Source organism: Deinococcus grandis, from assembly GCF_001485435.1.
Classification (GTDB): domain Bacteria; phylum Deinococcota; class Deinococci; order Deinococcales; family Deinococcaceae; genus Deinococcus; species Deinococcus grandis.
Genome location: NZ_BCMS01000001.1, coordinates 1,249,419 through 1,306,591, shown reverse-complemented (window position 1 = coordinate 1,306,591; position 57,173 = coordinate 1,249,419). Strand labels below are relative to the sequence as shown.

The 57,173-nt window shown below is 71.7% G+C and carries 49 protein-coding genes and 2 tRNA genes (2 of these 51 cut by a window edge); 18 read left to right on the top strand and 33 right to left on the bottom strand.

Annotation, left to right across the window (positions count from 1 at the left end):
- Both DEIGR_RS06500 and DEIGR_RS06495 read left to right on the top strand, forming a co-directional pair.
- Positions 1-457, top strand: partial view of a CAP domain-containing protein gene (locus tag DEIGR_RS06500; RefSeq protein ID WP_153013658.1) — the final stretch only. It extends 458 nt beyond the left edge of the window; 457 of the gene's 915 nt are visible here — the last part of the coding sequence; its start codon lies beyond the left edge, outside the window; it ends in the stop codon at positions 455-457.
- A gap of 161 nt (positions 458-618) precedes the next feature.
- Positions 619-1,959 carry an FAD-dependent oxidoreductase gene (locus DEIGR_RS06495; protein WP_058976232.1) on the top strand — a complete coding sequence of 447 codons (1,341 nt, stop codon included), beginning with the start codon at positions 619-621 and terminating at the stop codon, positions 1,957-1,959.
- A 358-nt stretch (positions 1,960-2,317) separates the two neighbouring features.
- Here the strand turns inward: DEIGR_RS06495 and serA are convergent, their stop codons facing one another.
- A complete protein-coding gene (gene serA, locus DEIGR_RS06490; RefSeq protein WP_058976231.1) occupies positions 2,318-3,946 on the bottom strand; it encodes a phosphoglycerate dehydrogenase in 1,629 nt (542 codons plus the stop codon).
- A 120-nt stretch (positions 3,947-4,066) separates the two neighbouring features.
- Here serA and DEIGR_RS06485 point away from each other — a divergent pair, with 120 nt between their 5' ends.
- Positions 4,067-5,374 carry an Nramp family divalent metal transporter gene (locus DEIGR_RS06485; protein WP_153013657.1) on the top strand — a complete coding sequence of 436 codons (1,308 nt, stop codon included), beginning with the start codon at positions 4,067-4,069 and terminating at the stop codon, positions 5,372-5,374.
- Between the two features lie 66 nt (positions 5,375-5,440).
- Here DEIGR_RS06485 and DEIGR_RS06480 read toward each other — a convergent pair whose 3' ends face one another.
- The 5 genes from DEIGR_RS06480 to DEIGR_RS06460 all read right to left on the bottom strand — a co-directional run bounded on the left by DEIGR_RS06480 (position 5,441) and on the right by DEIGR_RS06460 (position 11,202).
- Positions 5,441-6,244: a M12 family metallopeptidase gene (locus DEIGR_RS06480; RefSeq protein WP_058976230.1), complete on the bottom strand. Its 804-nt coding sequence runs from the start codon at positions 6,242-6,244 to the stop codon at positions 5,441-5,443.
- Positions 6,245-6,372: 128 nt separating this feature from the next.
- Positions 6,373-7,200, bottom strand: coding sequence for an alpha/beta hydrolase (locus DEIGR_RS06475; protein ID WP_058976229.1), 828 nt, complete (start codon positions 7,198-7,200; stop codon positions 6,373-6,375).
- Positions 7,201-7,301: 101 nt separating this feature from the next.
- Positions 7,302-8,096, bottom strand: a complete 795-nt coding sequence (locus tag DEIGR_RS06470; protein ID WP_058976228.1) for an alpha/beta fold hydrolase — start codon at positions 8,094-8,096, stop codon at positions 7,302-7,304.
- Complete coding sequence (locus DEIGR_RS06465; RefSeq protein WP_058976227.1) at positions 8,093-10,174, bottom strand: S9 family peptidase; 2,082 nt, start codon at positions 10,172-10,174, stop codon at positions 8,093-8,095. The genes DEIGR_RS06470 and DEIGR_RS06465 overlap by 4 nt, the downstream gene beginning before the upstream one ends.
- Before the next feature lie 89 nt (positions 10,175-10,263).
- Complete coding sequence (locus DEIGR_RS06460; protein ID WP_058976226.1) at positions 10,264-11,202, bottom strand: ABC transporter substrate-binding protein; 939 nt, start codon at positions 11,200-11,202, stop codon at positions 10,264-10,266.
- Positions 11,203-11,377: 175 nt separating this feature from the next.
- Here DEIGR_RS06460 and DEIGR_RS06455 point away from each other — a divergent pair, with 175 nt between their 5' ends.
- The 4 genes from DEIGR_RS06455 (at position 11,378) to DEIGR_RS06440 (ending at position 14,955) form a co-directional block, all read left to right on the top strand.
- Positions 11,378-11,815 (top strand): OsmC family protein, encoded by a 438-nt coding sequence (locus DEIGR_RS06455; protein WP_058976225.1) that lies wholly within the window; start codon positions 11,378-11,380, stop codon positions 11,813-11,815.
- Positions 11,816-11,878: 63 nt separating this feature from the next.
- Entirely contained in the window at positions 11,879-12,889 is a 1,011-nt protein-coding gene (locus tag DEIGR_RS06450; protein WP_058976224.1) for a serine hydrolase domain-containing protein, read from the top strand.
- A 49-nt stretch (positions 12,890-12,938) separates the two neighbouring features.
- Positions 12,939-13,520: a P-loop NTPase family protein gene (locus DEIGR_RS06445; protein ID WP_058976223.1), complete on the top strand. Its 582-nt coding sequence runs from the start codon at positions 12,939-12,941 to the stop codon at positions 13,518-13,520.
- A gap of 19 nt (positions 13,521-13,539) precedes the next feature.
- Complete coding sequence (locus tag DEIGR_RS06440) at positions 13,540-14,955, top strand: WGR domain-containing protein (protein ID WP_058976222.1); 1,416 nt, start codon at positions 13,540-13,542, stop codon at positions 14,953-14,955.
- A 28-nt stretch (positions 14,956-14,983) separates the two neighbouring features.
- Here the strand turns inward: DEIGR_RS06440 and DEIGR_RS06435 are convergent, their stop codons facing one another.
- Entirely contained in the window at positions 14,984-15,247 is a 264-nt protein-coding gene (locus DEIGR_RS06435) for an acylphosphatase (RefSeq protein ID WP_081424489.1), read from the bottom strand.
- A 165-nt stretch (positions 15,248-15,412) separates the two neighbouring features.
- Here DEIGR_RS06435 and DEIGR_RS06430 point away from each other — a divergent pair, with 165 nt between their 5' ends.
- Positions 15,413-25,270 carry a translocation/assembly module TamB domain-containing protein gene (locus DEIGR_RS06430; protein WP_236704679.1) on the top strand — a complete coding sequence of 3,286 codons (9,858 nt, stop codon included), beginning with the start codon at positions 15,413-15,415 and terminating at the stop codon, positions 25,268-25,270.
- A gap of 100 nt (positions 25,271-25,370) precedes the next feature.
- Here the strand turns inward: DEIGR_RS06430 and DEIGR_RS06425 are convergent, their stop codons facing one another.
- Positions 25,371-25,823, bottom strand: coding sequence for a hypothetical protein (locus DEIGR_RS06425; RefSeq protein WP_058976221.1), 453 nt, complete (start codon positions 25,821-25,823; stop codon positions 25,371-25,373).
- 21 nt (positions 25,824-25,844) lie between these two features.
- On the bottom strand, positions 25,845-27,977 hold the full coding sequence (locus DEIGR_RS06420) for an ABC-F family ATP-binding cassette domain-containing protein (RefSeq protein WP_236704678.1): 2,133 nt from the start codon (positions 27,975-27,977) through the stop codon (positions 25,845-25,847).
- Between the two features lie 296 nt (positions 27,978-28,273).
- Between DEIGR_RS06420 and trhO the strand changes: the two genes are divergently transcribed.
- Positions 28,274-29,176, top strand: a complete 903-nt coding sequence (gene trhO / locus DEIGR_RS06415; RefSeq protein ID WP_236704677.1) for an oxygen-dependent tRNA uridine(34) hydroxylase TrhO — start codon at positions 28,274-28,276, stop codon at positions 29,174-29,176.
- Between the two features lie 7 nt (positions 29,177-29,183).
- The gene (locus DEIGR_RS06410; RefSeq protein WP_083523952.1) at positions 29,184-29,762 is read left to right on the top strand and encodes a DUF305 domain-containing protein; all 579 of its coding nucleotides are present in this window, start codon (positions 29,184-29,186) and stop codon (positions 29,760-29,762) included.
- A 78-nt stretch (positions 29,763-29,840) separates the two neighbouring features.
- Here the strand turns inward: DEIGR_RS06410 and DEIGR_RS06405 are convergent, their stop codons facing one another.
- From DEIGR_RS06405 to DEIGR_RS06390, 4 genes are all read right to left on the bottom strand, one after another.
- A complete protein-coding gene (locus DEIGR_RS06405) occupies positions 29,841-30,869 on the bottom strand; it encodes a hypothetical protein (protein ID WP_058976218.1) in 1,029 nt (342 codons plus the stop codon).
- Between the two features lie 103 nt (positions 30,870-30,972).
- The gene (locus DEIGR_RS06400; RefSeq protein WP_058976217.1) at positions 30,973-31,338 is read right to left on the bottom strand and encodes a hypothetical protein; all 366 of its coding nucleotides are present in this window, start codon (positions 31,336-31,338) and stop codon (positions 30,973-30,975) included.
- A gap of 57 nt (positions 31,339-31,395) precedes the next feature.
- Entirely contained in the window at positions 31,396-32,745 is a 1,350-nt protein-coding gene (gene pdxR / locus DEIGR_RS06395; RefSeq protein WP_407638332.1) for a MocR-like pyridoxine biosynthesis transcription factor PdxR, read from the bottom strand.
- A 92-nt stretch (positions 32,746-32,837) separates the two neighbouring features.
- A complete protein-coding gene (locus tag DEIGR_RS06390; protein WP_058976215.1) occupies positions 32,838-33,143 on the bottom strand; it encodes a hypothetical protein in 306 nt (101 codons plus the stop codon).
- Between the two features lie 79 nt (positions 33,144-33,222).
- Between DEIGR_RS06390 and DEIGR_RS20815 the strand changes: the two genes are divergently transcribed.
- Complete coding sequence (locus tag DEIGR_RS20815; RefSeq protein WP_160329915.1) at positions 33,223-33,393, top strand: hypothetical protein; 171 nt, start codon at positions 33,223-33,225, stop codon at positions 33,391-33,393.
- A 63-nt stretch (positions 33,394-33,456) separates the two neighbouring features.
- On the opposite strand, the gene leuB is transcribed toward DEIGR_RS20815, so the two are convergent.
- Genes leuB through DEIGR_RS06360 form a run of 6 tightly spaced genes read right to left on the bottom strand, consistent with a single transcriptional unit; the run spans position 33,457 to position 38,658 of the window.
- Complete coding sequence (gene leuB, locus DEIGR_RS06385; protein WP_058976214.1) at positions 33,457-34,515, bottom strand: 3-isopropylmalate dehydrogenase; 1,059 nt, start codon at positions 34,513-34,515, stop codon at positions 33,457-33,459.
- The gene (locus DEIGR_RS06380; RefSeq protein ID WP_058976213.1) at positions 34,508-35,074 is read right to left on the bottom strand and encodes a 3-isopropylmalate dehydratase small subunit; all 567 of its coding nucleotides are present in this window, start codon (positions 35,072-35,074) and stop codon (positions 34,508-34,510) included. Before DEIGR_RS06380 ends, leuB begins: the two co-directional genes overlap by 8 nt.
- A complete protein-coding gene (locus tag DEIGR_RS06375; RefSeq protein WP_058976212.1) occupies positions 35,067-35,459 on the bottom strand; it encodes a hypothetical protein in 393 nt (130 codons plus the stop codon). Before DEIGR_RS06375 ends, DEIGR_RS06380 begins: the two co-directional genes overlap by 8 nt.
- A 1-nt stretch (position 35,460) precedes the next feature.
- The gene (locus DEIGR_RS06370; RefSeq protein WP_058976211.1) at positions 35,461-36,702 is read right to left on the bottom strand and encodes a hypothetical protein; all 1,242 of its coding nucleotides are present in this window, start codon (positions 36,700-36,702) and stop codon (positions 35,461-35,463) included.
- Positions 36,703-36,714: 12 nt separating this feature from the next.
- The gene (locus tag DEIGR_RS06365; protein ID WP_236704676.1) at positions 36,715-37,335 is read right to left on the bottom strand and encodes a LysE family transporter; all 621 of its coding nucleotides are present in this window, start codon (positions 37,333-37,335) and stop codon (positions 36,715-36,717) included.
- Positions 37,336-37,371: 36 nt separating this feature from the next.
- Positions 37,372-38,658, bottom strand: a complete 1,287-nt coding sequence (locus DEIGR_RS06360) for a homoaconitate hydratase family protein (protein WP_058976210.1) — start codon at positions 38,656-38,658, stop codon at positions 37,372-37,374.
- Positions 38,659-39,231: 573 nt separating this feature from the next.
- On the opposite strand from DEIGR_RS06360, the gene DEIGR_RS06355 reads away from it, so the two are divergent.
- Positions 39,232-39,507, top strand: coding sequence for a hypothetical protein (locus DEIGR_RS06355; protein WP_058976209.1), 276 nt, complete (start codon positions 39,232-39,234; stop codon positions 39,505-39,507).
- Between the two features lie 228 nt (positions 39,508-39,735).
- Here DEIGR_RS06355 and DEIGR_RS06350 read toward each other — a convergent pair whose 3' ends face one another.
- From DEIGR_RS06350 to DEIGR_RS06335, 4 genes are all read right to left on the bottom strand, one after another.
- Complete coding sequence (locus tag DEIGR_RS06350) at positions 39,736-40,092, bottom strand: hypothetical protein (protein WP_058976208.1); 357 nt, start codon at positions 40,090-40,092, stop codon at positions 39,736-39,738.
- 206 nt (positions 40,093-40,298) lie between these two features.
- Complete coding sequence (gene mqnC, locus DEIGR_RS06345; protein WP_058976207.1) at positions 40,299-41,483, bottom strand: cyclic dehypoxanthinyl futalosine synthase; 1,185 nt, start codon at positions 41,481-41,483, stop codon at positions 40,299-40,301.
- A 267-nt stretch (positions 41,484-41,750) separates the two neighbouring features.
- Positions 41,751-42,161, bottom strand: a complete 411-nt coding sequence (locus tag DEIGR_RS06340; RefSeq protein ID WP_058976206.1) for a DoxX family protein — start codon at positions 42,159-42,161, stop codon at positions 41,751-41,753.
- A gap of 114 nt (positions 42,162-42,275) precedes the next feature.
- Positions 42,276-42,749: a MarR family winged helix-turn-helix transcriptional regulator gene (locus DEIGR_RS06335; RefSeq protein ID WP_058976205.1), complete on the bottom strand. Its 474-nt coding sequence runs from the start codon at positions 42,747-42,749 to the stop codon at positions 42,276-42,278.
- Between the two features lie 55 nt (positions 42,750-42,804).
- Between DEIGR_RS06335 and gnd the strand changes: the two genes are divergently transcribed.
- The 5 genes from gnd (at position 42,805) to DEIGR_RS06310 (ending at position 49,083) form a co-directional block, all read left to right on the top strand.
- Entirely contained in the window at positions 42,805-44,034 is a 1,230-nt protein-coding gene (gene gnd, locus DEIGR_RS06330) for a phosphogluconate dehydrogenase (NAD(+)-dependent, decarboxylating) (protein ID WP_269083789.1), read from the top strand.
- Positions 44,031-45,842: a glucose-6-phosphate dehydrogenase gene (gene zwf, locus DEIGR_RS06325; protein WP_083523950.1), complete on the top strand. Its 1,812-nt coding sequence runs from the start codon at positions 44,031-44,033 to the stop codon at positions 45,840-45,842. The genes gnd and zwf overlap by 4 nt, the downstream gene beginning before the upstream one ends.
- Before the next feature lie 16 nt (positions 45,843-45,858).
- The gene (locus DEIGR_RS06320; protein ID WP_058976203.1) at positions 45,859-46,803 is read left to right on the top strand and encodes a glucose-6-phosphate dehydrogenase assembly protein OpcA; all 945 of its coding nucleotides are present in this window, start codon (positions 45,859-45,861) and stop codon (positions 46,801-46,803) included.
- A 234-nt stretch (positions 46,804-47,037) separates the two neighbouring features.
- Positions 47,038-48,156 (top strand): tRNA epoxyqueuosine(34) reductase QueG, encoded by a 1,119-nt coding sequence (gene queG, locus DEIGR_RS06315; RefSeq protein ID WP_058976202.1) that lies wholly within the window; start codon positions 47,038-47,040, stop codon positions 48,154-48,156.
- A 78-nt stretch (positions 48,157-48,234) separates the two neighbouring features.
- On the top strand, positions 48,235-49,083 hold the full coding sequence (locus DEIGR_RS06310) for a glutaminyl-peptide cyclotransferase (protein ID WP_083523949.1): 849 nt from the start codon (positions 48,235-48,237) through the stop codon (positions 49,081-49,083).
- A gap of 57 nt (positions 49,084-49,140) precedes the next feature.
- On the opposite strand, the gene tmk is transcribed toward DEIGR_RS06310, so the two are convergent.
- From tmk to DEIGR_RS19605, 10 genes are all read right to left on the bottom strand, one after another.
- Positions 49,141-49,761 carry a dTMP kinase gene (tmk, locus tag DEIGR_RS06305; protein WP_058978569.1) on the bottom strand — a complete coding sequence of 207 codons (621 nt, stop codon included), beginning with the start codon at positions 49,759-49,761 and terminating at the stop codon, positions 49,141-49,143.
- A gap of 17 nt (positions 49,762-49,778) precedes the next feature.
- Complete coding sequence (locus tag DEIGR_RS06300) at positions 49,779-50,570, bottom strand: Nif3-like dinuclear metal center hexameric protein (protein WP_058976201.1); 792 nt, start codon at positions 50,568-50,570, stop codon at positions 49,779-49,781.
- Positions 50,571-50,677: 107 nt separating this feature from the next.
- Positions 50,678-50,754, bottom strand: a tRNA-Met gene (locus DEIGR_RS06295).
- A 34-nt stretch (positions 50,755-50,788) separates the two neighbouring features.
- Positions 50,789-50,864, bottom strand: a tRNA-Ala gene (locus DEIGR_RS06290).
- 82 nt (positions 50,865-50,946) lie between these two features.
- Entirely contained in the window at positions 50,947-51,618 is a 672-nt protein-coding gene (locus DEIGR_RS06285; RefSeq protein WP_046842813.1) for a TrmB family transcriptional regulator, read from the bottom strand.
- Positions 51,619-51,673: 55 nt separating this feature from the next.
- Entirely contained in the window at positions 51,674-52,213 is a 540-nt protein-coding gene (locus DEIGR_RS06280) for a 3'-5' exonuclease (RefSeq protein ID WP_058976200.1), read from the bottom strand.
- A gap of 42 nt (positions 52,214-52,255) precedes the next feature.
- Positions 52,256-53,164, bottom strand: a complete 909-nt coding sequence (locus DEIGR_RS06275; RefSeq protein WP_058976199.1) for a hypothetical protein — start codon at positions 53,162-53,164, stop codon at positions 52,256-52,258.
- Between the two features lie 37 nt (positions 53,165-53,201).
- Positions 53,202-53,726, bottom strand: coding sequence for a gluconokinase (locus DEIGR_RS06270; RefSeq protein ID WP_058976198.1), 525 nt, complete (start codon positions 53,724-53,726; stop codon positions 53,202-53,204).
- Positions 53,723-54,625 (bottom strand): UV DNA damage repair endonuclease UvsE, encoded by a 903-nt coding sequence (gene uvsE, locus DEIGR_RS06265; RefSeq protein WP_058976197.1) that lies wholly within the window; start codon positions 54,623-54,625, stop codon positions 53,723-53,725. Before uvsE ends, DEIGR_RS06270 begins: the two co-directional genes overlap by 4 nt.
- A complete protein-coding gene (locus tag DEIGR_RS19605) occupies positions 54,622-54,798 on the bottom strand; it encodes a DUF2256 domain-containing protein (protein ID WP_083523948.1) in 177 nt (58 codons plus the stop codon). The genes uvsE and DEIGR_RS19605 overlap by 4 nt, the downstream gene beginning before the upstream one ends.
- Positions 54,799-55,283: 485 nt before the next feature.
- On the opposite strand from DEIGR_RS19605, the gene DEIGR_RS06260 reads away from it, so the two are divergent.
- Positions 55,284-57,173: the 5' portion of a carbohydrate binding domain-containing protein gene (locus DEIGR_RS06260; protein WP_058976196.1), read on the top strand. The gene runs 81 nt beyond the window's last position; the window shows 1,890 of its 1,971 coding nt (coding positions 1-1,890); the start codon lies at positions 55,284-55,286; the stop codon falls past the right edge of the window.

Genomic DNA, 57,173 nt, shown 5'->3' with positions numbered 1-57,173 from the left:
CGCCATGCAGCCCGCGCAGATCGTCGCGGACGACCCCCGCGCGTGGCTGCTGCGCTTCATGGACCTGACCAACGAGGCCCGCCGTCAGGGGCAACGCTGCGGCGACCAGCTGTTCCACAGCGCCCCACCACTGACCTGGAACGACCAGCTGGGCCTGTCCGCGCAGGGACACGTCAGCGACATGATCCGCCTGAACTTCCGCGGGCACGTCAACCCCGAGACCGGCAGCACCCCCGAGAGCCGCGCGCAGGCCGCCGGGTACCCCAGTGCCGCGGTCGGCGAGAACGCCGCGTACGACTCGGTCACGCCCGAGGACGCCCTCCAGAGCCTGCTCGACAGCCCCGGCCACTGCCGGACCCTCATGAACCCCGAGTGGCGCGAGTTCGGCGCCGCGATGGGCAACGGCACGCCCGACACGGTCTTCGCCACGTACTGGGTGCAGAGCTTCGGGCGGTGAGACGGCAGACGGCTGATGGCAGATAGCTGATGGCAGGTGGTGGGCGGGGGTGCTGGCGGGTGCGCCCCTCTCCCCCGTCGGCATTGCCCTGCCGCCAACCTACTGGCCCGCATGAAGGCCGCCGATACGGCTATCCGGCGGGCAGCGGCTAGGCTGCGGGCATGCGAATCGTGATCGTGGGCGGCGTGGCGGCCGGGATGAGCGCGGCCAGTCGGGCGCGGCGTTTCAATCCGGACGCGAGCATCGTGGTGTTCGAACGGGGCGAACAGATCAGTTACGGCGCGTGCGGCCTGCCATACGTGATCGGCGGGGAGGTCGAGTCCTTCGACCGGCTGATCGCGCGCACGCCCGAGCAGATGCGCGGGCGGGGCATCGGCGTGCGCCTGCGCCACGACGTGACGGGCGTGGACTCGGGGGCCGCGACCGTCACCGTGACCGACCGCGCCACCGGGCAGTCCTGCACGGAACCGTACGACCGGCTGCTGATCGCCACCGGCGTCTCCCCTGTCCGGCCCGACTGGGCGGTCACGCCCCTGGGCGGCGTGCACGTCCTGCGGGACATTCCGGACGGCGAGGCGCTGGACGCCAGCGTGCGGGGCGCGAAACGGGCCTGCATCGTGGGCGGCGGGTACATCGGCCTGGAGCTGGCCGAGGCGCTACGCGCGCGCGGCGTGAGCGTCGCGCTGCTGGAAAAGGGCCCGGAAGTGGCGGGGCGCATGCTGGACCCCGACTACCAGCGCCGCGTGCGCGCCGAACTGGAACGAAACGGCGTGGACGTCCGCTGCGGCGTGACCGTGCAAGGCCTGACCGGAAAGGGCCGCGTGAGTGGCGTGCAGACCGATCAGGGCCTCGTGCGGGCCGATCTGGTCGTCGTGGCGGTCGGCGTGAAACCGAACGTGGGCCTGGCGAAGGCGGCAGGCGCGCGGCTGGGCCGCACCGGCGCGGTCGCCGTGAACGCCAGGCAGGAAACAACCGTTCAGGGCGTGTACAGCGCCGGGGACAACACCGAGAGCGTGCACCGCGTCACGCGCCGCCGCGTGCACATCCCGCTGGGCCTCACCGCGAACCGCATGGGCCGCATCGCCGGGGTGAACATGGCCGGCGGCGACGCGCGCTTCCCCGGCGTGGTCGGCACCGGCATCTTCAAGGCCTTCGACCTGGGCGTGGCCCGCACCGGCCTCACGCAGGCCGACGCGGACACGCTGGGCCTGAACGCCGTCAGCGTGGACGTCAGCAGCACCGACCACGCCGGGTACCACCGCACCAGCCGCCCCATCCACGTCCGCCTGACCGCCGAGAAGGGATCCGGCCGCCTGCTGGGCGCGCAACTGATCGGCGAGAACCACCTCAGCGTCAAGCGGGTGGACGTCGTCGCGGCCCTGCTGGGTCAGCGGGCCACCGCGCAGGACCTCTTCGACGCGGACCTCGCCTACGCCCCACCCTTCAGCGGCGTGTGGGACGTGCTCCTGGTCGCCGCCGACCGCCTGCACAAGCTGGTGTGATACGGGATTCAAGTGATTCCACATTATTCGGAGTCGCCCGGTGGCCCCCTCACCCTTCCGTCGCTTCGCGCCTCCCTCCCTCTCCCACAGGGGGAGAGGGGACAACGGAACGCGATCACGGTTCAAGCAAGTCAATTTAATCCCGTATGATACGGATTCCGTCTGTTTCGTTGACAACCCGGAACGTCACCGCGTTGCCAACTCCACGCCCGGAGGGGCGTTTTGCTCCTGCTCGCTCTGCTGCGCAGCTCTGCCAGTCCGCTCGGGTTGACGGTTTTTGCAGACCTTTCAACCGGAGTCCGTATGACCGCAGCGCGGCCCGCCTCCACCGGGAAGCGGGCCGCGTGCGCCGTGCGGGTTACGCCCGGACGAGGTACGCGCTGTCGATGACGTCCAGCGCGCGGACCTGATCGAGCTGTTCGGCGGTCAGGGCGTCGTCGAGAGTCAGGGTGAACAGCGCCTGCCCGCCCTTCTCGGCGCGGCCGAGGGCCATCCCGGCGATGTTCACGCCCCAGCTGCCGAGCAGGGTGCTGAGTTTGGCGACGGCGCCGGGTTTGTCCTGGTTGCTGGCGATCAGGATGAAGCCCTCGGGTTCGAGTTCCACCCGGAAGTCCCGCAGGCGGGTCAGGCGGGGGTTGCGGCCGAAGACGGTGCCGCCGACGGTGCGGGTGCGTTCCTTCTCGCCCTTGGCGCCGCCTGTGACTTTCACGATGACTTCGGTCTGGTAGTCGGGGCTGTCCTGTTCCTCGCGGATGGCGATGTTCACGCCGCGTTCCCTGGCCAGGGCGCGGGCGTTGATCATGTTGGGCGTCTCGTCGGTGATGCCCGACAGGTAGCCGACGAGGACGCTCGTGACGACCGGGGCGGGGTCGGCGGGGAACTCTCCCCGGAAGGTGACCTCCACGTCGTGCGCGCCGGGCAGCAGCTGCGCGAGGATGCGGCCCAGCTTCTCGCCGAGTTTCAGGTAGCCGCCGAGCGCCTCGAGGGTCTTGGCGTCGAGCGCGGGGGCGTTCACGGCGCCCTTGCTGACGTCGCCGTGCAGGGCGTCGAGGACGCGGGAGACGATCTCCGCGCCGACGCGTTCCTGCGCTTCGAAGGTGTTCGCGCCCAGGTGCGCGGTGATGCCCAGATTCGGGGCGCCCAGGAAGATGTGGTCGGGCGCGGGGGGTTCGTCCACGAACACGTCCACCCCGGCGGCGAACAGGTGACCGCTGTGCAGGGCGTCCACGAGCGCCTGCTCGTCGATGATGCCGCCGCGCGCGGCGTTCACGGCGATGGCGCCCTTCTTCAGGCGGGCGAGCTGCTCGGCGCCGATCATGCCGCGCGTCTCGTCCGTCAGGGGGGTGTGCACGGTGATGGCGTCCACCTGCGCGAGCAGGTCGTCCAGGGTGGCGGCGCGGGTGACGCCCAGCCGCTCGAACTTGCTGTCCGGCACGTAGGGGTCGAAGGCCACGACGTGCATGCGCAGGCCCTGCGCGCGGTCCGCGACGATGCTGCCGATGCGGCCCAGGCCCACGATGCCCAGGGTCTTGTCCTTGAGTTCCAGGCCCAGGTACTTGCGGTCCCACTGCCCGGCGCGGGTCTTGCTGTCACTGCGGGTCAGGCCGCGCGCGGCGGCCATCAGGTGCATGACGGCCAGTTCCGCCGCAGACACGTTGTTGCTCTCTGGGGCGTTCAGGACGAGCAGGCCGCGCAGGCTGGCGTACTCCAGGTCGATGTTGTCCACGCCGACGCCACCGCGCCCGATGACCTTGAGTCTGGGCCCGGCCGCGTCGATCAGTTCGCGGTCCACCTTGGTGCGGCTGCGGGTGATCAGCGCGTCGTACTCCGGCAGGCGGCGCAGCGTCTCGGCGCGGTCCATGTTGCCCTGGTAGTCGATCTGGAAGCCGTCGTGGTTCAGGTCGCCGGGGTTCATCTCGTCGCAGATCAGGACGCGCAGCGGCGCAGCGGCGGTCCGGTCGGCCTGGGTGGGGGCGGTGGCGGTCATGCCCCGAGGGTACGCGCCCCCCGGGCGACGGGCGCTGATTTGGCTAGGGGGAGCTTGGGTGTTTCCTGAAAGATCGGGGAGCGAGTGGACAAAATTTTTTAGGCATGCCTAATATGATCTATGTCAAGTCTGCCCCCACACGACGTCACGGCTCCCGGCAGCCTGGACGACCGCATGACCCGCCGCGCCGAGGCCGTTCTGGCCCGGCACTCGCAGAAGCGCGGGCTGGCCCGCATCCTGCCGTTCCTCGGCCCGGCCGTGATCGCGTCCATCGCGTACATGGACCCCGGGAACTTCGCCACGAACATCCAGGGCGGCGCGCAGTTCGGGTACGCGCTGCTGTGGGTGATCCTCGCGGCGAACCTCATGGCGATGCTGATCCAGAACCTCAGCGCGAAACTGGGCATCGCTACGGGCAAGAACCTGCCGGAGACCATCCGGGAACGCTGGCCGCGCCCGGTCGTGTGGCTGTACTGGGTGCAGGCGGAGATCGTCGCGATGGCCACCGACCTCGCGGAGTTCCTGGGCGCGGCGGTCGCCATTCAGCTGCTGACCGGCCTGCCCCTGATCTGGGGCGCGAGCATCACGGCCGTCCTGACCTTCTGGCTGCTGACCATCCAGCGGCGGGGCTTCCGCCCGCTGGAACTGGTCATCGGGGGCTTCGTGTCCGTGATCGGCGTGGCGTACCTGACGCAGTTCGTGGTGGCCCGCCCGGCACTGGCCGAGCTGGGGCGCGGCTTCATTCCCAGCTTCCAGGGCGTGGACAGCGTGTACCTCGCGGTGGGGATCATCGGGGCGACGGTCATGCCGCACGTCATCTACCTGCACTCCGCGCTGACGCAGGGGCGCGTGCCCACCCGCAACGACGACGAGAAACTGCGCCTCAGCCGCCTGAACCGCGTGGACGTGATCGCCTCGATGGGCGTGGCGGGCCTGATCAACATGAGCATGCTGGCCGTCGCCGCCGCCACCTTCTACGGCAAGGGCGTCGAGAACGCCGGGGACCTGGAGACCGCGTACCGCACCCTGACGCCGCTGCTGGGCCCGGCCGCCGCGACCGCGTTCGCCATCGCGCTGCTCGCCAGCGGCCTGAGCAGCAGCGCGGTGGGCACCATGGCCGGGCAGGTCATCATGCAGGGCTTCGTGAACTTCAGCATTCCGCTGTGGCTGCGCCGCACGATCACCATGCTCCCGGCGTTCATCGTGATCCTGCTGGGCCTGAACCCCACGGACGTGCTGGTGCTGTCGCAGGTGATCCTGTCGTTCGGCGTGCCGTTCGCGCTCGTGCCGCTGCTGCTGTTCACCGCGCGGCGTGACGTCATGGGCGTCCTGACCAGCAAGCCGCTCGTGACCGGGCTGGGCTGGCTGTTCGCCAGCATCATCATCGGCCTGAACGTGTACCTGCTGTGGGGAGCGTTCACTAACTGACGCGGAATCGAGAAACGAAGGGGGCGGCCCGGTTCAACTGACCGGGCCGCTAATTTCATTCCGCGTTCAGCGGGGGTACATGGCGTTGATGGTGCTCTTGTCGGTCGTGGAGAAGCCGTTGCGCTGCCCCATGCGGTTCAGGTCGATGCTCGGGTCGATCGGCTGGATGGCGATCTTCCCATCGAAGAACGCGGGGTAGTGCATGATCGAGTCGAAGTCGTACGCGCCGTACCCGGCGCTGCCGCTGCGGATCTGGTACTGGCTCTGCCAGTCGGCGGGGATGTTCGCCCAGATGATCGTCACGGACTTGTCGCGGTCGGGGCGGGTCTGCTCGTGGAACAGGCCCATGGCGTGCCCGAACTCGTGGATGATCGAGCCGGTCGTGCAGCGGTCGGCCAGGGTGATGGTCTGCTTGCCGCCCACCATGCCCAGGCTGGACGCGCAGCTGGTGCCGGTGTTGTACGTGATCTCCACGTAGTTGCGCTGCGTGGTGCTGGTGCGGGGCGTCACGACGACGTTCGTGGTCGAACGGATCGTGGAGGCGGCAGCCGCCACGCGGTCACGGATCGCCTGGGGGACGTTCGCGGCGAAGGTGTACGGAATGGTGCGGCCCGTCCAGCGGTAGCGGGTGTCCACGACGTACGTGCCTTCCTTGCCCAGAGGCTTCTCGGTCAGGCTGGCGAGGATGATGTCGTCCTCGAGCATCAGGTAGCCGTCCTGCTTGAAGCCCATGACCTGCTGCTCGGTGCCGTCGGGCATGATCAGGGTCGCGGGGGCCTTCTCGGGGGTCACGCGGGCGTCGGGGGTGGGGGACGGGCTGCAGGCAGCCAGGATGACGGACAGGACAATGAGGGAAGACGCGACGCGCATGGGTGAAACCTCCGTTGTGTGGTGTACCCCGCGAAGATAGTGAAGGTCTGATGAAAAGTAAAGGGGGCGACGCGAACGTCTGCCCCCCACCGGCCTCTCCGGCACCCGACGGCACCGGTCGACCTGTTTCAGCCCGTGCGGGCGCGCAGCCAGTCCAGGATGACCTGCCGCACCTGGTCGCGCGGCTCGTCGTTCAGGAGTTCGTGGTAGCCGCCCTCGACGGTGTGCAGGGTCCTGTCAGTGGACGCGATCGTGTCGTGGAAGCGCTGGCTGCCGCGCGGGTCGGTGATCCGGTCGGCCGTGCCGTGCAGGGTCAGGGTGGGCAGCGTCCAGCGGGCGTACTCGGGCCACAGGCGGCCGCTGAGGCCCAGCATGGTCGCGCCGGTCAGGGCCGGGACGTTCCCGTGGTACATGACCGGGTCGGCCTCGTACGCGGCGACCTCGTCGGTCAGGCGCGACAGGCCGCCGGTGCCGAGGTCGCTGGTCTTCAGGCCCGGCGCAACGCGCGCGATGACCGGCGCGAGCCGCTTGAGCCACGCGGGTTCGTTCTCCCCCACCAGCAGCGCCGGGCTGGAGAGGATCACGCCGCTCAGGCCGCGCGGGTCGCGGGCCGCGCTGGCCGCCGTGACCAGTCCACCCATGGAGTGCCCCAGCGCGAACACCGGCAGGTCCTGCGCGCGCAGCGCCTCGCGGGCTTTCAGGTGATCCTCGACGAGCACGTTCAGGTCCGCGACCGCCTGCCGCCCCGGGGAGTTCCCGTGGCCGCGCTGATCGTAGGCGTACACGCTGATCCCGGCGTCGGCCAGCGTGGGAATCAATCGGTGGTAGCGCTCCACGTAGCGGCCCGCGTACTCCCCGAACCCGTGCGAGAGCAGCAGCGCCGCCCTCGGGCTGGCCGCCCGCCACACGTACCCCTCGACCGGTGCGCCCGGTACCGTCCACGCTTCGTTGTGCATGAACCGAGTCTACCGGGGGTGATGGGTGATGGGTGATGGTCGACAGCGTGCGCGCGACCCGACCGCCCCCGTCAAGCGCCCCACTTCCCACAACCCACTCCCTACTCCCCCAGAAAGTCGTCCACCAGCGCGCGGTACCGCTCCGCCTCTTCCAGCGCGGGGAAGTGCCCGCTGTGGGCCAGGATCTCCTGGCGGGCGTGGGGGATCAGGGCGGCGATCTCCGCTCCGGCGGGGGGTGGGTTGAGGGGGTCGTGCGCGCCGCTGAGGATCAGGGTGGGGGCGGTGACGCGGGGCAGGCCGGGGCGGAAGTCGAAGCGTTCCAGGGCGCGGCGGGCGGCGTCGGCCTGTTCCGGCGTCTGGGCCAGTCCGGTCGCGTGGTCGTCGGCGGTGCGGCGGGCGACCTCGTCCCGGATGGCCTGCGGGGTGCCGGGGGCGAACATGCGATCCAGCAGGAACGCCTGGACCTCCTGCTGGGTCAGGTCCCGCAGGTCGTCCTCGTGCCGGGCCATCAGGGCGGCGGTGCCGCTGGTCTGCCCGCTGGCCTTCGGGACGACCAGGATCAGCCGCGTGACGCGATCCGGGTGGGCGGTGGCGAGGGCCTGCGCGACGTAGCTGCCCATGCTGGTGCCCATCACGTCCGCCTGCGGGAAGTTCAGGGCGTCCATGACGGTCAGCACGTCGCTGACGTGATCCGCCAGCGTGTAGTTCGCGGGGCGGCCCGAGCGGCCGTGCCCGCGGCTGTCGAGGGCGATCACGCGCCGCGTCCCGGCGAGGTGGTGCAGGTCGGCGTCCAGCCAGCCGCTGTGGCTGCCCAGGCCGTGCAGGAGGATCAGTGGGTGCCCCTCGCCCCGCCCCTGCACGAACAGTGGGGTGCCGTCGGCTGCGGGGATGATCACGGGGCGTCCGGGGTGGGCAGGGTGCCTGCCACGGCGGCCAGCGCGTAGGCGTATTCCTCGGCGATCTCGTTGAGGTACTCGTAGCGGCTGCTGGACCCGCCGTGCCCGGCGCCCATGATGGTCTTCAGGACGACGGTCCCGCTGCCGGGCTGCGCGAGGTCACGCACGCGGGCGGCGAACTTGGCGGGTTCCCAGTACGCGACGCGCGGGTCGTTCAGGCCGGTGCTGACGAACAGGTGCGGGTAGCGGGTGGCCTTGAGGTTGTCGTAGGGGCTGTACGCGGCCATCACGGCGTACTGCGCCTCGTGGTTGGGGTTCCCCCACTCGTCGTACTCGTTCGTGGTCAGCGGGATGCTGTCGTCGAGCATGGTGCTCAGCACATCCACGAACGGCACGCCGGGGAACACGGCGGTCCACAGGTCGGGGCGCAGGTTCAGCGCCGCGCCCATCAGGAGGCCGCCCGCGCTGCGGCCCATGGCGACCAGTTCGCGCGCGGTGCCGTCCGCCTTCAGGGCCTCCCCGGCGGCGACGAAGTCGGTGAAGGTGTTCATCTTGTGCGCCAGTCGCCCGGCGTCGTACCAGCGGCGGCCCAGTTCGGACCCGCCCCGGACGTGCGCGATGGCGTACACCCAGCCCCGGTCCACCAGCGGCAGGCGCGTGATGGAGAACGCGGGGTCCATGCTGAAGCCGTAACTGCCGTAGCCGTACAGCAGGGTCGGCGCGGGCAGGAGGGTGTCCCGGCGGCGCAGCAGGCTCACGGGGACGCGCTCGCCGTCGGGCGCGGTGATCCAGGTCTGCTCGCTGACGTACAAGCTGGCGTCGTAGCCGGGGACCGGCGTGGCCTTCACCAGGGTGGTGTTCAGGCTGTTCAGGTCGAGGTCGAGGTGTTCGACGGGCCGGGTGAGGCTGGTGAACACGATCCGCGCGCTGCCCGAGTCGAAGACGTGGTTCGCGCCGATGCGGACGGTGACGCTGTCCTCGGGGAACTCGACGCGGCGGGCCGGACCGTACCCGCCGGGCGTGCGGGCCAGCACCCACAGGCGCGTGAAGCCATCTTCGCGCCCGGACAGCAGGAGGTGATCCCGGAAGAGGTGCAGGCCGGTCAGGTGCCGCGCCGGGTCGTACGGGAGGACGTCCTGCGCGTCGGCCCAGTTCAGCGCGCCCGCGCGTTTCGGGAAGCGCACGAGTTTGAATTCCTCGGCGCCGCCGTGGTTCGTCAGGGCCAGCCAGTGATCCCCGGCGTCCGTCAGGACCGGGACCTCGGTGCCACGTTCACGCGGGAGGAGCAGCGTGGGTTGCGCGCCGTCCTGCGCGGTGTCCAGCACCAACCATTCCTCGGCCTTGTTGCTCTGACTCAGAAGCATTAATGCGCCGCCGACCTCCGTCTGACCGGCTGAGACGCGGAAGGTCGCGTCGGGTTCGTTCAGCAGCCGCTCGTCCTGCGCCTGCGGCTGCCCCAGCGTGTGCCGCCAGATGCTGTCCGGGCGCTGCGTGGCGTCGTCGGTCGCGTAGTACAGCCCCGTTCCGGCCGCGTTCCAGTCGAGCACCCAGCCGCTCAGGCCGGTCAATGGGGCCTCGACCAGTTCACCGGTGGCGGTGTCCAGCACGCGCAGCCCGAAGACCTCCTGCCCGGTCGTGTCGAGCAGGTACGCCCACAGCCGCCCGTCCGGGCTGGGCACCGCGCGGTACACCCACACGTTCTCCAGACCCTCGCGGACCTTCAGGGCGTTCAGGTCCAGCAGCGTCTCCTCGGGCCCGCCCACCAGGGGACGGCGCATGAAGATCGCGTGCGCCTGCCCCTCCAGGGTCCGCTGGAAGTAAGCGTACGCGCCGCGCACGACCTCCGGCTGGTCGTCCTGCTCCTGCACGTGCGACAGCAACTCGCGGTAGATCGCCGCCTGCGTGTCCCGCAGCGGGGCCATCACGGCGTCCAGGTGCGCGTTCTCGGCGCTCAGGTAGGCCAGCACCTCGGGGTCGGCCTTGCCCTGGGTTTTCAGCCAGTGGTAATCGTCGGCGCGCTGGACGCCGTGAATATCGTGCAGGACGCCCTTGCGGGCGGCGCGGGGTGCAGAGGTCATACCCCGGAGCATAGCGGTACGTCTCAGGGTGCACTGCTGGACCTGACCGGCTGCCCCCGCCGGGGTGGGGGCTCAGCGCGGCATGCAGATCAGCGCAGCGCCTTGACGAGCTGCCGCTCGACGAGTTGCGCGGCGATCGGGCCGCGGATGCGGCGGAACAGGTGGTAGTCGAAGAAGTACACCTGCCCGGCCTGACTGGCGCGCAGGCGGCTGGTGATCGCCCCGGCGGTCCACTCGGCGCGGGCGCGGGTGGGCGTGCTGGTCCCGGCGGCCAGGACGATCACGGCGTCCGGGTCCAGGGCCGCGAGCCCCTCCACGCTGACCACGGCGTCCTTCTTCTGCCCGTCGATGACGTTCAGGCCCACGTCGCGCAGCAGGCCGCCGGTCCAGTCGTCGCTGCCGCTGATCGTGAAGGTGTTGCGGGCGTCCCCTCCGGCCGTCCAGACGACCAGCACGCGCTTCCTGCCGAACGCGGTCAGCTGCGCGCGGGTGGCCTGCACGCCCTTGGTGTAGGTGTTCAGGGCGCTGCGGTAGGCGGCCTCGCGGTTCAGGACGCGGGCCAGGGTGGGCAGCGTCTTCTGCCACGCGCCACGGTCGATGCCGTCGAGCAGCAGCGTGGGCGCGATGCGGCTGAGCTGCGGGTACACGTTCGCGGCGTACGTCTCGCCGACGATCAGGTCCGGGCGCAGGGAGGTCAGGATCTCGAGGTTCGGGTTGAAGCGGTCGCCGACGTTCACGGGCGCGCTGGTCACGCGGCTGCCCAGGTACTTGATGTCGCGGATGGGCGAACCGAACGCCGGGGTTTTCAGGAACGTGGAGGCCTCGCCGTAGCCGACGGGCTGCACGCCGATGGCCAGCAGCAGGTCCAGCGCGTGCGGGCCGAGGGCCACGACGCGCAGCGGCTGCCGGGGGATGGTGGTCGTTCCGGCGGCGTGCGTGACGGTCTGGGGGTACGTGGCGGCGCTGGCGGTCAGGGCGGCGCTGCCCAGGCCAGCGGAGAGGGTCAGGAGGGTGGTTCGTGTGTGCATGGGTGTCCTTGTGCGCCGGGGTCCGTGGGGGACGGCCGCGCTGGTGTGGGGGATTGTGCCAGACTCAATCCCGAGTTGTAAGGTCGGGATTCGTCGTGGGGAATCACGCAACCATGAAGTTCCGCTCAACCGCACCCGTGCCGACCCCACCACCCGACCGCGCAGACTGGAGCGCATGGCAGACATCGCACGCAAGGCAATGGCCCACTGGGAAGGCGACCTCAAACACGGCAAGGGCACCGTCAGCACCGAGAGCGGCGTGCTGGACGGCGCGCAGTACTCGTTCGGCACCCGCTTCGAGAACGGCAAGGGCACCAACCCCGAAGAACTCCTGGCCAGCGCCCACGCCGGGTGCTTCACCATGCAGCTCTCGGCACTCCTCGCCAACCACGGCCACACCATCGAGTCCCTGGACACCCAGGCCACCTGCGAGATGGTCAAGGACGGCGCGGGCTTCAAGGTCAGCGCCATGAAACTCGTCGTGCGCGGCAAGGTCACGGGCAGCGACCAGGCCGACTTCGAGGCGCACGTCAAGCAGGCCGCTGACATGTGCCCCATGAGTCAGGTCATGAAAGGCAACGTCGAGATCACCCACGAAGCCATCCTCGAATAAGCACGCCACCCGCCCGGCTACCGCACTCGTGCTGGTGGCCGGTTCCTTGTCTTACGCTGACTCATGCGCTTCCCTGCTCTGCCGCCGGTCCTGACCGGACTGCTCCTCTCCCCCGTGGCGCATGCGGCCACGCTCTTCGCGCCTGCAGACGTGCAGCGCGCCGCCGCGTACTCGCAGGCGCACCGGGGCGACGCGGTGCTCGTCTGGCAGGACGGCCGCGAGGTGTTCGCCCAGGCGCAGAACGGCTTCGACCTGAACGACCCGCACGTCCTCGCCAGCGGCAGCAAGACCTTCGGGTGCCTGCTGGCCGTCGCCCTGCAGGACGCGGGCGTGCTGCGGCTCGACGAGCGGGCCGCCGACACCCTGACCGAATGGCGCGGCGACGCCCGGCGGGACATCACGGTGCGGCAACTGCTGAACTTCACGGGGGGCCTGCCGGGCAACGTGGGCAGCCCCATTCCCACCCTGAACCGCGACCTGAGCGCCGCCGCGCTGGCCGCCACCCCGACCTCGCCCGCCGGGCAGGCGTTCCACTACGGAAACGCGCACCTGGCGGCGTTCGCGGAACTCGTGCGCCGCAAGACCGGGCAGGAGCCCGAGGTGGCGTTGCAGGTGCGCGTGCTGGACGCCCTGGACGTCCACCCCGTCTGGGCGCGCGACCGCGCCGGGCACGCCGATCTGGCCGGAGGCGCCCGCCTGAGCGCCCGCGAGTGGGCGCGGGTCGGGCAGCTGCTCCTGCAGGGCGGGCAGTGGCAGGGCCGCACGCTCCTGAGTGCCGCCGGGCTGGGCGAGTGCCACCAGGGCAGCGCGGCGCTGAGCGTGTATGGCCTGAACCTCTGGCTGAACGTCCCCACGAACGGCACGCTGGACAGCGGCGACACCGTCCCCGTCGCCGCGCTGAACCTGAAGGGCGACCGGCTGATGCCCAGCCAGCCCACGAGCGTGTTCATGGCGGCGGGCGCGGCGAACCAGCGGCTGTACGTCCTGCCGGACCGGAACGCGGTGATCGTGCGCTTCGGGCGGGGCGGCGACTGGAACGACGACACGTTCCTGAAGCTCATGACCGGCCCGTAAGCGTTCTGGCGCAGGTCAGGCCAGGAGTGCGTGTGGCAGGCTGGCGCGCATGAGTTTCCTGTTCTATCTGGTCGGCGCGCCCGGCAGCGGCAAACGCACGGTCGGCAAAGAATTGTCGGCCCTGACGGGCGCGGCGCTGCTGGACAACCACCTGTTCAACGATCCGGTGTTCACGGCGTTCGGCGTGGACGGCGTGAGTCCGGTCCCGCCGGAACTGTTCGATCTGGCCGAGGAGGTCCGGCAGGTGGGCCTGCGGGCGCTGCGGCTGTCCCCGCCCGCGCGGTCACACATCCTGACGAACTACCTGAGTCGCGTCGAGGACGGTGAGGAGGTCGTGGCCGAGTTGCGTGCGCTGGCGCGCGAGCGGGGCGCGGCGTTCGTGCCGGTATGGCTGGAGTGTCCCCTGCCGGAACTGGAGGCGCGGATGGGGCAACCGGAGCGCCGGGAACGCCTGAAACTGCGTGATCCGCTGATCCTGCGCGGCCTGATGGAACGCGGCGGCGTGATGGAGGCCCCGGCGGACGCGCTGGTGCTGGATACTTCGTGCCTGGAGCCGCATAAGGCGGCGCGGCGGATCGTGGCGTTCGCGGCGGGTGTTGCGGGTGCGGGTATGCTTGCCAATCCAGCGTGATCCCTACTACAATAGAATTATGTCTGTAACATATCTGGAGTATTCGGATCCGAACGGAGCCGAGCACAAGTTCTACGAGGTGACCGTGGACGGCGCCGACCTGACCGTCCGCTACGGCCGCATCGGCACCGACGGCCAGACCCAGCGCAAGACCTTCCCCAGCCCCGAGAAGGCGCAGGCGGAAGCCGAGAAGAAACTCCGGGAAAAACGCCGCAAGGGCTACGAGGACGCCGTGCAGGGCGTGCGCCAGAAACGCGAGGTGGTGCGCCGCACCTTCACCGAGACCCGCTCCACCACCCGCCAGAGCGCGCCGCTGCTGTGGAAGTTCGACACGAAAGCCACCGCGTTCGGCATCTTCGCGGGCGACGATCAGGTCTGGGTGGGCAACGAGGCCGGGCAGGTGCACGCCCTGAGCCCCGACGGCGAGGTGCAGAGGTCGTTCACCCTGCCCGACGGCGTGAAATGCCTCGTGCGGGACGACCGCTGGACCTTCGCCGGGTGCGACGACGGGAACGTGTACGACCTGAGCGGCAAACTGCCCTTCGTGGCGTACGAGGTCGAGGGCAGCGCCGCGCTGCTGTGGCTGGACATCCACGCGGGCACCCTGGCCGCCAGCGACTGGGACGGCAACGTGTTCGCCTTCGACGCCGAGAGCGACCAGCAGTGGGCGAACGTCGCCACCGGCGGCAAGATGGGCTGGATGGTCCGCGTGGACGACCGGGGCGTGTACTACGGGCACTCGTCGGGCGTGGGCATGTACGACCGCACCAGCGGCCTCCCGCTGTGGCAGGCCAGGACGCGCGGCGGGGTGCTGTTCGGCTGGCAGGACGGCCAGGATCTGTACGCGGGCACCACCCAGAACCTCATCCAGCGCTTCACGAAGGCGGGCGAGCACGTGCAGGACTACGCCTGCGACGCCGCCGTGCTGTCCTGCGCCACCAGCCCCGGCGGGGAGTACGTGTTCGCCGGGGACAGCGGCAGCGCCGTGTACTGCTTCACCCGCACGGGCGAGCGCCTGTGGAAGCTGGGAAGCGGGGTGGGCGGGGCCCTGAGCATGCAGTACTCGGGTGGGCGGCTGTACCTCGTGACCTCGCGCGGCACCCTGGCCGCCCTGGACGCCAGCCCCGAGGCGATCCAGGCCGCGCAGCGCGGCGAGGCCCCCGCCCCCCGCGACGTGAAACTCGCCGCGGCCGCGCAGGTCAGCGCGCCCCTGACGCAGCTGGCCGTCACCGCCGACAGCGGCCAGGGCGTGCGGCTGGTCTGCGAACGTGACGGTACCCGCCTGCGCGTGCGCCCCACCACCCCCGGGTATCACGCGTGGAACGTGCAGTTCCCCCGCAACCTCCGCGAGGTGGGCGCGACGTACCTCGTGGAGGACCTCGTGGACGCCGGGGGCTTCTACCGCGTGGTGGGCGACATCCGCCGCGTCGGGTAAGGACCCGCACCGGCAGCCTGTTTCCGCTTCAGTACAGGTGGAAGTCCTTCAGGCCGGTGGCCTCGCTCTGCTGGGTCTGGACGTCCTGCACGCGGGCGTGGGGCGGGCCGCGCCGCAGCCAATGCAGCAGCCGCGCGAGGTCGTCCTTGTGCCCTTCGGCGACGACCTCGACGCGGCCGTCGCTGAGGTTCTCGGCGTACCCGGCGAGGTTCAGGTCGCGGGCGTAGCGTTGCACGTAGCGTCGGTAGCCGACACCCTGCACGGTACCGGTGATGAGGGCGGTCAGGCGCATGGGGGGCATCGTAGCGGCTTTCGCCCTTTTGAACGGTGGGTTTCTGACGGTTGCATGAGGATGCCGTGGGTGCGGCATTCACGCGGCGCTGCGTAGAATGCGGGGAATGCGGCCAGGAGCGTGTGGACAGTGGAAGGACCGGACAACGCCGGGCCGGGTGGAGGCGTGACGGAACCGCGCCCCGAAGACCGTGACGTGACGCAGGACCCCGCTGCTCCGGAGACCGCGCCCCCCCCGCGCCGCCGGGGCCGGGTGTGGTGGTGGGTTCTGGCTGTTCTGGGCGCCCTGCTGCTGATTCTGGCGCTGCTGCCCACCCTGCTGGGTGGGGCGCTCCTGGCGCGCTTCGGGACACCGGCAGGCGTCAGTGCGGACCGGGTCACGGGACCCCTGTGGGCGCCGAACCTGTCGGGCGTGCGCGTAAACATCCCGGGCCTGAAGGGTGAGGCGGGCCGCGTGGGCGTGACGGTCGCGGGCGTGAATCCCCTGACGCGCGTGGTGCGGCTGAACGTGCAGGCGTCCGACGCGGCGCTGAACCTGAAGTTGCAGGACCTGTTCGGCGGGGGCGGCGGCGCGGGGGGCGGCGGGGGCGGCTGGACGGTCGTGCTGGGCGGCCTGGACGTGCAGCGCACCCGCCTGACCGTGGACGGCACGGGCTTCAACGTCCCGGATGGGCGCTTCACGGTCACGCCGGGGCAGGGCGGGGCGCTGGCGGTGCGCGGCGCGACCCGTGACGGTGACCTGAACGCGGACGTGCTGGTGGCCGAGAAGGCAGGCGCGAACGTCTTCACGGTGGATCTGGACGCGGACGCGCGGGTGCTGAACCACTACTGGCCGGGCGTGACCGCCGGGCGCATCACCGGGCGCTACGTGCTCGGGGACGGCCCCATCGTGGGTGACCTGCGGGTGACGGACGCCGCGCTGCGCGTGCCGGAGGCGAAGTTCGTGACGGTCACGGGCATCAGCGGTACGGCCACGCACCGGGGGGACGACATCCGCCTGAAGCTCGCCGGGCAGGGCTGGAACGGCCCGGTCACCGCGACCGGTGGCGTGGACCTGAAGGCGCAGAACTGGTCGGTCACGGCCGACGCCGCACCGACCGTGTCGGGGCTGGCCCGCGCGCTGGGCACGACGGGGGACGGCAACCTGAAGTTGCGGGTCACGGCGGGCGGCTGGAGCACGGTGCGGGTGAAGGCGTACGCGCAGGGCGCTGGCACGCTGGCGGGCGTGGGCTTCAGCAACGCAAACGCCGAGTACACCTTCCTGAGCGAGGACGGGAACGTGGCCGGGCAGACGAACGATCTGGCGTTCAGCGCGGACACGGCGCTGGGCGGCTCGGCGCAGAAGCTCGCGGGTCGCTGGGCCTTCGGGCGCGAGGGCCGCGTGAGCGTGAACGGCACCTTCGCGCAGAAGGCGCTGGACGTCGAGGGCCGCATCGACGCGAAAAACCTCTTGAGCTTCGACGGGCAGGGCCTGGGCGGGCCGCTGCGTGGGACCTTCGCGCTGGAAGGCAGCCGACTGAACGCCGTGCTGAACCCCACCTTCGGCGCGGCGGGGGCACGCGTGGCCCTGAGCGGCACGCCGGACGATCTGCGGGCGCGCGTCACGGACGGACAGGCGGGGCCCTTCACGGGCCTGTCGGGGACGGCGGCTTTCGATCGCCGGGGCCTGCGCGTCGATCTGGGCGCGGCCAGCCTGAACCTGGACAGGAACTTCCGGGGCACCTGGGCCGCCCGGAACCTCTCCGGGAATGGCGTGACCCTGACCGGCGGGGGCCGCATCGACCTGACGGGCGGGGACGTGACGGGCACCCTGAACGCGACCGTGCCGGGCGTGCCGCAGCCACTGCAGGGGCCGCTGGACCTGAATTACGTGCGGCAGCGTGGGACGTTCACGGCAGGGGCTCAGCAGCTGAGCTGGAACGGGGACGCCTTCGGGCTGCGCGCCCGGAACCTCGCCGTGGCGGGCGGCCTGCGGGTCACGGGGGACGTGACGGTCACGAACACCCTGAAGGCCTTCGGGTCGCTGCGGGCCGTGGGGGCAGGCGTGACGCTGAGCGCGGTGGGCAACGGCACGACCGCGCAGCTGCGCGGCACGTCGAACGGCGTGACCGTCCTGGCCGACGCGGACCTGCGCGCCCCGTACCGCGTGCAGGCGCGCGTGGCGGGCGCGGACATCCGGGGGAGCGTGACGCTGGACCGCGGCGTGCGCTTCAGCCTGACCACGCGGGGCGACACGGCCAGCGGTACCGTGGACGGCGAGACCATCACCGCGAAGGGGCGCGTGAACCTGGGCGCGCTGCGGCCCCTGCTGCCGGGCCTGAACCCGGGCGGCACGCTGGACCTGAACCTCGCGGGGCGGGGCGGGTCGGCGCGCGTGAACGCGCAGGCGGCGGGCGCAGCGGTCCGGGGCACCCTGACCCGGCAGCCGGGCGCGGGCACGCCGGTCACGGCGGACCTGACCGTGACGTCGGGCAGCGGCGCGGGGCGCGTGGCGGCGCAGGTCGCGGGCCGCGTCTTCCCCGACGTACAGGTGGGCGGCACGGTGCAGGCGCAGGGGCAGACTCTGAACGCCCGCGTGAGCGGCCCGTACGGCGCGCTGAGGGCCGCCGTGACCGGCCGCACCGGCGTCCTGTCCTTCGGCGGCGTGACGCTGCCCGCGCAGGCAGTGAACCTGCGGGGCACCTTGACGCCCGCCGTGCGCGTCGGCGGCACCTGGGGTGACCTGACGGCCGCGTACGACGGCCGCAGCGGTCTGGTGCAGGTCAGCGGCGCGCAGGCCCTGACGGCCTTCGGGCAGGCTGGTCGCGTGCAGGGCCGCGCGTCCTGGGCACCCGGGCCGGGCGGCTCGTTCCGGGGCGCGGTGAACGCGCGCGGGGTGCTCGATCAGTACACCCTGGCGGTGAACGGCCCGTGGAACGGCCTGAACCTGCTCGTCACGGACGGCGAGGGCCTGCGCGCCGAGGGCACCGCCTCGCTGCCCAGCGGGCGGTACGACGTGGATGTCAGCGGGCCGCTCGGGAACGGGCTGTTCGTGGACGGGAACGTGCAGGGGACCGGCGCGGAGCCGCGCGGGCAGGTCGCGGTGCGGGACGCGCAGGGGGGCCGCGCGAGCGTGACCCTGGCGGGCTTCGACAACCTGAACCTGACGGCCAGTGGCCTCACGCTGGCCGGGCAGCGGCTGGAGGGGACCCTGACGGCCCGGAACGGCGTGCTGGATGGCCGCCTGAACGCCGGGCCGTTCCTGGTCCGCGCGGACCGCGGGGCGCTGCGCGTGACCGGCTCGGTCGCGGGGCAGGCCGTCACCGCGACCGGACGGGTGCGGCTGCCCGCCACGCTGGAGGGTCTGAACCTGCGCGTGACCGGCCCGTACTTCACGGCGGCGGCGACCGGGGGCGTCGCGGACCTGCGCGGCACCCTGACCGTGAAACCGCAGCGCTTCGCGGCGGGGCCGACCGCGCTGAGCGTGCCGGGGCAGTCGTTCCCGCTGCGCGCGTCGTTGACCGGGCTGCGCGCGACCGTGGGCGGCCTGACGTACGCGGGCGGCACCTGGGCGGGCGCGCTGGGCCTGCGCTACGCACTGGGGAGCACCCCCGCGACAGAACAGGCGGGTACCGTGCAGCTGGCCGGGCAGGGCACGACCACCCTGCTGGCGCTGCCTTCGGGGCCGCTGAACGGGCGGGTGTCGGTCCTCCCGGCGCTGGGGGGCACGCTGAGCACCAGTCTCGCGCCGTTCGCGGCGGGCCTCCCGGCGGACGTGCGCGCGGCACTCGTGCCGGGGCAGCTGGAGGTCGCGCTGGGCGGAAGCAGCGCCACGCTGTTCACGAGCGGCACCCGGTACCTGGGTGACCCGCTGCGGCTGGACGCCCGCGCGGACTGGCGCAGTGGTCTGACCGTGAGGGGCACCCTCACCCACCCGGGCTCGCGGATTCCGGTGGCGTACGGCGGCGCGGGCCTGACGGTCCGCAGCGCCGTGCTGGACGCCCGGGTGCTGAGCCCGGTGCTGGACGGCGTGCGCGGCCGCATCGCCCTGAACCTGAGCGTGCCGGATCTGGACTTCACGCGGGCGACCGGGCGCGCGGACGTGAACGTGCAGGCCGCCGGACAGGCGGCGCGCGGGAGCGTCAGCCTGCTGCGCGGGCAGGTCAGCGCGAACCTGAGCAGCACCCTGGGCGGGCAGGCGCTGAGCGTGCGCGGCCCGCTGTACCCGCAGGCGAACGCCGCCGTGACCTTCGAGGACCTGCGCGCCGCCCTGACCGGCCGCGCGGGGCCTGGGGCGGGGGACGCGCTGACCCTGCGAGTGAACGGGTCGTATGCCGGGAAGGCCGTGAACGTCACCGCGACCGGGGTGGCCCTGACGGGCGGCGCGGCGCGCGTGACCCTGGGCGGCAGCGTGGCGGGCGCGGCGCTGGACCTGAGTGCGGCGCAGCGGTCGGGTGCGGGCCTGGGGGCCTGGACCCTGAGTGGTTCGGCGAACGCGGGCGACCTGCGGCCCCTGCTGGGGCAGGCGGGCCGGGCGTCCGTCACACTGGGCGGCACCCTGGCCGACGTGCGCGCCACCGCGCAGGGCGAGGTGGGGGGCGTGACCTTCCGTGCCCCGGCGCGCTTCGCGGGCGGCGTGCTGCGTTTGGACGGCGCGCAGGCCGAACTCGCGCAGGGCACCGTGCGGGCGGGCGGGCCGGTGTTCCCGGCGCTGAAGCTGGACGCGAAGGCGACCCTGACGGACCTGCTGCCCGGTACGTACACGGCGCAGGTGCGTGGCAGCCTCTCCCGGCCGGACGTGACCGTGCAGGGCCGCCTGACGGACGGTCCGTCGGGGCTGCGCGCGGCGGGCACGCGCGTCTCGGCGCACCTGCTGGGCGGCGCGTACCGCGCGGTGTTCACGGGCGCCCCGCTGGCGGGCGAGGTGCGGGGCGACCTGGGCACCGGCGCGCTCGGTGGCCTGCAACGCGTCGCGCTGACCCTGAACGCGGCGCTCGTGACCGCCGACACGGACGTGCGGCTGCGCGGCCCGATCGGCTGGAACGCCCGCACGGGCTTCAGCGGGTCGCTGCGCGCGGTGGGTGACGTGCCCGGCGGGCCGCTGGACGCCCTGCTGGACGGGGCCCCCACGGGCGACCTGACCGTGGCTGCCACGCTGGGCACCGGCGTGCGTGAGGCCCGCGTGACCGGGCGCCTGCCCGCCAGCCTCCCGCTGCGGCCGGGCGGCACGTTGACCCTGGCGAGCTTCGACGCGGGCGCCCTGTGGGGCCGCGCGGAGCAGCTGCGCCTGAGCGGTGCGGCCACGCTGAGCGGCGCGTCGTGGAGCGCGCTGAACGCCGCGTTCAGCGGCGCCGTGCAGGACACGCAGGGGGACCTGAGCGGCGCCCTGAGCGCCCGCTACGCCGCCGGGAACGCCCGCGTGCAGCTGACCGGCGCACGCACGAGCGGACTGGCCACCCTGGACAACGGGCGCTATGCCGCGTCGCTGCGCCTGGACGGGCTGCGTGCCGCGCGGCTGCTGCCCGCCGGGCTGGACGTGGACGCCCTGACCGTGGCGGGCACCCTGACGGCCAGCGGCACCCTGTCCGGTGGGCTGGAGGCACTGAACGCACAGAACCTCGCGGTGAAGGGCGAGCAGGCGCAGGCCGGGCCGTTCAGCCTGTATGGCCGCGCCGCCTTCGATCCGCGCGCGGACGTCCTGAGCGCCGACCTGAGCGGCAGCCTGCGTGACGGCGTGCTGCGCGCCCAGGGCTCGCTGCCGGGTGGGCTGCGCGTGACCGCGCGCGACCTGAGCGCCGCGTACCTGAACGCCGCGTCGCTGGGGAGCGGCACGCTGGGCGCGGACCTGACCTTCACAGGCCGCGCCGCCGACCCGGCCGTGGCGGGCCGCGTGACGCTGACCACCGACCAGCTGGAGGCCTTGATCACCGCGTCGGGCCGGGTGCTCGACCCGCGCCTGAACGCCCGCGCGGCCCTGAAGGGCAGCCTGGGCGGCACGGTGTACGCCGAGGCGAGCGACCTCGACCTATCGGCGGGCACCCTGCGCGCCCGCCTGTACGGCACGGTCAGCAGCGGTGACACCCGCGCGACACTGGATCTGAACGGGGTGTGGCCGCGCCTGTCCGGCTCGGTGCGGGCCAGCGTGGCGGGCCTCCCGGACCCCGTGACCCTGACCGGCGACGGGCGCGGCACGTACGCGCTGGCGGCCGGGCGACTGGGTGCGGGCACGCTGAGCCTCACGCCGGGCGCGAACCTCGTCCCGGCGCTGGCGGGACGCCTGAGCGTCACGCCGCTGCCGCTGGTGGGCGGCGCGGGCGAGGCGACCCTGAGCGCCAGCCTGGGCGGCACGCTGGTCTCCCCCACCCTGGCGGGCACGCTGAGCACGCGCGGCGCGGCGCTGGCCGGGATCACGCTGGGCGACCTGGGCGGCACCCTGTCCGGCACGCTGGCCGGAGTGAAGGGGACACTGACTCAGACGGGCCGGACGGTCGCGACACTGGACGGCTCCCGCGTGACCCTGATCGGCCTGAGCGCGGCGGCCTTCGGCAGTCAGCTGGAGGCGTCGGGCAGTGCAGCCCTGGACGGCACCGCCGACCTGACCGTGGACGCCTCGGGCACCCTGGCGGGCCGCGTGCAACTCACGAACCGCGCGCAGGCGCTCGGTGCGCGCGGGAACCTCAGCGGACCGCAGGGTCTGCGCGCCGCGCTGGACGTCACCGCCGACCGCCTGGGCGGCTGGCGCGGCAGCGCGCGCGTCACGGGCGGCCCCGCCGGGATCCTGACGCAGCCGCTGACGCTGCGCCTGAGTGGCCCGCTGGGGACGCCACTGGCGCAGGGCGAGGCGGGCCTGCTCGGCGCGGGCGCCCGCGTGGTCGCCAGTGCACGCGGCGTGCAGCTGCGCCTCGTGGACGGCCCGCAGGCGCAGGGCAGCGGCGTGCTGGAAGCCCGTCCCGGCGCGCGCGGCGAGTGGGCCCTGCTGGGCACCGCCAGCCTGACCCGGCCCGAGGGTGCCGTGACCGTCACGGCGGACGGCACCCTGGCCGACCCGCGCGCGCAGCTGTCCGTGCGGCGCGGCGAGTGGCGCGCCAGCGGCAGCGCCAGCCTGAAGGCCGCCGACCTGAACGTCTCGGACGGACTGGTGGACGGCTCGCTGCGCTGGCAGACCGGGCAGCTCGCGGCGAACCTGCCGGGCCTGAACCTGGGCCGCCTGGGCATCACGGGCCTGTCGGGCCTGCTGACCGCCACGGGCAGCGTGAACACCGACACGACCTCGGGCCGCGTGGCGCTGAGCGTGCGGGAACTGGACACGCCGTACGCCGCGCCGTACCTGGGTGTGGCGCTGCGCGGCAGCCTGGACGGCGACGTGACCCTGGACGGGGGCCGCCCGACGGTGAACCTCACGGCGGCGCTGCGGGCCGGGACGCTGACGCTGCGGGCCGCGCAGGGCCCCGAGGTCTGGACCGGCACCCTGACGGGCCGCCTGACGCAGGACGACGGCCGCCTGGACGTGAACGTCCGCGCCGCCGCCGACGGGCTGCGCGGCACGCTGGGCGTGACCGCCTACCCGCTGGACGTGGCGGGCCAGACCGTGCGCCTGAGCGGCACGCTGAACCTCGACGGGCAGACGTTCGTCGCCGATCTGCGCGGCGGGAACGACATGGGCAGCGCGGACCTGAGCGCCTCGGGCGGCGTGGCGGACCTGATTCCCGCGCTGGAGGGCGTGCTCGCCGTGCAGCCCACCGGGGACGGGTACACGCTGCGCGCCACGCTGGACGAACTGGAGGTCCGGGACCTGAAGATCGCCCCGGCGCTGTCCGGCCGCGTGAGCGGCGAGGCGAACCTGCGCGGCGGGGGCGGCACGTTCGTGCTGCGCGCCGACGCACTGACCGTCGGCACGAAGACCCTCCCGGCCCGCCTGGAGGGCACGCAGGTCGGCAGCGACTGGCGCATCCGCGGCTTCCTGGGCGAGTCGGACTTCACGGCGGGCCTGGGCGGCGGCGAGGTGTTCGGGCAGGGCAGCCTACGCGCCCTGCCGGTGGGCGCGCTGGTGGGGGCCTTCACCGGGGAGACGCCCGGCGAGGGCGTCGTGACCGGCGTGGCCCGCTTCCGCTTCCCGCTGGCCGACCCGGCGGCCGGAACGCTGAACGTCGTGGCCGAACGCATCCGCGTGAGTGCCACGAGCGGCACCGGCGAAGGCGCCGTGACCGAGACCCTGACCGGGAGCGGCACGCTGGACTTCGCCAGCCGGGAGCTGCGCGGCGTGAACATCCAGCTGGGCGGCGCCGGCACCTGGGACGTGCGCGGCCAGTACACCCGCGAGAACGTGAACCTCAGCGCGCAGTTCACGGACACCACCTTCACGCCCGTGCTGCGGCTGGTGCCGGGCCTGGTGGACCTGACCCCCAGCCTGAAGGGCACCCTGACCCTCTCGGCGGCGGGGACGTACGACCGGCCGCGCGGGCTGCTGCGCGCGCAGAACCTCCAGGGCAGCGTGGCGGGCCTGAGCCTGAGCGTGCCGCAGTTCGCCGGGGACCTGCCCGACAGCGGCGCGTTCACGGCGGGCGGGCGCGTCCTGACCGGCGGCACCGTCGGGTCGGGCGGCACGCTGAACGTGGCCGGGCAGCTCACGCTGGGCCGCCTGAGCGGCACCCGCGTGACCTTCGCGGGCCTGCTGGCGCCGCAGCCGCTGGGCGCCCTGCCGGACAGCTCGGTGACCCTCGCGCAGCAGCCCGACGGCCGCTGGACGCTGGACGCGCAGAGCCGCAGCACCACCGCGGCCAGCGGCACGGGCACCCTGAGCCTCACCGGGACGCTCTCGCCCAGGTGGGACCTGAGTCTCGCCGCGCGGAACTACAACCTGCCGCTGGCGATCATCTACGGCCGCGAGAGTGCCCTGAACGCCGACCTGCGCGCCGTGGACGACGGCAGCGTCATCCGCGTGACCGGCGCGGCCGACTTCGCGCGGCTGGTGCTGGGCCGCGTGAACGCCCCCGCCACCATCCCCGCGCCCGGCCAGAACAAGGTGGACGCCGCCACGGGCCGCACCACCGACAACTTCGTGAGTCCCCTGCCCGAGGAATTCACGACCTTCCCGCAGCCGCAGCAGGACCCGGCGGCCCGCCCAGCGCGGCCCTTCCTGCAGCGGCTGGTGTTCGAGGACATTCCCATCCGCGCGGCGAACGGCATCCGCATCGACGAGAACCTCGTCCGGGCCGAGTTCACGGGCAGCCTGACGCTTGCGGGCAGCGGCGACCGCCCGCGCCTGAGTGGCGGGGTCCGCTCGCAGCGCGGCTTCGTGTACCTGCGTGAGAACGAGTTCGCGCTGCAGGACAGCAGTGTCACGTTCAGCGGCGACAACCTCTACCCGCGCTTCAGCGTGCAGGCCAGCGGCACCGTCACCGCCGTCACCACCCGCCAGCGCGTGCCGGTCACGCTGGAACTGAGCGGCGAGTTCGTCACGCGCAGCGGCTCGCCGGTCCTGGACCTGACGACCACGCTGCGCTGCACCGCCGAGGGCAGCAGCTGCGCTGACCCCGACACCGGACTGCCCTACGGCGAGGCGGAACTGTACGCGCTGGTCGCCACCGGCGTCCCGAACCTCGCGGCGCTGCCCAGCAACCTGGGCGCGCTGGGGTCCAGCGCCATCCAGACGGCGCTGAACGTGTTCGTGCTGGGCGAGTTCGAGCGGACCATCGCCAACGCGTTCGGCCTGGACGTGTTCCGCCTGACCCCGCAGCTGAGCGTCGAGGACGGCACCGTGGGTGCCACGATCACGCTCGGGTCGTACCTGACCCGCGACCTGTACCTGCAGTACCAGGTGGACCTGAACGGCGAGGGCCTGATCAACGCCGAGTACACCGCGCCCGACAGCCGCTTCACGTTCAAGGTCAGCACGCCCCTGAAGGGCCTGAACCTCCAGTCGATCCGCCCGACCTTCAGCGTCGGGTACAACGTGAACGACCGGACCAACGTGAACTTCGGCGTGGAGAACGGCGAACGCGGCGCCGTGTTCCGCTTCGGGGTGCGCTACCTGTTCGGGCGGTAAAGGCCGGGAGTGGAGGTGGGGGACGCACGCTCCCCACCTCCAGACCGGAAGAACGCCGCCCCCGCTGATTGCAGGGGCGGCGCTGCCGTGCGGGGTCAGCTCAGCCGACGGTGACGTTCGCGCGGGGTTCCAGCGCGTAGAAGGCCACGACGGCCACCAGGGTGCCCACCCAGCCGGGGGCGCTGCCCAGGTCCAGCTCGAAGGGGCGGCCCAGGACGGTGCTGCCCAGCTGCCCGACGAGCTTCTCGCCGGTCTGCTGCGCCACGACGTTCCAGCCGACGATGGGTTCGCCCATGAAGCCGGTCACGCGGTCCACGCCACGCAGCGTGAGTTTCTGCGCGCCGACGTTGCCGCGCAGCTCGCCGTCTTCCAGCTCGATCTTCACGGAGTCGGCGCCGACGGTGCCCTGCACGCCGCGCTCGGTGATCTCGAGGTTGATGTCCTTGCCGTGCAGCTTGCCGCCCGCGCGGCCCGTGATCGTGTCGCCGTCGATGACGCAGCGGATGCCGTAGCCGTCCGCTCCGCCGAGGCGGCCCTTGATGAGGTCTTCCATGCGCGCGAGTATAGCGTGCCCTCACGGGGCGGGGCGCGTTCCCTCCCGCCCAGGCGCGAGGCCCAGCCGCTCGAAGTACGCGCGGCGGGTCAGCACCGGCCCGCCCTCACCGAGTGCTACCCGGCCCACGTTCCAGCGTTCGAACAGGACGCGCAGCGTGCCGCCCAGCAGCGCCGCGCCGAACCACGCGGGCGGCTCGCCGTTCCAGCGGAGCGTGTGCCCATCCCAGGCGAGGTGCGGGCAGCCCTCGTCGTGCGCGGCCCAGAACATCCCACCCGTGTCCCCCAGGCGCTGCGCGCGGACGGTCAGGGGCGGCTCGCGGACCTCCGCGTCGAACTGCGGGGCGCTCCACACCTGCGCGTACAGCCCGTACAGGCCCTGCTGCACGGCATGCGCCTGGGCGCGGACGCGGGCCTCCTCACGCCCGGTGAGGCTGCCAGGTGGGCGGTCCAGTTCCGCGCGCAGGGCCGAGAGCTGGGCCTCCAGCGGTGCGAGGCGCTGCCGGGGCGTGGGCGGCGGCGGCGGTGGAGGCGGGTCCCCCTGGAGGGTCGCCGCCGGGTCGAGGTACTCGCGGCTGCCCCAGCCACTCACCTCGCGCAGCGCGGCGTCCTCGATCACCCACAGGCGCGTGGCGACCTCCCGCGCGAAGCGGCGGTCGTGCGTGACGATCACCACCGCGCCCCCGTACGCCTGCACCGCGCCCTCCAGCGCCAGCAGCGCCTCCACGTCCAGGTGGTTCGTGGGTTCGTCCAGCAGCAGCAGGTCCGCCCGCAGGCCACTGACGAGCGCCAGCCCCGCCCGCGCCCGCTCGCCGCCCGACAGCACCTCCGGAGTCTTGGGCCAGTCCTCCGCGCCGAAGCCCGCGCGGCCCAGCAGGGTATTCGCCTGCCGCCCGAAGCGCCGCTCGAACTGCGCGTGCAGGCCCTCGCCCGGCGTCAGCCCGTGCCACGTCTGGTCCAGGCTGGCGACCGTCACGCCCGGCGCGACCCGCAGCGCAGGCGGCGACCCGACCTCCCCGGTCAACGGGTCCGGCGCGGGCGGGTCCGGGTGCAGCTCGCCGGACAGCAGGCGCATCAGCGTGGTCTTCCCCGTGCCGTTCGCACCCATCAGCGCCACCCGGTCGCCCTGCCGCAGCCGGAAGGCGGCGTCCGTCAGCACGGGCCGGTCCCCGTACGCCTTGCTCAGGTGCTCGCCCCACGCCACCAGCGGCGCGCGCGCCGTGCCCGCCAGCAGGCGCATGCGGATCTGCCGTTCCGGCAGCGGCGCCTCCGGCACGCTCTGCCGCTCCGCGCGGGTCTTCAACGCCCGCGAGCGGCGACCCCAGCGGTCCAGCACCTCCACACTCTTCGAGAGCCGCTGCGCCTCACGCTCCCCCAGCCGCGCCGCGCGGGCCTGCGTGCGCCGCTCCAGCTCCCGCTGCGCCGACGCCCGCGAGTACCCCCCGGGATACCCGGTCGCCGCGCCGTGCTCCAGCCACACGCTGCGCGTCACCACCGCGTCCAGAAACTCCCGGTCGTGACTGGTCAGCAGCACCCCACCCCGGAACGCCCGCAACCACCCCTCCAGCCACTCCCGCATGCGGATATCCAGATGGTTCGTCGGCTCGTCCAGCACCAGCAGGTCCGGTTCACGCGCCAGGGCCAGCGCCAGCGCCAGCCGCGTCCGCTCCCCCCCGGACAGCGTGCTCGCATCCCGGTCCAGAAAGCGCGTCAGGTCCAGCATCCCCAGCACCCGCGCCACGCGCGACGGCCAGCGGAACGCCTCCACGTCCTCCAGGTGCGCGTGCAGCGCCGACCAGCGCGCCAGCACCTCCGGATCACCCAGGTCCGCCTCCAGCTCCAGCAGGCTCACCTCCAGCGCCCGGTACGGATGCGCCGCGTCCACCAGCGACCGCACACTCCGCCCCGCCGGATGCGCGTGATGCTGCTCCAGCACCGCCACCCGCAACCCATCCGCGCGCCAGACCTCCCCCTCCTCCGGCACCCGCTCCCCGGTCAGCACCCGCAGCAGCGTCGTCTTCCCCGCCCCGTTCCGACCCAGCAACGCCACCCGCTCACCCAACGACACACCCACACTCACGCCGTCCAGCACCACCCGCTCGCCGAACAACACCGACACGTTCGACGCAGCAATCAGGGTAGACGGCACAGACACGCCCGCAAGGCTAACAGACCACGCACAGACGCGAATGCGCCGAAGGGCTCAGTGCAGCACGGGAGGGGGCTGACCTGGGGACGACCCCGGGCCACCTCCCCGCAGCGGGGAGGCAGGGGACAGCCTGGATTTCCTCAAGGGGAGCTGGCCGCGCAGCGGACTGAGGGGTTCACCCACACCGTCCGCACCTGCCTGACCATTCTGTCCTGTGCTCCATGCGCTCGCAGCCCTGAGTTCACCGCCACCCGTCCGCTATCCTGTGTCGGATGTCGGTCGTGCCTCACCCTGCTCCTGAAATGCCTTCTTCCGCGCCGTTCGTGGTGGCGGCGCTGTATCAGTTCCGGGCGGTGGCGGACCCGGCGGGATTGCGGGAGCGGCTGCTGGCGCTCGGTGAGGCGGGGGGACTGTGTGGGACGTTGATCGTGGCGTCCGAGGGGATCAACGGGACGGTCGCGGGGAGCCGCGCGGGAATCGACGCGCTGCACGCGGCGCTGCTCGCGGAGGGCTTCGCGGGGCTGGAGTACAAGGAGTCCGGCGCGTCGGCGCAGCCGTTCAGGCGGTTCAAGGTGCGTCTGAAGCGGGAGATCGTGACGCTGGGCGTGCCGGTCGCGCCGGAGCGGGAGGTCGGGCAGTACGTGGAGCCGGGCGACTGGAACGCGCTGATCGAGTCGGAGGACGTGGTCGTGATCGATACGCGCAACCGGTACGAGGTGAAGGCGGGGACGTTCCGGGGTGCGGTGGATCCGGGGATCGAGTCGTTCCGGGAGTTCCCGGCGTGGCTGGACAAGCACGCCCAGGAGTTGCGGGGGAAGCGCGTGGCGATGTTCTGCACGGGCGGCATCCGCTGTGAGAAGAGCACGAGTCTGCTGCGTCAGCGCGGGTACCGGGACGTGTTTCACCTGCGGGGCGGGATTCTGCAGTACCTGGAGGACGTGCCGCAGGAGCAGAGCCGCTGGGACGGCGAGTGTTTCGTGTTCGACGGGCGCGTGACGGTCGGGCATGGCCTGCGGGAGGGCGCGGCGGTGATGTGTCACTCGTGCGGCTGGCCGCTGGGTGAGGCCGAGCGGGCCGATGCGCTGTTCGAGGAGGGCGTGAGTTGCGAGCACTGCCACGCGCGGACCACGCCGGAGCAGAAGGCGGCGTTCCGGGAGCGGCAGCGGCACTTCGACCGGCAGGTGCAGGAGGGGTGCGGGACGTGACGGTCGCGTGAGGCGGCGCGGCGCACTTCTCGTCCTGGCGGGGCTGGGGGTGGGCGGCGCGCTGCTGCTGACCCAGCCCCGCCCGGTCACGCCCGCGCCGGGCAGCCCGGAGGTGCGCTTCGTGCAGGACATGCGCGTGCATCACGATCAGGCGGTCACCATGAGCATCCTCGTGCTGAAGGTCGCGCGGGATCGCTCGGTGCGTTCCCTGGCGCTGGACATTCAGCTGGGTCAGGAGGAGCAGAACCGGCAGATGGAGGCGTGGCTGCGCCGCTGGAACGCCCCGGACGGCACCGCGCCCGACGCGATGCACGCGGGCATGATGGGCATGGCGACGCGGGAGGAACTCCTGTCCCTGAAGACCCTGCCCGTCCGGGAGGCCGAAACGCAGTACCTGCGCCTGATGCGCCGCCACCACCAGGGCGCACTGCTCATGGCCCGGCCCCTCACAGATAGTCGTCAGCCACTCGTCGCGGACCTCGCCCGGCAGGTGACCGCCACGCAGACCGGCGAGATCCGCACCCTGGACAGCCTCCTGCACGCACGGGGCGCGCAGGCCCTGCCCGCGCCGCACGGCATGCACTGAGGGGGAGTCGAAGGGTCTGAGGGTCGAACGGTCGAAGATTCAGGCCGTTACACCCTGGACTCTTCGACCCTCGGCCCCTCAGACCGCTTCTTCCGGGATGGGTGCGGGGAAGATCAGGGCACTCAGGGCGACGCCGCCGAGGGCGGTCATGACGGCCACGCCGAGCCACAGTTCGAGGCTGAGGCTGGTCTGGCCGCGCCACACGGCGTCCCCGAGGTACGGCACCCAGACGCTGAGGGGCAGGAGGAACGCGAAGGCGCGCAGGTGCCAGGGCCGGGCGGGGCTGGGGCGCAGGAGAGCGTGCCACACGTCGATCAGGAGGCCGGTGGCGACGGCCAGCAGGGGCACGCGGAGGTTGCCGGGGAGGATCATGAGGGTCATGCCGAGGTTCGTGACGCCGTACATGACCGCGACTGAGCCGAACGGCAGGGTGAAGCGGCGCAGCAGGAGCAGGGGCGGCGCGGCCATGATCACGGCGGTCAGGAGGATGGTGCCCAGTTCCCCGCGCGTCTGCACGTAGCCCATTCCCTGCGGCACGGTCAGGAGGCCCCACAGGTACATGTGCATGAACGCGGTCATGGCGAGCAGGCTGGTGGCACTCAGGGTGGCGACCCAGCGGACGGCCGGGCGCGCATCTCGGGGTTCGGGGTTGCGCCACGCGGCGTTCAGTGGGGAGGCGGCGATCAGCATCGCGCCGAGGAACAGCAGGAGGTGCGTGGGGGACAGCAGCGCCTCGATGCCGACCTCGATGCCCAGCACGGTGTGCCACGTCAGGTCGCCGACGCCGCCCAGCGCGAAGATCGGCACGCCCAGCGCGGCGAGGTGGTACCCGTCCGGGAAGGCGCTCAGGCCGCGCCGCCCCTCGCGCCAGCCCTGCGCCGCGAGGAACAGGCACCACCCGGCGACCGCCAGGAAGCCGCTGTAGAACGCGGCGTGCCAGGGCGTGAAGAACGTCTCCAGCGTCTCCCCGAACTGGTTGTGCGCCCAGCCGTCCGTGAACACGCCCGCGATCAGCCACCACGCCAGGACGATGGTCACGAGGTTCTGACGGGTCGTGGCTCGCTCCGCGCGGGTGGCCGGGCCGAGCGTGGTGGGCGCCGTGGTCATGAGGCAGTGTACCGGGGCGGGGTGTCGTGCGGGTTCCGCTTGTTTCGTACTCGCTTCGCCCGGATTGAACGGTCTTTGCAGCCCATTCGACCGGAGTCCGTACCTACTCGCGCGCCTCGCTGATGTCGATGATGCCGGTGAAGTCCTTGTACTCCAGCACGAGTTCGTACGTGCCGTTGCGGCCCTTGCCCAGGGCGTTCAGCGCCCACTTGCCCTTGGGGCACACCTGACCGGCCACCTGCGTGCCGCCCGGGTCGAGCAGGCGCACGGTGACGTTGCCCCTGCGGACGTCGCACAGGCCGCGCACGCCGACCGCCTGGTTGTCCTCGAAGGCGTTGAAGCCGTAGCGGCTCTCCCCGGTGGCGTTCAGCATGTAGGTGGGAGTCAGGGTGACATAGCCGAACCTCAGGCCGAACGTGAAGTACATCAGCGTCAGGACCAGGGCCAGGGCAGCAATGAGCAACCGCATTCCGCCGAGTCTACCCTGAAGTGCGCGGGGCGTGCGCCACACACCCGGCCGGACGGGTCAAGGACGGCCGTCCTGCCACGCGCGGCCCAGGCGGGCGGCGCCGCCACGCAGCTGTTCGGGGTTCAGGTGAGCGAAGCCGAGCAGCACGGCGGGCGGGTGCCGTTCCTGCGCGAGGGGCGCCACGGCACCGACGGCGACGCCGTGATTGGCTGCGCGATTCAGGGCGCGGTCCTCGGTCCACGCCGGTGGGAGCGGCAGGTAGAGGTGCAGTCCGCCGGGCGCCGGGTGGGGTGTCCAGCCGGGCAGGTGCGTGGCGAGTTCGTGCGTGAGGACGTCGCGGCGGTGCGTGAGGGTCGCGCGGGCGCGGCGCAGGTGGCGGCTGTACGCGCCGCTTGAGAGCACGTCCGAGAGTGCCAGGGCGTCCAGGCGGCCCGGAACGCGATCCGTGAGGGGACGTGTGGCGGCCAGGACACGCACGACCTCGGGCGGGGCGACCAGGAAACCGCTGCGGGTGACGGGCGCGAGACTCTTGCTGAACGACCCGAGCAGGATCACGCGATCCGGCGCGACGCCCTGCATGACAGCGGGTGGCCGGGCAGCGTGATACAGGTCGGCGGCGTAGTCGTCTTCCAGGATGAACGCCCCGGCGTCGCGCGTCCAGTGGATCAGGGCCTGTCGCCGCGCGGCGGGCAGGGCCGTGCCGGTGGGGTACTGACAGCCGGGTGTGACGTACAGCAGGGTGGCCTGCGCGGGCAGGCGGTCCGGCCGGACGCCCCGGTCGTCCACCGCGACCGGCTGCACCTGCGCGCCGGTGGCGGCCAGCGCGGCGCGCGCGCCGGGGTACGTGGGGTCCTCGACGGCTGCGACCCGTCCGGGTTCCAGGAAGACGCGGGCCAGGGCGTCCAGCGCGCCCTGCGTGCCGCCGGTCAGGAGGATCATGTCGGGTGTGACCTGCGCGCCGCGCTCGGCGTTCAGGTGCGCGGCCAGTGCGCGGCGGGTCTCCAGGGGTCCCAGGGGATCGTCGGGCGGCCCGGCGCGCAGGGCCTGCGCGGCTCGCCGGGCCAGCGCCTGTGTCCACGCGGCTTCCGGGTACAGGTCCGGGACGGGCTGGCCGACGCGGAAGTCCACGAGGTACTCGCCGCCCGCGTCCTCGACCTGTCCGGCCAGGGCACGCTGGGCCCAGGCGCTCAGGGGCAGCGCGCCGGTCGGGGGGGCGGGCGGCGCGTGGGCGGGGACGCTGACGCGGGTGCCGCTGCGGCCCTGCGCCTGCACGTACCCTTCGAGTTCCAGTTGCGCCAGGGCGTCCACCAGCGTGTTCCGCGCTACACCCAGGTGGTCGGCGAGGCGGCGGTGGCCGGGCAGGCGGGTGCCTTCGGGCAGCAGGCCGCGCGTGATCGCGGTGCGCAGCGTGCGGGTGACCTGCGCGTGACGAGTCTCGCCGGGCTGCGCGGGCGGGAGGGTCAGGGCGTCCAGCCAGCCGGGCGCGGACAGGTCCGGGCTCAGCGGAATTCCCGTTCCAGCCAGGCGCGCTGCCCACCCTCGGCCTCCAGGGCCTGCCCGGCGGTGTCCAGGAAGCGGTCGCGGGCCGCCTCTGCCTGCTCGGGGGTCAGGCCGTGCGCGGCGGGGTCACGCAGCAGCTCGCGCAGCAGAGGGAATACGGGCACGGCCGCGTGCAGGGTGCCGTTCACGGTCACGTCGGCGGGCCACTTCAGCAGCCAGTCCAGCGCGTACGGGGCGGGTTCCAGCACGCACCCGCCGGGGTACGGGATGCGGCCAGGGGTGGGGAAGGTCACGGCGTCGGTCATGCCCCCAGCATGCGCCGCGCGGGGCGGCGTGAACAGCAGGTGCGGCAACGATCCGGACGCCCGGCTCGTATGGCGGGGTATGTCTCCCGGTCCCCTGGAATTCCTCGTGCTGCTTCTGGCCACCCTCTTTATCGCTCTGCTGGTGGCGCTGCCGCTGATGTGGTTGATGCGTGGCGCCCGGAAACGCGCTGAGCTTCAGCGGCAGGTGGATGACCTGCGCGACCGCCTGGATCACCTCGAACGGCCCTGAAGGCAACGGGAGCGGCGGGCCTCTCCTCTGTCGGAGTGACCCGCCGCCCCTCGTGCCGGGTGGTTACCCGACGGCGGGCGAGGTCTCCAGCGCGCTGAGGACGGCGCGGGTGAAGGTCTGCGTGTCGGCCCTGCCGCCCAGGTCGCGGGTGGGGTGTTCGCGCAGGGCCAGGGCGACGGCGCGGTCGATCTGGTTGGCGCCCTCGGGGCGTTTGAGGCCGTGGCGCAGGAGCATTCCGGCGCTCATGATCGCGGCGGCGGGGTTCGCGACGCCCTTCCCGGCGATGTCGGGGGCGCTGCCGTGGATGGGTTCGAACAGGCCCGCGCCGTCGCCTAAGGACGCGCTGGGCATCAGGCCCAGGCTGCCGGGGATCACGGCGGCCAGGTCGCTGAGGATGTCCCCGAAGAGGTTCTCGGTGACGATCACGTCGTAGCGGCTGGGGTCGGACACGATCAGCATGGCGACGCTGTCCACGTACTCGTGGTTCAGGTGCACGCCGCGGTACTCGCGGTCGCGCAGGGCGGTGACGTCGCGGCGCCACAGTTCGCTGACCTCCAGCACGTTGGCTTTGTCCACGCTGGTCACGCGGCCCTTGCGCTGCTCGGCGGCCCAGAAGGCCACGCGGGCCACGCGCTCGACCTCGGGGGTGGTGTAGCGCATGGTGTTGTACGCGGTGTCCCCGTCGATCTTGCGGTCCCCGTCGAAGTACACGCCGCCGAGCAGTTCACGCACGATCAGGATGTCCACGCCGCGCGCCAGTTCTGCCTTCAGCGGCGAGAGGTGTTCCAGGCCGGGCTGGACGCGCACGGGGCGCAGGTTCGCGTAGCAGCCGAGCGCCTTGCGCAGCGCGAGCAGGCCGCTCTCGGGGCGCAGGTGGCGGGGCAGGAGGTTCCAGGCGCTGTCCTGCGCGCCGCCCACCGTACCCAGCAGGACCGCGTCGGCGTCACCTAAGGCGTCGCGGGTGACCTGCGGGAACGGGTCGCCGTGCGTGTCGTAGGCCACGCCGCCGATCAGGTGTTCCTCGATGGTGACGTCGGGCGCGACCTCGCGCAGGACAGCCACGGCGGCGGCGGTGACCTCGGGGCCGATCCCATCGCCGGGCAGGGTGACGATCTTAGGCATGCTGTTCCTCCTGTCCGGGGTGGCCGTGACCGGCCTGAGTGGAGTGGGCGTTCAGGGTCTCGGCTTCCAGCGCCGCCTGATCGTTCGCCTTCATGTACTCCAGCCAGCCTCCGGCCTTCTGCACGTCCAGCGCGAACTGCGGGACGGGCACGAACGTGAGGCTCTGCCCGGTGCGGGTGTTCGTGATGGTGCCGCCCGTCAGGTCCAGGTCGGCCGGATCGCCGTCCTGGAAGGCTTCCACGATGCCGTCGCATTCCAGGGCCAGGAAGCCGTTGTTGATGGAGTTGCGGTAGTAGATCCGCGCGAAGTTCGGGGCGATCACGGCCGCCACGCCCGCGCCGCGCAGCGCCCAGACGGCGTGCTCGCGGCTGCTGCCGCACCCGAAGTCCGCTCCGGCCACGATGATGTCGCCGGGCTGCACGCGCCGCACGAAGTCCTTGTCGTAGTCCTCCATGGCGTACTTCGCGAGTTCGCTCTCCACGTCGGTGGTCAGGTGGCGGGCGGGGATGATCTCGTCGGTGTTGATGTGATCACGGGCAAACACGTGCACTTTAGGCATGGTGACCTCCGGGAGTGGGGGGCGATCCCAGGATCGGGTCGCCGGACGTGAGTGAGTTATGGAGCAGGGCCACGGCGACCGCGCCCAGGACGGAGAGGCCGAAGCCCAGCCAGGGCCAGCCGTGCAGGTGACCGCGCAGAATCAGGGTCAGGCCCAGAAGCAGACTCAGGGCCGTGACGGCGGCCCAGGCGAGCAGGGCGTAGGGAAAGGGCAGATGCGCCCAGAGGGGCATCTCGCGGAAGGTGTACCGCGCCAGGATCACGCCGAGCAGCAGCGGTCCCCACGCGGAGGCGAGCGGCGCCCGCCGGCCCTGACCGGGCACCCGGCACGCCATCCAGAGCGCGAACAGCGCGGCTCCGGTGACGAGCAGGCCGGGCAGGTCCATGTCAGTTCAGCCCGCCGGGATGGGCGACGGCGCTGAGTTCCTCGGGGAGTTCCTCGTCGTACAGGTCGCGCCACGACTGACCGTCGAAGGTCACCTCGGATTCCATGAAGGTCTGCGCGAGGGGGTCCGGGTCGGTCAGGGCGTCCAGGGGAATGTCGAGGCGCACGGCGGTCGGGACGGGCAGTTCCGCGCCGTCGGGGATGACGAGTTCCTCGGCGTAGACGTTCTCCAGCATCTGCCGGGTCCACTTGGCCCAGTCGTCGGGGGTGCCCGCGCCGGTCGTGTCGCGCAATTCGGTGCGCAGGCGCTCGGCGTGCTCCTCGGGGATCTCGTTCTCGTCCCATTCGACGCGGCCGTCGGCATACACGGTGACGGGCACGGTCTCCAGGTCGAAGATGTCGGCGAGTTCAGCGGGCAGGCCGCCCTCGAAGGTCTCGCCGTCGGCGTACGACACCCACTCCTCGCCGTCCAGGGTGTAGGCGGCGCTGCCTTCCTGCGGCACGATCTCGATGTTGCCGAGGACCGCGAAGGCGCGGCTGAACGGCGTCTGGAGGGGCGCGGGCTGGGTGAGGTCGAACACGACACGCTTGGCGACCGGGCTCCCGTCCCCGGCGTCCGGGGCGAGTTCGCGGTGGATGTCCAGCCACTCGGCGTCCGTTTCACCGTGGTACTCGCGGGCGAGTTCCTCGATGGCTTCGAGCAGGTCGGCGGGTGGTTCGGGGTCGATGTCTGTGCGGCCCTCACGGTACTGCTCGACGGTCAGCGAGGCGACGGTCTCGCCGGTCAGGCGCGCGGCGGGGTGATTCAGGAGGCGGCGCAGGGCGAGGCCCGGGTCGGCGTTCGCGGGGAAGGTCTCCCAGCGCTGCCCGTCGAAGGAGTGCTGCACGCCGCGCAGGCGGACGTGCCCGCCGTCCACGCGGATGTCCCCCTCGTGCGGCTGGCCGCCGGTCGTGAGTTCCCCCGCGACGTGCCGGTGCGGCGCGACGGGCAGGGCGGCGACGTCCTCGGCGGTGGTCAGCGTGCCGTCCACGCGGCCGTGCAGCACGAGCTGCGTGCGGAACTGGCTGTCCCACGCGGCGCCGTACGGCAGAGCGAGGCGTAGGGCCTGTTCGATCTTCCCGCGCAGCGCGGCGTCGTCGGGCGCCTGCGTGAACGTCAGCGTGCCGTCGGCGGCCAGCTGCGCGTCGAAGGGATGGACGGTGGGCATCAGACCCAGTTGTTTGCGGCGTTTGGCTTCACCCATGGTGCACCCAGCTTACTCGCGGGACGCGAGCAGCAGCCCGCCGAAGCCCAGCATCAGCGTGCCAGCCACGCGGTCCACGGCCCGGCGGGCGCGAAGGTAGGCGCGCTGCATGGGCGCGGTGGACATCCCCGCGGCGATCAGCGCGAACCAGCCCACGCTGAGGCTCACGATCACGGCGAACGCCGCGAGTTTCAGGCCGGTGCCCGCGTGCGCGCCGAGCACGCCGCTGAACACGCTGCCGAAGAACACGGCGGCCTTGGGGTTGCTGATGTTCGTCAGGAACCCGGCGCGCAGCGCGGCGAGGTCGCTGATCGGCGCCTGGATGGGCGCGGCCTGCGAGTCGGGCCGGGCGCTGCTGCGCCAGAGGTTCACGCCCATCCACAGCAGGTACGCGCCGCCCGCGACCTTCACCGCGCCGTGAATCCACGGGAACGCCTGGAACAGCAGTCCGATGCCCAGCAGGGCCAGGGCCGCCCAGCACGCGATGCCCAGCACCACGCCCAGTCCGGCCAGCAGGGCCGCGCGGCGGGTGCGCGCCAGCGCGGTCTGGCTGACGAGCAGCACGTCCGGGCCGGGGATCACGAGGACGACCGTGTGAATGGCCGCGACGGCCAGCAGAATATTCAGATCCACGCTTCTCTCCTCCCCTTGACTGTAGGTCGCGGCCGATCAGTCGGCGGCGTTGATGGTGTCGTTGTAGGCGCGCGGGTCGCTGATGAAGCCCGCGACGGCGCTCGCGGCGACGGTGGCCGGACTGGCGAGGTAGATCTGCGCACTGGGGTCGCCCATGCGGCCCACGAAGTTGCGGTTAGAGGAGCTGATGCACACGTCGTCCGGCCCCAGAACGCCAGAGTGCATGCCCAGGCACGCGCCGCAGCTGGGGTAGCTGACGCTCGCCCCGGCGTCCACGAAGATCTCCAGCAGGCCTTCCTGGGCGGCCTGTTTCCAGATGGCCTGCGTGGCGGGCACGACGATCATCTGCACGCCCTCGGCGACCTTGCGGCCCTTGAGGATGCGGGCGACGTCGCGCAGGTCGCTGATGCGGCCGTTCGTGCAGCTGCCCACGTACGCGTGCGTCACGGCGATGCGGTCGCTGCCTGCCACGCGACCGTTGCTGGGAATGTGCGGGTACGCGACAGTCGGCTCGACCGCCGAGGCATCCACCTCGACGACCACCTTGAAGTTCGCGTCAGCGTCGGACTGATACTCGGTGTACTGATCGGGCGTGACACCACGGGCGCTCATGTACGCGCGGGTGGTGTCGTCCACGGCGACGATCCCGGTCTTGCCCCCCGCCTCGATGGCCATGTTCGTCAGGGTGAAGCGGCCCTCCATGTCCAGGTTGTCGATGTAGTCCCCGACCCATTCCATGACCATGTAGTTCGCGCCGTCCGCGCCGATGCGCTTGATGACCTCCAGCACGATGTCCTTGGGCGTCACGCCCGGCTGGGCCTGACCGGTCACGCGGATCAGCATGGTCTCGGGCACCTTGAACCACACCTTCCCGGCATAGATGGCACCCGCGAGGTCCGTGCTGCCCACGCCGGTCGCGAAGGTGCCCAGCGCGCCCGCGTTGCAGGTGTGGCTGTCGCCGCTGACGAGCGTCTGGCCGGGCTTCATCAGGCCGGTGTTCTCCAGCACGACGTGCGCGATGCCGCCGCGGCCCACGTCGAAGAAGTGCTTGATGCCCTTCTCGTGCACCCAGCTCTTGAGCTTCTGGTACATCTTCGCGGCCTTGATGTTCATGGCGGGAACGGAGTGGTCGGGCACCGCGACGATCTGATCCGGGTTGAACACCTGATCCATCCCGCGTTCCTCGAGCATGCGCAGCGCGGCGGGCGTGGTGATCTCATGGCACAGCACCCAGTCGGTGCGGCACTCGATGAGCTGCCCGGGCACCACGTGGGCGTGACCGCTGTGCGCGGCGAGGATCTTCTCTGCAATCGTCATTCCCATGATGAAACCTCCCCCAGGAAAAACACGCCCCCGGTCGCTGCTCGCTTCCGGGGGCGTGTGGGTGAACGCTGGGCTGCGCTCAACGCCCCCAACGAAGAAGAAGCACCGCAGTGGGCGCGTTCCGGCGTCGTGGTGGGTTGAACATGCCCGGAGTCTACGGGAGCGTCCGGCGCAGGTCACGCAGGTGTGTAGACGGGCGCGGCGGGCGGTGTCACAGCAGACTTCAGGAGTAGCGAAGGGAGCCTCCGATACTCCTGAACGAGCAGCGCGGGCATCTGAAAAAGGCAACGGTTGGAAGTGGAGTTGAAGGGCGTGGTGCTGGCCCCAGGGTGGAACTGGAAACCGCTGTCAGATCCTGACAGGACGGCGCGAACCGGCACCTCAAGGCACCCCCGCGCCGCACGGGCAGCGAAACGCCCTGCCGGACGCGTCCGGGGCCACCTCGCCCCGCCTGTCGTGCTGGCCGTCCGGCGGCGCGGCCCGGGCCGGTGAACGCCGTGTGGGCGCACACCGGTCAGGCCATCATCACTTTGGCGTATGAATCGGGTCAGGGGCGCTGCGTATGCTTATGGCATGAATGTCATCCGTCACTTCAGTGATACGCGGACGGACGAGGGCCGCGTGAGAATTCTCGTGCAGTCCGGTCGGCTCGTGCTGGAGGCGGAAGGGCCGGGCTGGCATCATCGCAGCGTCCACGCGGACCTGGGGGACGTCACGCTGGAACTGGCGTGGCTGCCGGGTCTCGGGGCGCGCCTGTACGGTGACGTCATGGAGGACGTCGCCCGGCAGGTGCAGCTGGACGGTGCCGCGCCGGAGTGCGGCGGCACCGACCTGCCCGGCGCGGCGTGACCCTCTGATACGGGATTAAATTGACTTGCTTGCACCGTGATCGCGTTCCATTGTCCCCTCTCCCCTGGTGGGAGAGGGAGGGAGGAGCGAAGCGACGGAAGGGTGAGGGGGCCACCGGGCGACTCCGAATGGTGTGGAATCACATGAATCCCGTATGATTTCCGTCCTTGCAGCGGACGGCCCCGCCTGTGCCCGGCGGGGCCGTCCGCTGCCCGTGTGGCCTGCGGCCTATTCGACGAACCAGATGATGAACCGCGCGTCGTGGTCCTGTCCGTCCAGGGCGTACGCGAAGGCCGCCCAGGCGAGCACGCGGGCGTGGTGCGCGTCGGGCAGGTGCGCGGTCAGCGTGGCGAGGTCGGCGGCGCTCAGCGTGGTGCGGCCGGTGATCTCGCCGTCCTCGAACAGCGCCTCGGCGCTGACCTGCACGCTCAGGTCGTCCGGGTGCCCCAGGTCGTGCAGCGGGGCGGCGTGCAGGGCGCTCAGCAGGTCGCCGGGGGGGTCCAGCAGGAAGCGGGCCTCGCCGGTCCACTCGGCGGCGGCGGTGCGGGGGCGGGTTTCGCAGAAGATGTAGGCCAGGCTGGGCACGGCGCGCTCCTCCGGGCGCAGGTGTCAGGAAAGCACGCGGGCATGAGGATGAGTGGAGGTGATCTGGTCAGCGTTCTCATGTGGACGCTCGGCGGGGCTGGGAGCTGGTCGTGGCAGAGGGGCTCGCGCTGTGCCAGCACGTCCAGCGCTTCCGGCAGGGCGGCGGCCCGGCCTCTCACGTGATGGCTGGGCCGCGCGGGGACGGATCAGCTCGCGGAGCCGACGGCGCGGTCCCCTTCGGGGTTCTCGGGGGCGCGGTTCAGGATGGCCTGCGCGTCGGGCCAGTCGATGATCTGGAAGCGGCTGTTGCGGATGGCGGGCGTGAATCCGGCGTCCACGGCGATGCGGATCAGTTCGCGCACGGTCGCCTGGTGGCGGTCGTGTCCGGCGGCGGCCGAGACGACGTTCTCCTCCAGCATGGTGCTTCCGAGGTCGTTCGCGCCGTAGTACAGCGCGGCCTGCCCGACCTTGAAGCCCTGCGCGGGCCAGGACGCCTGGATGTTGGGGATGTTGTCCAGCGCGATGCGGGCGATGGCGAGCTGCTGGAGGTACTCGTGCGCGGTCGCGCCGGGCGCCTTGCCGTGCAGGCGGGTGTGTTCGGTCTGCAGGGTCCACATGGCGAAGCCGGAGAAGCCGTTGCCGTCGTAGTCGCGGTTCGCCTTGTCCTGCTGCTCGCGGATCTTCAGGAGGTGGCTGGCGCGCTGCGCGTACGTCTCGCCGAAACCGATGACCATGGTGGCGATGGTGTACAGGCCCTTGCGCTGCGCGGCGTCGATGATGCGGAACCAGTCCTCGCTGCGGATGCGGGCGGGGGCGGCCTTGGCGCGCACGTCGTCTTCCAGGATCTCGCCGCCCGCGCCGGGCAGTCCGTCGAGGCCCGCCTCGATCAGCGTGTCGAGCAGCGCGTCGAGGCTCAGGCCGAAGGTCTTCTCCATGAACAGCACTTCTTCCGGGGAGAAGGCGTCGATGCGGATGGTGGGGTGGTGCGCCTTGACGTGCCGCAGCAGGCCCGTGTAGTAGTCCAGGCCCAGTTCGGGGTTCACGCCGCCCTGCAGCAGGATGCGGGTGCCGCCCACCGCTTCGAGTTCGCGGATCTTGTGGCTGATCTGCTCGTAGTCCAGGGTGTAGCTGTCTTTCTGGCGGCGGGTGCGGTAGAAGGCGCAGAAGTTGCAGCCGACGTTGCAGATGTTGGTGTAGTTGATGTTCCGGTCGATCAGGAACGTGACGGTGTCCTGGTCGCGCCGCGTGAGGCGCAGGTGGTGGGCGACGGCGGCGACGTCCGGGAGGGGCTGGTGGTACAGCGCCTCGATCTCGGCGTGGGTCAGGCGCTCGCCGCGTGCGGCGCGGGGCAGCAGGTCGCCCGCTGCGGGGGTGGGGGCGGGTGCGGTCATGTCCGGAGCGTAGCACCGCGCCCGGCGGGCATTGGTCTCCCCTTTCACCGAACCGGCGGGAGGGGTCCCGGAGCATGAAACGCGCCGGGCCTGGGGTGATCCCGTGGCCCGGCGCGACGTGTGAAACGGATTCCGTTTGTTTCGTTGACAGATCGGAACACCACCGATCTGCCAACGCCACGTCCGGAATCCGTTTCGTTCCTCCTCGCATCCGCTCGGATTGAACGGCTTGATAAGCCATTCAATCGGAGTTCGTCTCCCCTCCGCTCAGGGTTGTCCGATGGGGGCGCGCAGGCGGCCCGGTCCGGCGAACGCCACGGCGAGGCTGGCGGCGAGCAGCACGAGCGGGAATTCCAGGCCGTCCGGGTTGAAGAACCCGGCCTTCAGGTGCACCAGCGCGATGGCCACGAGCATGTTCACGGCGAGCAGCACCCCGGCGGCGCGGCTGTACACACCGAGGATCAGCAGCAGGCCGCCCAGCAGTTCGACGGTGGCGACCACGGGGGCGCTGATGCCGGGGACGGGTACGCCCATCTGCGTGAAGGCCTGGGTGGTGCCGGGCAGGGTGTACGTGAAGAATTTCTGCGCGCCGTGCATGACGAACACCAGGCCGGTGGCGAGGCGCAGCAGCAGCAGGGCGAGGTCGGGGTTGGGGGCGGGCGCGGTGCGGGTGGTCATGGGGTGTCCTCCGGTGGGGTGACTGCAGTGTCCAGCTTCGTTGAGGGGCCAACAGCACGCTCCTCCACTCCGCTTCCCACTGCGGTCTGTTGACGGTCTCTCGCTCCGCTCGTTTCAGGGAATCTGAGGGTTCCCCTCGGGTTCCCTGGTCACCGCGGTGACCAGGCTGATCAGGTCGCGCAGTTGCGTGTCGGTCAGGTGCGCGAACTGCCGGGCGTGCAGGTCGGTCAGGGGCGGGTCGAGGCGGGTCAGCAGGTCGCGTCCGGCGTCGGTGAGGCGGGTGGCGACGATGCGGCGGTCGGGGCGGTCGCGGTCACGGGTGACGAGTCCGGCCTTCTGGAGGCGGTCGAGGAGGCGGGTGACGTCGGGGTCGTGGTCGAGGAGGCGGTCGCTGATCTCGCTGCAGGTCAGGCCGCCGTCTGTGGCGCCGCGCAGGATGCGCAGGACGTTGAACTGCGGGGCGCTGAGGCCGTGGTCGCGGAACAGGTCGGCGCCCTGGCGTTGCTGGTGCAGCGCGAGGCGTTGCAGGGCGAGATAGGCGCGGTGCTGCAGGCTGCCGGGCGCGCCGGGGGTGGGGGTGTCGGGCATGGGTTCAGGGTAGCGGGCCGGTGGTGTCCGGTCAGCGCTGGCCCTAAGTTAATCGTTGCAACGACATTCTGTCAAACGACTGACTGTCGGCCGGACCTCTGCTTCATGCCGCCTGAAGCTGCGTGGTGCCCTGGACGTCACGCGGCGGCGCGGACGTATAGTGCAGCACGTTGAGGCTGGGGGCCGGAAGCGCTTCCACGCCGGGAGGACAACCATGAAACTAGGCATGATCGGACTGGGCAAGATGGGCGGCAACATGGTCCTGCGCCTCACCCAGGGTGGCGTCGAGGTCATCGGCTACGACCGCAGCGAGGAATCCGTCGCACAGATCGAACGTCAGGGCGCCCGTGGTGCCCGCAGCATGGACGACCTGATCGCCTCGCTGGGTGAACCCGGCACGCGCGCCGTGTGGGTCATGGTGCCCGCCGGGAAGATCACCCAGAGCGTCATCGACGACCTCGCGGGGCGCCTCGCGCCAGGCGACATCGTCATCGACGGCGGGAACAGCAACTACAAGGACAGCATCCGCCGCGCCGAGGAACTCGCCGAGAAGGGCATTCACTTCGTGGACGTCGGCACGTCCGGCGGCGTGTGGGGCCTCAAGGAAGGCTACGCCATGATGATCGGCGGCGCCGAGGAGGCCGTCGAGCGCCTGCGTCCCGCCTTCGAGGCGCTCGCGCCCGCCGCCGACCGCGGCTGGGGCCGCATGGGTCCGGCGGGCAGCGGCCACTATGTGAAGATGGTCCACAACGGCATCGAGTACGGCATGATGCAGGCCTACGCCGAGGGCTTCGAGCTGATGAAGGCGCACCAGGACTTCAACCTCGACATGGCGCAGATCGCCGAACTGTGGCGGCACGGCAGCGTCGTGCGCTCCTGGCTGCTCGACCTGACCGCCGAGGCGCTGCAGAACAAGGCCGAGTTCGAGAAGCTCTCGGACTACGTGGCGGACAGTGGCGAGGGCCGCTGGACGATCATCGACTCCATCGAACTGGGCGTGCCGACGCCCGTGATCACGCTGGCGACGCAGATGCGCTTCCGCAGCCAGCAGGAGGTCAGCTACGCCGGGCAGATGCTCTCGGCGATGCGCCGCGCGTTCGGCGGGCACGCCGTGAAGACCATCGAGTCCCCCCGTCAGGAGGGGCTGGTGCCCGAGGTGGCGCCCGGCGATCACCCCAAGGTGGCCGCGCCGGAGAACATCGGCCACGCGGGCAGCGCGGGCGAGGGCAGCGCTGCCGAACAGCTGGGTGAGACCGGCCAGCAGCGCGTGAAGGGTGACGCATGACCCGCGGCGCGAAGAAGGACAGCGCCGAGAAGGTCGCGGCGAAGAAGCCTGCCCCGAAGAAACCTGCGGCCAAGAAGGCACCGGCGAAGAAGGCCGCCAGCGCCGCCCCCGCGAAGGCCACCCGCGCCAGGGGCGTGAAGGCCAGCGAGGTGCAGGACAACGTGGACCGCAAGGTCGCCGCGCAGAAGGTCGGCGTGGCCGACGCGGCCCCGAAGGTGAAGAAGGCCGCCCCGAAGAAGGCCAGCCCGAAACGCACTGCTGGGGCTCCCGGCGAGGACGGCAGCAATCCCTTCCGCGCGCTGATGCGCCGCAACCGCGCGCCGGAACCCGCGACGCTGGTGATCTTCGGCGCGACCGGCGACCTGTCGCGACGCAAGCTGCTGCCCGCCGTGTTCGGCCTGTGGCAGGACGGCCTGCTGGGCAGTGCCTTCAACATCGTCGGGGTGGGCCGTCAGGAGATGACGGACGAGCAGTTCAAGGACTACGCCATCCAGGCCCTGAAGGACAGCAAGGAAACCGACGCGATCCAGCCCGGCAGCCTGGAGAAGTTCCGGGAACTGCTGTACTACGAGTTCGGGGATTTCGCCGGGGACGAGGTGTACGCCAAGCTGGGCCGTGAACTCGACCGCGCCGAGGAGGCGCACGGCGGGCGTAAGAACGCCCTGTTCTACCTGAGCACCCCGCCGAGCCTGTTCGAGCCGATCAGCAACGGCCTGGGCCGCCTGGGCCTGTCCGACGAGTCCGAGGGCTGGCGCCGCCTGGTGATCGAGAAACCCTTCGGGCGCGACCTCGCCTCCGCGCGGGCGCTGAACGACGCGATCCACCACGTGTGGAACGAGTCGCAGGTGTACCGCATCGACCACTACCTGGGCAAGGAGACGGTGCAGAACCTGATGGCGATCCGCTTCGGGAACGCCATCTTCGAGCCGCTGTGGAACCGCGGGTACGTGGATCACGTGCAGATCACCGCCGCTGAGGACCTGGGCCTGGAGGGCCGCGCCGGGTACTACGAGGAGGCGGGCGTGGTGCGCGACATGCTGCAGAACCACCTGATGCAGCTGTTCGCCCTGACCGCCATGGAACCCCCGGCGGCCTTCGACGCGGACGCCATCCGCGACGAGAAGGTGAAGGTGCTGCGCGCCGTGAAGGAGATCCCCAGCGGGCGCGTGGAGGAGGTCGCCGTGCGCGGTCAGTACGGCGCGGGCACCCTGTATGGCGAGAAGGTCCCCGGGTACCGCGACGAGCCCGGCGTGCGTGAGGGCAGCGTGACGCCCACGTACGTGGCGCTGAAGCTGGAGGTGGACAACTGGCGCTGGCAGGGCGTGCCGTTCTTCCTGCGCACCGGCAAACGGCTGCCGAAGAAGGTCACGGAGATCGCCGTGGTGTTCAAGCGGCCCCCGCTGGGCATCTTCCCCGGCGGCCTGGAACGCAACGTGCTCGCGTTCCGCATCCAGCCGGACGAGGGCGTCAGCCTGAAATTCAGCAGTAAAACGCCGGGGCAGGAGATGGTGCTGCGCGAGGTCGTCATGGACTTCCGCTACGACGCGTTCGGCGCGCAGCTCGAAAGCCCGTACTCGCGCCTGCTGCTCGACGCGATGGTGGGCGACGCGACGCTGTTCCCGCGCGAGGACGAGGTGGACCTGGCGTGGCAGATCGTCAGCGGCATCCTGAGCGTGTGGGACACCGACCCCGCCCGCACACCGAGGAAGGGCGAGGGTCCGGACTTCCCGAACTACACGTCCGGCACCTGGGGCCCCGACGCGGCCGATGACCTGATGGGCGACGACCGCCGCTGGCGGCGCCTGTGACCCGGGAGGTGAACGCGTGACGTACGCGACGGACCTGAAACCGCTGGGCCCGGTGGACACCACCGTCCGCAAGGCCCAGGCGACCCTGGATGAACTGTGGGCGCAGACGAACGTCGAGACGCGCGCCTACACCGGCAACATGATCGCCCTGACCGTGAAGCGGCACCTGGGCCGCGTGCAGGAGGCCCTCGCGGGCCTGGAGGGCCGCTACGCGGGGCGGCAGATCATCGGCGTGATGGACGGCACCGACGACCTGACCGTGCACGCCGCGCTCGTGCCGCAGACGGGCGGGCTGTACGTGGAACGCCTGACGCTGGAGGCCAGCCCCGAGCAGCTCCAGGGCGCGATCCTGCCGCTGATCCGCCCGGCGACCGTGAACCACGTGTGGTGGGGCGCGGACAGCCGCCCCGAGGGCACGCTGCTGGCCGAACTGACCGAGATCGCCGATCAGGTGATCGTGGACAGCCTGACGCTGGACGTCCCGCCCTCCCGGCACTACGCGCTGGCGGACCTGGGCTGGAGCCGCTCGGCCGGGTGGCGCGAGGCGCTGGCGCAGCTGTTCGACTCGCCGGACGCGGCGCGGCAGCTGGGGCGCGTGACGCACCTGACCGTCCGGCACGCCGGGAAGAAGGACCTGCCCGCGCGGCTGTTCGCGGGGTTCATCGCGAGCACGCTGGGCTGGACGGACCTGAGCACCGTGGACTTCCGGCTGGGCCGCTGCGGGCGCGAGAACGGCGACCTGTGCGGCGTCGAACTGCGCGGTGACGGCGTGCACTTCAGCCTGAAGGCCGAGCAGGGCGACATCACCCTGGCCGCCTGCCACTGGGACGACGTGCAGCGCGTCACGGAGGTCACGGTGCCCAGCATGACCCTCGCGCAGGGGCTGGCGCGCGTGATGGCCCGCCCCGAACGCGGCGAGGTCTTCGAGCGCGCCTGGGCGCTGGCGAAAGAGACGCTGTAACACGGACTCCGATTGAATGGCTTGCAAGGCCGTTCAATCCGAACGGATGCGACTCTTAGAGCTGCGCAGCAGAGGAGGAGCAAAGCGGGTTCCGGACGTGGAGTTGACAACCCGGTGTATTTCCGGGTTGTCAACGAAACAGACGGAAGCCGCACGACGATGAATGGGCCGCACCCTGACAGCGGTGCGGCCTCTCCCCTTTCCGGTGCGGGCGGCGCGGCATACTGCGCGGCGATGAGCGCCTCGCCCCATGACCGGCTGCACGACCTCGCCCTGAGCCTGGGGGCGGACGCCGTGGGGTGGGCTCCGGCGCAGGTGCCGCGCGCGGCGGTGGACGAGTACGCGGGGTGGCTGGCGGCGGGGCGGCACGCGGGCATGGGTTACCTGGAGCGGCAACTGCCGGTGCGGGCCGATCCCTCGCAGCGCCTGGAGGGTGTGCAGAGCGTGCTCGTGCTGGGCGTGTCGCACGCGTTCGCGCCGCCGCCCGTGCCAGAGGGGGGTGTGCGGGTGGGCCGCGTGGCCCGCTACGCGTGGACGCCGGACTACCACGATCAGCTGCAGCCGGTCCTGTCGCGCCTGGAGGCGGAGGCGGCGCGGCTGGGCGTGCGGGCGCGCGGGTACGTGGATCACGGGCCCGTCATGGAGCGGCTGTTCGCTTCGGGGGCGTTCCTGGGCTGGCGCGGGAAGTCCGGGATGCTGATCAGCACGCGGCTGGGCGCATTCGTGACGCTGGCGGTCCTGCTGACCGACCTGCCGCACCCCAGCGGGGCGGAGGCCCACCCGGACCGCTGTGGGCGCTGCACGCGCTGCGTGATCGCCTGCCCCACTGCCGCGATCGGCCCGGACCGCGCGATCGACGCCCGGCGCTGCGTGTCGTACCTGACCATCGAGCACCGCGGGCCGGTCCCGCCCGAGCTGCGGCCCGGGATGGGCGAGTGGCTGTTCGGCTGTGACGTGTGCAGCGAGGTCTGTCCGTGGACCCTGAAGGCGGGCCCGCTGGCGCAGCTGCTGAAACCGGACCCGGAACTGGCGCACCCGGACCTGACCCGTTTTTTCGGGGTCAGCGAGCGGGAGTTCGAGCGGCAGTGGACGGGCACGGCGTTCCTGCGCCCCCGGCGCAAGGGCATGGCCCGCAACGCGCTGACGGTCCTGGGGAACACCCGCGCGCCGCAGGGCTGGCCACTGCTCCTCGCGGGCGCGCAGGACCCCGCCTGGGAGGTGCGGGAGGCGGCCGCCTGGGCGCTGGGGCAGTGGGGCGAGACCGGCCGTCTGGCGCCGCTGCTGGACGACCCGCACGAGGCGGTGCGCGAGGCGGCCGGACACGCCCTGGGCACCACCCCCACACGTCCCTGACCTTCGGGCGGCCTTCATCAATCCGCGTGCGGGCAGACGCCTCCGCGCGTCCCGGCCAGGGCCCGCTACCATGTGGGCGTGCGTTCCGGTGCCCTCCTGCTTCCCTGCCTGCTGCTGACCCTGTCGGCGTCCCCCTCTGCCGCCCAGTCGGTCGGCACGCCGGTCCTGACGCCCACCGTGACCGCCCGTTACCCCCACGACCGCGCGGCGTTCACGCAGGGCCTGCAGTACCTGGGGGGCGGCACGCTGCTGGAAAGCACCGGCGTCGTCGGGCAGTCCGGGGTGCGGCGCGTGGACCTGAAGACCGGGAAGGTCTTCGCGCGGGTCGCCACCCCCATCGCGGGCGCGTTCGGTGAGGGGGTCACGGCGCTGAACGGCGTGGCGTACCACCTCACCTGGGAGGACGGCGTGGCCGTCACCTTCGACGCGGCGACCCTCAAGGAGACCGGCCGCTACCGCTACAGCGGCGAGGGCTGGGGCCTGACCACCGACGGCAGGGCGCTGATCATGAGCAACGGCTCGCCGACGCTGGTGTGGCGCGACCCGAAAACCTTCCGGATCAAGCGGAGCGTGCAGGTCACGGACGCCGGGCAGCCCGTGAAGAACCTGAACGAGCTGGAGTACGTGCAGGGCAGCGTGTACGCGAACGTGTGGCTGACCGACCGCGTCGCGCGGATCGACCCGCAGACCGGGAAGGTCACCGCCTGGATCGACGTTTCCGCCCTGACCCGCGAGGTCAGCGCGGCCGCCGCGAGGGCCGGGCACACCCTGACCTTCGACGACGTGCCCAACGGGATCGCGTTCGTGCCCGAGCGCGGCACGCTGCTGCTGACCGGCAAACGCTGGCCGACCCTGTTCGAGGTGAAACTGCCGGGCGTGAAACCCGAGGACCCTGCCACGACCGGCCGCGCCCGCACCCGGCGCTGACCTGACCGCAGGAGGGGGCGGCCACTGATCGGCCGCTCCCTCTGCGCTGCCGCGCGGTCAGGGCAGGCGCGCCTGCACCGCCTGCCAGATCGCGTCCGACAGGTCGTCGGCCGGGCGGGTAGCGTCCAGCACCAGGAAGCGCGTGGGCGTCTGCTCCGCGAGGTGCAGGAACCCGGCGCGCACCCGGCGGTGGAAGTCCAGGTCCGCCTGCTCCAGCCGGTCGGGCTGCCCGCGCCGCGCGGCGCGTTCCAGACCCACCTGCGGGTCCAGGTCGAGCAACACCGTCAGGTCCGGCGTGAGGCCGTCCGTGGCGGCCAGCGTGATCTCCCGCAGGAGGTTCACGGGCAGCCCGCGCCCCGCCCCCTGGTACGCGAGGCTGGAATCGGCGTAGCGGTCACACACGACGACCTCGCCCCGGTTCAGCGCCGGTCGGATCTCGTTCGCCACGAGTTGCGCGCGGCTCGCGGAGTACAGCAGGAATTCCGGCAGCGGGTCGATGGTCAGCGCGGGGTCGAGCAGCACCTCGCGCACCCGCGTGCCCAGGGGCGTCCCGCCGGGCTCGCGGGTCAGGCGGTGCGGCGTGCCGCGGCTGTTCAGGCGCGCGGCCAGCCGGGCGAGCTGCGTGCTCTTCCCGGCTCCCTCGGGCCCCTCGAAGCTGACGAACAGGCCCGGGTGCAGCGGCGTCACAGGCCGATTCACAGGCCGGTGGGGTGATGCAGGAACTGCCACGCCAGCCCGAACTCGTCTTCCAGGCGGGCGGCCAGGGCGCGCACGCCGAACACCTCGGTCTCGTAGTGCCCGGCGTAGATCACGTTCACGCCGTACTCGAAGGCGTCATGGAAGTGCTTGTGCTCGGGCTCGCCGGTCAGCAGGGTGTCCAGGCCCATCGCGGCGGCCTCGGCGATGCTGCCCGCGCCGCTGCCGCTCAGGACCCCCAGGCGCCGCACGGTCGGGGAGCGCCCGCCCCCGTGCACGAGGCAGATCTCCCCGGTGAGTTTCTGCACGCGGTCCGCGAAGTCCTGCAGGGACTGCTCGAAGGGCAGCTCGCCGGCAATGCCGATCTTCCCGCCCGCCCACTCGCCGAACGGTTCGGTGTTCTGCAGGGTCAGTGCCTGCGCGATCATCGCGTTGTTCCCCACGACCGGGTGCGCGTCCAGCGGGATGTGCGACACGTACAGGTTCAGGTCCGCCATGAGCGCCGTGCGGACCCGTTCACGGTGCGGGCCGCTCAGGGCCAGCGGGTCGCCCCAGAACAGCCCGTGGTGCGTGATCAGCAGGTCCGCGCCGCTGTCCGCCGCGTGCTGGATGGTCTTCAGGCTGCTGTCCACCGCGACCGCCACGCGCCGCACCGTGCCGGTGCCCTCGATCTGCAGGCCGTTCAGGCTGGGGTCCTTGAACGCCCCCACGTTCAGGTACTCGTTCAGCCAGCGGACCAGGGTGTCACGCGGCACCTCGCCGCGCGTGGGAGTCAGGGAGACATACGACATGGCAGGTATTCTAGGCCCGCCGCCGTAGGCGCGCAGGGTGCGGTCACACACGCAGGCACGCCCCAGGACAGGCAAAAACCCCGACCCGGTGGGGGTCGGAGTTCTCTTGGTGGCGATGCCCGGACTTGAACCGGGGACCTAACGATTATGAGTCGTTCGCTCTAACCAGCTGAGCTACATCGCCTTGAAAAAGCCCCGCGTGCGTGCGGGGCACCTTCTGGTGGAGCTGAGGGGATTCGAACCCCTGACCTTCTGAATGCCATTCAGACGCGCTCCCAACTGCGCCACAGCCCCTCGCTTGCCTTGCTGCCCCGTTTGAGGCTCAGCTATGCTAGCAGCGACCTCCCGGGCTGTCAATACGCCGTGCGGGGCGTGGTCAGCGCGGCTGGAGCTGCTGCGCGGCCAGCTGCACGTACCCCTCGATCAGGTGGATGATCACGGGGTTGTGGGTGTGCACGCCGTGCGCCTCGCCGACACCGCCCTCGTCGATGAAGTGGGCGACCAGGGCGGCCTCGCCGTCGCGGGCGAGCAGGAACGCGCGCTGGCCGGGCGCGGCGATGGCCGGCAGGTTCGTCAGGGGCGTGCGGTACAGGTCCACGCCGCGCGGGCTGAGGCGTTCCAGGCGGTCGGCGAAGCTGGCTTCACCGGCCATGAACAGGCTGCGGCGGGCGTTCAGGGTGAGGTCCTCGCACAGGCTGCGGATGGCGGCCTCGCCGTACAGGTGGTACACCGCTTCCGGTGCGGGGTCCGGGGCGAGGCGGGACAGGTCGCGGTCCAGGGCGCCGAGGCGGTCATCGAAGGCGCGCCGGGCGCGGGCGAGGTACTCGCGGGCGCTGAGCGGCGCGTACTCCAGGGGGTTCTGTCCGACCTTGGCGGCCAGGCCGCGGCCCTCGAGCCGTTCGAGGGTCTCGTAGATCTTGGGCCGGGGAATGCCGGCCTGCCGGGCCACGCGGGCCGGGACGGCGCGGCCCAGGGCCAGCAGGGCGGTGTAGGCACGGGCCTCGTACTCGGTCAGCCCGAGCGCTTGCAGGTGGATCACGGCGCTCATTACGCCTCAGCATACGGGATGCGCTGGCTGCGGCGCCCACGCGCGGCCCGCCGGGTCAGGCGCCGCGCAGCCGTTCCATCAGGCGCAGGTACGCCTGCGCGGTGACCTGCACGTCCCCGAACGAGCGGTGGCGGCCGCCGGGCGCGAAGTTCAGGCCCAGCCGCTCGGCCAGGACCGTCAGGTTGTGCGCGCGTTCCTTCGGGAAGGCGCGGCGGGAGAGCTGCACGGTGCACAGTTCCGCCTGCGGGTTCCAGTTCAGGCCGGCGCGGGCGGCGTTGGCGCGCATGAATCCGGCGTCGAAGCCGATGTTGTGCGCCACGACCGGCCAGCCGTTCACGAATTCCAGGAATTCGGGCAGGACCTCGGTGATGGTCGGGGCGGCGCGGACCATGTCGTTGCTGATGCCGTGCACCTGCTCGGCCCGCCAGGGGATCAGCATGGTGCTGCCGTCGGCGGTGGTGGGGCGCACCAGGGTCTCGTAGCGTTGCGTCTCGTCCACCTGTCCGTCCACGATGCGCACCGCGCCGATCTCGACGATGCCGTCCCGTTCCGGCGAGAGGCCCGTGGTTTCCAGGTCGAACACGACAACATTCACGCCCCGCAGGGTAGCGCGTGCGGGGCGCGGGTGGGGCGCGGGTCAGCGGACCAGCAGGGGTTCGTACGCGGTCTTGACCGCGCCGTTCGCGAAGGTCAGCCGGGCGATGGTGTTCACGCTGGTCACGCGGCGGCCCGGGACCTTCTTCACGGCGAGGCTGACGTTCAGGTCGATCGCGCGGCCCTGCTGGGTCAGGCGCGGGTCGAGCGGGCCGGGCGCGCGGCCCGGCAGCCACAGTTCCTTCTCGGGCAGGAGTTTCTTGACGTACTGGCCGTTCTGGACGTACTCGATCTCGTACTGGAGTTCGGCCTTCACGACGGCGCTCTGCTCGCCCTTGGTGGTGACGCGCAGGGTGCAGCGCGCGGCCTCGCCCATGGTCAGGTAGCTGTTCGTGCCGCCAGCGCCCACGCAGGTGGTGAAGGCCCAGGTGTTCAGCTTGGTGGGGCCGCTGCTGATCGTGACCGGGGCGGGCGCGGTGCGGGTCATGTAGGCCGGGTCGGCATTGACGGTGAAGTCGGTTGTGCTGTCCCACAGTTCGCAGGTGACGCCTGTGGCGCGTTCGTCCGGAGCCTTGACGAGGGTGCGTGTGCTCATGGCGGCGTAGCAGGGTTCGACCGGGCCGGTGTACGGGACGTATCCCAGGGCGAGTTTCTGCATCTGCTGGAAGGCCTGCCGGTCGGCGGTGGCGTTCAGCCCGTCATTGCGGACCCACAGCTGGACGCTGACGACGCGGCTGCCGGGCTCGCCGGATTCGCGGGTGACGGTCAGGCCCTGGTAGCGGGTGAACGGGTACTGCCAGTCGCGGCCCCGCACGAATGGTTCGCCGCAGGTGTACTGCTGGCAGAAGGCGGACTGCTGAATCTGGGTGGTCGTGACGCTGCTGCCGATGATCCCGGCGGCGCTGGCGGGGGCGAGCAGCAGGGCGGGAAGGGAGCGGAGGAGTCGGGGCATGTCCGCAGCGTAGGTGGTGGGATCGGGCGGCGCTGCCTCAGGTGACCTTGAGTGCAGTGAGGGCCTGTGCTAGCAGTCCAGACGGGGTGGTGCTCGCCGTGACGGGCAGGGTGAGGACGTCGTGCTCGCCCCCCTGCGGGGCCTCCAGCGTGGCGAGCTGCGAGGGGAGCAGGTCCGCCCCGGCGTAGTGCCCGGGCCGCTGGCGCAGGCGGGTGGCCAGCAGGGGTTCGGGGACGTCCAGGTACAGGAACCGGGTGCCTGGGGCGCGCAGCGCGTCGCGGTAGGTGCGTTTCAGGGCCGAGCAGGCCAGCACCACGCGCCCCTGGGCATCCAGTTCGGCGCGCAGCCGGGCCAGCCAGGGGGCGCGGTCGGCGTCGGTCAGGCCATGCCCGGCGTGCATGCGCGCGCGGGCCTGGGGAGTGTGGTAGTCGTCGCCGTCCAAGAAGGGGGCGTGCAGCGCGGCGCCCAGGGCGCGGCCCAGGGTGCTCTTGCCGCTGCCGGAGACCCCCATGACGATCACGCGCTGGACGACCACGCTCAGGGGACTGTCGGCGGGGCTCACGCGGTCAGGGTGGGGGCGCAGGCCCCCAGGGCGACCAGGGCTTCCTCCTTGCCCTTGGCTTCCACCTCGATCCAGGGGACGTCGTGGTACGCGCTGGGCACCTGATCGATCAGCCAGCTGTGGCGGCGGTCCTGTGGGCCGTCCAGGCCGTTGCTCAGGTGCACGACCTGCCACTCCGGCGGCGTCCAGGTGCGCCGGGCGGCCAGCACACACTCGCGCACGCTGGGGTCCTCCTGATCGGGCAGGCGATCGTGGACGACGTGGTGGTGCGCGTCGAAGATCAGTGGGGTGCCGGTGGCCTCGCAGACGGGCAGCAGGTCGCGGGGGCTGTAGGCGCGCTCGTCGTTCTCCAGGCCCAGGCGCAGGCGGACCGCGTCGGGCAGGTCGGGGATGATCGCCTGCAACTCCCGGGCGCGGCCGCCCTTGCCGCCGTGCAGGAGCAGGAGGTTCCAGGTGCTGCGCTCCAGGTTCAGGGCGTCCATGACCTGCGCGTGGGTGGTGATGGCGCGCAGGCTGCTCTCCCTGACCTCGGGGCGGTCGCTGTTCAGCACGATGAACTGCTCGGGGTGCATCAGGACGCGGACGCCGTGGTCCTGGAAGGCGTGCCCGGCGTCCCGCAGCTGCGGCGCGAGGTGGGTGAGGACCTGCGCGCCGGTGTCGTCCCCGTCCAGGTCCAGCATGGGAAAGAGGCTGGAACTCAGGCGGTACAGGCGGATGCCGCGCGCGGCGCAGTAGTCGGCGGCGCGGCGCACGCGGGCGACGTTGTCGGCGTACAGTTCGAGCAGCGTGCCGTACCGCTGGTCCGGGTTCAGGGCGCGGTAGCGGGTGAGGGTGGTGGTCCGGAAGCGGATCTCGGGCCCGGTGGTCAGGCACACGAGGCCGTAGGCGGGGCCGGTCATCCGGTCCTGCGTTTCGCGGCCGAGCGGCAGCGGTCGGAGCAGTACTTGACGGTGTCCCAGTCGCGTTCCCACTTCTTGCGCCACGTGAAGGGCAGGCCGCAGTGGGCGCAGGTTTTGCTGGGGCGCTGGCTGGGCGGGCGTCCGCCGCCGAAGGTGCGTTCCGGGCGAGGCATACCCCCCAGCATGGCGCGGTGGGGGCCGGGCTTCCGTAGCCGGGGGTGAAGTTCCCTTCACGGGGGCCGCTCCCCAGGTTCGTTCGGTGAGAAAACGTATTCAGCTTCCGTGGGCCCATCCGGCGGCGCGGGGCAGCCTGGGCCGGGCGTGCCACCGGTCGGTGGGCCTGCGCCCTGCGCGCCGTGCTGCATGGCCTCTGCCGCCGGTCTGGCCTGCGGCGCCCGGGCGGGTGGTGTCCGCCGCGGCCATGGCGGGTCAGGTCCATTCGTTCGCCCGGCGGCCGGATTCGGCGGTCTGGCGCGGGAATCTTGCGGTGACCCGCATTCTTGACAGCGCTTTCAGATTGGCTTACGCTCCGGTGAATCCACCGTCCGCCGACCCCACCCCGCCGGGGTCCCCGCCGCCATCACGCCCTACACCGGGCGCGGCGCCCCCGCTGCCCTGCGCCCACCCGCCTGCGCCCCGCGCGCGAAGGAGCCCACCCATGCCCCGATCCTCCCTGATCCTCCTGCTGCCCGTCACGCTGCTGCTCGGCGCGTGCAACCTCACCGGCGCCAGCACCGCCACACCCGTCTGGCAGGACGAATTCAGCGGCAGCAGCCTCGACACCAGCCGCTGGGGCTACCAGACCGGCAACGGCTTCATGGCCGGCAGCGACTACGTGGCCGGATGGGGCAACAACGAACTGGAGTACTACACCGACCGCGCCAGCAACGTCAGCGTGCAGGGCGGCAACCTCGTGATCACCGCCCGCAAGGAGAAGATCACTGGGCCTACCGGCAGCACCACCGGCACCTTCGACTGGACGTCCGGCCGCGTCCGCACCGCCGGGAAGTTCAGCCGCGCGTACGGCAAGTTCGAGATCCGCGCGAAGTTCCCCAGAGGCAAGGGCTTCTGGCCCGCCATCTGGATGCTGCCCGAGGAACCCAGCCCCTACGCCAGCTGGGCCGCGAACGGCGAGATCGACATCGCCGAGGGGTGGGGCAGCAAACCCACCGAAGTCGCGCACACCATCCACTACGGCGGCGTGTGGCCGAACAACGTCTACTCCGGCAAGACCGCCAGCTACCCGAACGCGGGCAGCATGGACCAGTGGCACACCTACACCCTGCAGTGGACGCCCGGCAAGATCCAGTGGCTGATCGACGGGCAGGTCACCAGCGAGAAGACCCAGTGGTGGAGCGCCAAGAACAATCCCCCCAGCAGCGACGCCGACCTGAACGCGTGGCCCGCTCCCTTCGACCGCCCCTTCTACCTGCTGCTGAACCTCGCCGTGGGCGGCAACTTCGACGGGAACCCCGACGCGACCACCCCCGACCAGGGCCAGATGCTCGTGGATTACGTCCGCGTGTACGGCATGCAGAACGAGACCGGCAGCGCCGGACCGCGCCCCGACATGACCTACCCCTGGACGCCGAAACCCGCCCGCCCGGCCCTGAGCGACGGGAACCTCGTGTACAACGGGTCCTTCGACTGGGCGGACACCGACCCGCGCGTCACGCCCGACACGACCAGCCTCAGCGGCGCGGCGAACAGCAAGTTCTGGACGCTGTACACCAGTGACGGGCAGGTCACCCTGAGCAACGACGCGGGGGCCCTGAAGGCCGACGTCACCACCGCGGGCAGCGTGAACTACGCCGTGCAGGTCCGCCAGGACGGCCTGAACATCGAGTCCGGCGGGAAGTACGAGGTCAGCTTCGACGCCTGGGCGCAGAGCGCCCGCCCCATGATGCTCAAGGTCGGCGGCGGGCAGGACCGCGGGTACGCCGCGTACTCGGGCGAGCAGCCCGTGCAGATCGGCACCACGAAGGAACGCAAGACCGTCACTTTCGACATGAAGGCCACCACCGACGCCGCCGCCCGCCTGGAATTCAACCTCGGGAACGCCGGGACCGGCCCGGTGTGGTTCGACAACGTGGTCGTGCGGCGCGTCGGGACGGCCGCCGGGGCGCGCCCACCCGCCGCGGACGGCAACCTGCTGTACAACGCCGCGTTCACGCAGGACGCCACCGCCACCGTCCCCGGCATTCCCGGCGTGCCCGGCAGCGCGTACTGGACCACCTGGAGCAACGTGCCCGAACGCCTGAGCACGGGCGTCAGTGGCGGCGTGATCACCCTGAACGTCAAGGACGTGGACCCCTCGAACAACTGGCACGTGCAGCTGAACCAGACCGAGGTACCCCTGACCGCCGGGAAGTCCTACACCCTGACCTTCAAGGGCAGGGCCAGCGACGCCCGCGAGGTCGCCGTGGTCATCGGCGAGAACGGCGGCAGCTACGCCCGCTACCTGGACGGCAAGGCCGCCCTGGGCGCCACCGAGCAGACCTTCACGTACACCTTCACGGCGCCCGTGACAAACATCGGCGCGCAGTTC

Coding starts and splice junctions, on each gene's coding strand:
- DEIGR_RS06495 (WP_058976232.1), top strand. CDS start 619: ATGCGAATCGTGATCGTGGGCGGCGTGGCGGCCGGGATGAGCGCGGCC.
- serA (WP_058976231.1), bottom strand. CDS start 3,946: ATGACCGCCACCGCCCCCACCCAGGCCGACCGGACCGCCGCTGCGCCG.
- DEIGR_RS06485 (WP_153013657.1), top strand. CDS start 4,067: ATGTCAAGTCTGCCCCCACACGACGTCACGGCTCCCGGCAGCCTGGAC.
- DEIGR_RS06480 (WP_058976230.1), bottom strand. CDS start 6,244: ATGCGCGTCGCGTCTTCCCTCATTGTCCTGTCCGTCATCCTGGCTGCC.
- DEIGR_RS06475 (WP_058976229.1), bottom strand. CDS start 7,200: ATGCACAACGAAGCGTGGACGGTACCGGGCGCACCGGTCGAGGGGTAC.
- DEIGR_RS06465 (WP_058976227.1), bottom strand. CDS start 10,174: ATGACCTCTGCACCCCGCGCCGCCCGCAAGGGCGTCCTGCACGATATT.
- DEIGR_RS06460 (WP_058976226.1), bottom strand. CDS start 11,202: ATGCACACACGAACCACCCTCCTGACCCTCTCCGCTGGCCTGGGCAGC.
- DEIGR_RS06455 (WP_058976225.1), top strand. CDS start 11,378: ATGGCAGACATCGCACGCAAGGCAATGGCCCACTGGGAAGGCGACCTC.
- DEIGR_RS06450 (WP_058976224.1), top strand. CDS start 11,879: ATGCGCTTCCCTGCTCTGCCGCCGGTCCTGACCGGACTGCTCCTCTCC.
- DEIGR_RS06445 (WP_058976223.1), top strand. CDS start 12,939: ATGAGTTTCCTGTTCTATCTGGTCGGCGCGCCCGGCAGCGGCAAACGC.
- DEIGR_RS06440 (WP_058976222.1), top strand. CDS start 13,540: ATGTCTGTAACATATCTGGAGTATTCGGATCCGAACGGAGCCGAGCAC.
- DEIGR_RS06435 (WP_081424489.1), bottom strand. CDS start 15,247: ATGCGCCTGACCGCCCTCATCACCGGTACCGTGCAGGGTGTCGGCTAC.
- DEIGR_RS06425 (WP_058976221.1), bottom strand. CDS start 25,823: ATGGAAGACCTCATCAAGGGCCGCCTCGGCGGAGCGGACGGCTACGGC.
- trhO (WP_236704677.1), top strand. CDS start 28,274: ATGCCTTCTTCCGCGCCGTTCGTGGTGGCGGCGCTGTATCAGTTCCGG.
- DEIGR_RS06405 (WP_058976218.1), bottom strand. CDS start 30,869: ATGACCACGGCGCCCACCACGCTCGGCCCGGCCACCCGCGCGGAGCGA.
- DEIGR_RS06400 (WP_058976217.1), bottom strand. CDS start 31,338: ATGCGGTTGCTCATTGCTGCCCTGGCCCTGGTCCTGACGCTGATGTAC.
- DEIGR_RS06390 (WP_058976215.1), bottom strand. CDS start 33,143: ATGACCGACGCCGTGACCTTCCCCACCCCTGGCCGCATCCCGTACCCC.
- DEIGR_RS20815 (WP_160329915.1), top strand. CDS start 33,223: ATGTCTCCCGGTCCCCTGGAATTCCTCGTGCTGCTTCTGGCCACCCTC.
- leuB (WP_058976214.1), bottom strand. CDS start 34,515: ATGCCTAAGATCGTCACCCTGCCCGGCGATGGGATCGGCCCCGAGGTC.
- DEIGR_RS06380 (WP_058976213.1), bottom strand. CDS start 35,074: ATGCCTAAAGTGCACGTGTTTGCCCGTGATCACATCAACACCGACGAG.
- DEIGR_RS06375 (WP_058976212.1), bottom strand. CDS start 35,459: ATGGACCTGCCCGGCCTGCTCGTCACCGGAGCCGCGCTGTTCGCGCTC.
- DEIGR_RS06370 (WP_058976211.1), bottom strand. CDS start 36,702: ATGGGTGAAGCCAAACGCCGCAAACAACTGGGTCTGATGCCCACCGTC.
- DEIGR_RS06360 (WP_058976210.1), bottom strand. CDS start 38,658: ATGGGAATGACGATTGCAGAGAAGATCCTCGCCGCGCACAGCGGTCAC.
- DEIGR_RS06355 (WP_058976209.1), top strand. CDS start 39,232: ATGAATGTCATCCGTCACTTCAGTGATACGCGGACGGACGAGGGCCGC.
- mqnC (WP_058976207.1), bottom strand. CDS start 41,483: ATGACCGCACCCGCCCCCACCCCCGCAGCGGGCGACCTGCTGCCCCGC.
- DEIGR_RS06340 (WP_058976206.1), bottom strand. CDS start 42,161: ATGACCACCCGCACCGCGCCCGCCCCCAACCCCGACCTCGCCCTGCTG.
- DEIGR_RS06335 (WP_058976205.1), bottom strand. CDS start 42,749: ATGCCCGACACCCCCACCCCCGGCGCGCCCGGCAGCCTGCAGCACCGC.
- zwf (WP_083523950.1), top strand. CDS start 44,031: ATGACCCGCGGCGCGAAGAAGGACAGCGCCGAGAAGGTCGCGGCGAAG.
- queG (WP_058976202.1), top strand. CDS start 47,038: ATGAGCGCCTCGCCCCATGACCGGCTGCACGACCTCGCCCTGAGCCTG.
- DEIGR_RS06300 (WP_058976201.1), bottom strand. CDS start 50,570: ATGTCGTATGTCTCCCTGACTCCCACGCGCGGCGAGGTGCCGCGTGAC.
- DEIGR_RS06285 (WP_046842813.1), bottom strand. CDS start 51,618: ATGAGCGCCGTGATCCACCTGCAAGCGCTCGGGCTGACCGAGTACGAG.
- DEIGR_RS06275 (WP_058976199.1), bottom strand. CDS start 53,164: ATGCCCCGACTCCTCCGCTCCCTTCCCGCCCTGCTGCTCGCCCCCGCC.
- uvsE (WP_058976197.1), bottom strand. CDS start 54,625: ATGACCGGCCCCGCCTACGGCCTCGTGTGCCTGACCACCGGGCCCGAG.
- DEIGR_RS19605 (WP_083523948.1), bottom strand. CDS start 54,798: ATGCCTCGCCCGGAACGCACCTTCGGCGGCGGACGCCCGCCCAGCCAG.